Here is a 46,066-nt window from a genome sequence, read left to right as displayed (position 1 = left end):
GACGACGTCCCTTAGCCGCCCTTAGCCGGGAGCGTTCACGGAACGGATCCAAACGTGTGGTGGGCCCAGTCGGCGAAGCTGGTCCAGCCAACCTCCGGGTATGCGGCGTGCAGCGCGGCGATGTCGACCTGGTAGCCCGGCCCATTCAAGAACGCCCACATCGCGTGCATGTCCGGATTGTCGATCTCGGCCAGCGGCACCCTCTCATGACGCACTTCCCGTCCCAGCGCCGCGCTCAGCGCGGCCGCCATCTGGGCGGGCGTAGGGGCATCGCTGGCCAGCTCGATGCGTCGCCCAACGTAGGGGGCGGGGTCGAGAAGTACCTGCGCGGCGAAGACGCCGAGGTCGGTGCGGGCAAGCTGCTGCAGCGGCCGATCCGCCGGCAGCGGCAGGTCGAGCACCCCGCTGCGAATGCGGTCCGCCCCGCCGAGGGCGTTGTCGAAGAAGTACGTCGGCCCCAAGATCGTGTAGGGGACATCACCAGCAGCCAGCTCGGCTTCGATGCGCGCCTTGCTGTCGAAGTGCGGCACACCGCTTCCCTGATCGGCTCCGGCCACCGAACTGAACACCAAATGCGGCACTCGAGCTTCGCCCACGGCTGCCAAGATCGCCCGCCCCTGGGCCACCTCGGCAGCCACGCCCGCCTCGAACGGAGTCGTCAACGCGAAGACGGCCCCCGCGCCCGCCATCGCCGTGGCCAGCGAACCGCGATCATCCAGCGATCCCGCGACCACCTCGACACCCCGGTCGGCCAACCGGCGAGCCGCCCCCCGCCCCGGGTCGCGCACCAGCGCCCGCACCCGGGCCCCGCGGCCAAACAACGCCTCGATAACGGCGCTGCCCTGACCGCCGGTCGCCCCAAGCACCAAGATCGGCCCATCGGCCATCAAGACACCTCTCCTCGGCGAGCACGCGCGGCGACCGGTCGTCGCCGCGCACCACATTATCCGCGCGCCTCGGCCACCACCCCACCCTTACGCACGCTCGCGCGACTGCCGTTGCGGCCTCCTGGCGCTAAACAGGCCTTCGACCCGCAGCCAACACCTCGCAGTTCAGGCCAGCGGCGCGTCCCGCCCGCCCTGCTGGCGGATGCTGACTGGACGGAAAACAGTCGCACCACCGCTCTAGTCCCAGATTCTGGACCGCATTCTCGGCGGGAGCCCGGCTGCACCGGCCGCCCATCACCCGCTCCCGTGCTCGGAGATCGCCTGGCGCGGAGCCCGGCGGATCACCGCCAGCCGGTCGCCGCGCACGGTCATCGAGGTCCGCCCGCCGCGCCGGCGCCGCACGGTCAGGTCGACCGTGGCGCGCCCGATGCGTACGCCCTCCAGCCGCAGGTCCGGCAGCCACTCGGGCAGGTGTGGGTCCACGAGGATCGTGCGCAGCGGCGCGGCCGGGCGCAGCCCCAGCAGGGCCTGGACCAGGGCGATGATCGCGCTGGCCGACCAGGCCTGCGGGGAGCAGGAGTTCGGGTATACGCCCGGGTGGGGGTGGGCCGGGTCGCGGGGCAGCCCGCTGAGCACCTCGGGCAGGCGGTGTTCCTCGAACAGCGCCGCCGCCGCGAACATCCCCTCGGCCAGTCGGTGCAGGTGCGCCCAGCAGCCGTACCGGGCCAACCCCAGGCCGATCGTGCCGGCCTCCACCGGCCAGACACTGCCCCGGTGGTAGCTGAACGGGTTGTACGCGGGGTGGTCGGCCGACAAGGTCCGCACCCCCCAGCCGCTGAACATGTCGGGTGCGAGCAGCCGGTCGGCCACCAGCGCCGCGGCCCCGGCCGGCACGATGCCGGTCGCCAGCAGGTGACCGTCGTTGGAGTTGGTCGAACGCACCGGCCGTTTGTCCGGCCCGAGCGCCATCGCGTAGCAGCCCCGGTCGGGCAGCCAGTACGCGCGATGGAAGCGGCGGCGCAGCGCCCGGGCCCGGGCCAGCAGGGCGGCGCCCCGCGCCGGATGGCCGGTCATCGTGAAGACCACGGCGGCGTGCCGCAGGGCGGCGTACCAGTAGGCCTGCAACTCGCTGGTCGCGATCGGGTCGGTCACCAGCTGCCCGTCCTCGTCGACGATCGCGGTGTCCGAGTCCTTCCAGCCCTGGTTCTTCAACCCCGCCCGGGACCGGCAGTGGTACTCCAGGAAGCCGTCGCCGTCGGGGTCGCCGTACCGCTCGATCCAGCCCAACACCCGCTCGGCCGTCGGCAGCAGTTCCCGCACGGTGTCCAGGTCACCGGTCCAGGCGAGGAACTGCCCGAGGAAGACCAGGAAGTCCGGCGCCGTCGACCAGTCGCCGTAGTAGCTGGTGAACGGGTTCAACCCCAGCGCGGAGACCGGTCCCTGCCGGGCCTCGTGCAGCGGCTTGCCCGGCTCCTCGTCGCGCCAGTCGTCCAACCGCTCACCCACGTGCCCGGCGATGAGCCGCAGGCTGTCGGCCAGCATGGTCGGACCGGCCAGCAGCGCCTGCCAGGAGGCGGTCATGGTGTCCCGGCCGAAGATCTCCTGGTAGATGGGTAGCCCGGCGATCGGCGCCGCCGGCCCGGCCGGCTCGCCGAGCGGCAGCACGGCCAGGTCGTGCGTGGCGCACCGCCACGCCGCCGTCACGTCGAAGTTGCTGCTGTTCAAATCGGCCAGCTCGCCGATCAGCCGGGACCGGGCCCGGGCGGCGGAGTCGTCCGGCTCGGTGAACGTCGCCGGGGGAGCGGCCAGCCGGACCCCGTCGAAGACCGGCTCGACCAGCAGCTCCACCCGGGCGCTGCCGCGCGGCGGCACCGCCACCTCGACGCGGAACGCGCCGTCGTCGTACGTTACCGGGGTGTCGGCCCGGATTACGACCGCGACCGCCCGGTCGAGGCCGTCGCGCAGGTAGGCCAGGCGCAGTTCCCCCGCCTCCGGATCCCACCGGGTGCCGACCTCGCCGACCTGTAACCGTCGGCCCGTCTCCGCCTCGCTGGTGTCGGCGAAGTCCGCCGCGACCCGAATCTGCAGCGCGAACTCCAGTGGCCGGGCGGCGTAGCTGACCACGGTGAACCGGGTCCGCAGTCCCGCTCCGACGAACCGCTCGGTCAGCAGGTACGCCGCTCGCGACGGCAGCTCCTCCCCGTTGCCCAGCTCCGCGTACGAGAGCTGGGCGTGTCCCCGTACGTTCCCGGTGGCGAACGGGACCGGCTCCCGGCCGTCGACGGTGATCCGTTCCCGGCTGAGCACCCGGGTGTTGCGGGCGAAGAAGCCCTGCGGATCGGTGCCGCTGATCCGGCCGCGCACGTCGGTGACCAGGGTGCTCCACCCGCTCGCGATGTAGAGCAGGTCGGGTCGAACGCGCAGGCTGCGGACCCTGGTCATCGGGCCGCAGATACCCCTTCATCGTCCCGGCACACCCCGGGCGGCCCAGGACGTGGTGCGGGCCCGATCGCGGACGAGCAGTTCCAGGGCCACCGCGATCGCCACCGCCTCGACCGCCAGCAGCGTGAGCAGGATGAGCAGCTGGGTCGCTCCGGCGCGTTCGACCATGACGCACGGAGCCGGTGGCGGGAATTCGCTCTCCGCGGGCTGCGGATCGCCGAAGCCTGTGGCGCGGACCTCGTCACCACCATGCTCGGCGCCGGTGTGAGCTTGGGCGACGTACCAGAATCGCCGCCCGTCACGCCGACCGCTGCGCGATTTGGTTACCACCCGCTGCGGTCCAGGTTGAGCCGCTCCCGCAAGTCGGCCCGTGATCTTGCTGGTCCGGCAGCATGACGGACACCGCTCACGGTGGTGCCGGTGGTCAGGGTGCGTACTGGGTGCGCAGTTTGCTGGTGTCCCAGCCGGCGCGGTGGGCGCCGGCCTGGTAGGCGCTCTCCAGGAAGGTGAGGACCGTCGCGCGGGGGTCGGTGGCGGCGCGGGCGTCGTCGTAGGTCAGCAGCGCGAGGTGTGCACCCCGGTTTTCGACCCAGCGTGCCTGCGCGGGTTGCAGCGGTTCCTCGGTGAGGCCGTCGGGCTCGGGCGCGGTGTAGGAGTAGAAGGCCGGCTCAGGAATGTTCTTGTCGCCGAACCAGAAGCCGGCGCTGATCACCTCGTGCGAGTACGCCTCCCGGGTCACCGGGTCGACGGTGTCCGGCTGCGGCACCTGCCGGCCGGAGAACCGGGTGACCGCAATGTCGAAGGTGTGCCAGAAGTGGTGCACCGGGCTGGTCTTGGCGTTGCACCGGGCGGCGTACTCCTCCAGCACCAGCCCCACCTGGCTGAGCACCTGCCAGTACCGGTTCACCCAGAACGGGTCGTACGCGGCGTGCGTGGTGTCCTCGGCGAACGGGATGTTGTCGGTCAGGTCGTAGGGCTTGGCGTCGATGTGGACGTGAATGCCGAGGTACGACAGTGCGGTGAATAGTCGCTCGTGGAATGCCGCGACGGACAGGCCAGGCAGGGGGAAGGAGACCGTCTGGCCGGCCAGGGTGTTGATGACCAGTCGGTGGTCGACGAAGTCGAAGTCGATGGCGAACAACAGGTCCCGGCCCATGGGGCGGGAGGTGATGCCGCGGCCGGTCAGGTGGAACGGCACGTGCCACCAGTGGTTGCGCGGCATTGCCTGCTCCAACCGGATCTTGCCGACTATCTGTGTAAACCGGTGGACGGTTTCCTTTGAGTCCGCCCAGGCGGACAGCGGGATCGGCGGGAACAACTCGGTCATCCGGACTCCTCCGACAGCGTGCCGTGCAGCACGGCCAATGCCGGCATCCTCCCCGATCCGATGGCCGTACGGGCGCTAACCTCGCGTCCTCACGCCACGCCCACGTCGATGGACCCGCTTATCCGGGCTGGCCGGGGCCAACGCGCCGGACATGCCTGCGGGGCCCTGAGCAGGACAGGGCCCCGCAGCTCATGGCTGGTTCTAGACGGATCGGGTCAGCGGGTGCCTCGGTCGGCATCGACGATGAGCTGTGTCACGAGATTCGGGTGGCTGACCATGGCCACGTGGGAGGCGGCGACCTCGACGGTCTGTGAGCCGGCGCGCTGGTATTCGTAGCGCTGCAGCGCGGGCGGGATGGCTTTGTCGTCGGTGGCGATCAAGCCCCACGAGGGGATGGTGTGCCAGGCGGCGGCCTGGGTCAGGTCGGTGAAGCAGGCGGCGCTGAACGGCCGCTGCGTCGCCGCCATGATCTTCGTGGTCGATGCCGGCAGGTCGGCGGCGAAGACCTGGCGCAGCTTGTCGGCCTGGAGGTACAGGTCGGTGCCGGTGGTGCCGTCCGGGTTCGGGTACGGGACCGGGTTGAGGGCGGCCTGGATCTCGCTGCCCGGGTACGTGGTGATGAGCTGGCCGAGGGCCTCGCCGGAGTCGGGGACGAAGGCGGCAACGTAGACGAGGGCTCTGACGTTGGGGGCGCTGACGGCGGCGTTGGTGATGACCGCGCCGCCGTAGGAGTGGCCGACCAGGATGACCGGATCGTTGATGCTGTTCAGCAGGCTGGCGATGTAGGCGGCGTCGGAGAGCAGGCTGCGCAGCGGCGTCGCTGGTGCGATCACCGGGTAGCCGCGCTCTTGCAGCCGTTCGACGACGCCGCTCCAGCTGGCGGTGGCGTCGGCGAAACCGCCGTGGACGAGCACGACGGTGGGTTTGGTCGGGCGGGTGCGGCCGGCCGCGGCCGGACTGGCCGCCATAGCCATCGCGGAGGTGGCTACCGCGGCGCTGACGCCGGCGACGAACGTGCGCCGGGAGACGTTGGCAGACATGAAAGCTCCTGTAGTGGTGGTGATCAGTAGGTGGTCGACGCGGCGGCCTGGCGGATGAGGTCGGCGACCGCGGCCGCCTGGGAGGCGTAGATGGCGTGGCTGCCGATCGCCTCGACGACAACGGCGCCGGCGCGGCCGGCCATCGTCCGCTGCGCGGCCGGCGGGATCATGCGATCCTCGGTGGCGACCAGGTACCAGCTCGGCTTGTGCCGCCACGCGGGTTCGGTGACCGCACCGGCCAGTGCCCCGACGCCCCACGGCACCTGGGAGTCGGCCAGGAAGGCAGCCTCGTCGACGGGCAGGTCACCGGCGAACGACGCGTGGAACTTGTCCCGGTCGAGGAACAGGAACCCGTCGCGGGGCGGCAGGATCGGCGGGACCAGGGCGCCGGGCGGCGGGTCGGCGATCAGGGTGTTGACCGACTCGCCCTTGTCCGGGGCGAACGCCGCGATGTAGACGAGTGCGGCTACCCGTTCATGAGCGCCCGCTTCGCTGATGACCGCGCCGCCGTAGGAGTGGCCGACCAGCACGGCCGGGCCGTCGAGCCCGTCGAGGATGTAGCGGGTCGCGGCGACGTCGCCTTCGAGTGAGAGGGTGGGGTTCTGCACGATCTTGACGGTGAAGCCGTCCCGGGTCAGCAGGCGATGCACGCCCTGCCAGCCTGATCCGTCGACGAAGCCGCCATGGACCAAGACCACATTGCGGATGGTTGGTGTGCTCATGGAATGCTCCCGAGTACCGGGGCGAGCGGATCGCCCGCCGCTTCGCATCCCATGCAAGCCGTAGCGCAGGTGCCGGAACAGGCAGAGCAGCAGGCAGAACTACTCGCCGCTGCCTGCTCCTATCGCTGCGGCTCTGGCCCGGCAGTGGTTGGCGCGGTCGTGCTGCGCGACCGACTCGTACAGGTCAGCCGCCTGTAGCAGGCTGGCTCGCGCTTGGGCGGCGTGGTCCTCGTCGTAGAGTTCCTCGCCGAGTATCCGCAACCACGCCGCCTGCCCCATGAAGACCTGCAGGCGGCCGAAGAGATCCACTGCGCGCAGCATCATCGGTATGGCTTCGTCGCGGCGGCCGACGCGTCCAAGGGCCCGGGCGGTGAGGCCGAGGACGTGCGGGAGTTCCGCTTCGGCGATCTCCGCTGACATGCCGGAGGCGGGATCTTCCACCAGTGCCAACGCACGCTGGTAGGCGGCAAGTGCTTCTGCCACGTCACCGAGGTCGAAGGCGATGGTGCCGCTGGCCAGCAGTGCCTGGTTGACGTCCCGCACGTTGCCAGCCTGATCGAGCAGAACGGCTGCTTGGCGTACCGCGGTCAGCGCGGCCTCGAGGTCGCCCACCCCGCGGTGGGCGGCCGCGATGTACGTCAGGGCCCATCCCTCCTGCCGGAGGTTGCCGGCCTGGCGGGCCAAGCTCAGCGCCCGCTGCGCATAACCCAGTGCGGTTGGCATGTCCTTGCGCCATGGCAAGGTGTGGGCCCAGGCAATGTGGTTGAGGAATTCGGCCTGAAGTCCGGCGTCGCCGAGCGCGACCGCCGAGTCGAATGCGAGCGTGAACACCTCGAGCCAGCGGGGCCAATGCACCCAGTGTTCGGCGAACCAGTGCAAGGCACTGGCGGCGCGAACCACGGCGTGGTGGTCCCCGTCGACCGCAGCGGCGCCGAGCGCCGGGAACCAGTGTTCCGCCTCGATGCGTATCCAGGCCTTGGCGTCCTCGGCCGAGGCGAAAACGGGACCCGCGGACTGGCCTGCGTCCGGACCGAACCATCGCCCGGCTGCGGTAACGGTCGCCAGCAGCCAAGAGACCATCTGCCGGCGGACGGCGATCACCATGTCGGCTGAGTCCTCTTGCTCAAGCCGCTGCTGCGCGTACAGCCGCACCAGGTCGTGGAAGCGATACCGGTCGCCCTCCGCGATCTCCATCAGGCCCAGATCGACCAGATCGTCGAGCTGGTCCTCGGCAACCGGCACGGCGACGCCGCCGAGCACCGCCGCCAGGGCTGCGCTGAAATCCGGGCCGGACACCAGCGCGGCGCGGCGAAACAACTGCCGCGCCGCGTCCGGCATTTGCTCGTACGACATGTCGAAGGCCGCCGCGACCTTCAGGTCACCCGCGCTGAGCTGATCCAGCCGCCGCTGATCGACCGACAACCGCGCGACCAGATCGCCCGTACTCCAGATCGGCCGCGATACCAGCCGGTTTCCCACGATGCGTACCGCCAGAGGCAGCCCACCCAGCAAATCCACCAGGCTCTGCACGTCGCGGTCATCCGGCACGTCCGCCCGCTCGGCGAGGATCCGCCTGAGCAACTCGGACGCGTCAGCCGCCGGCATCGGATCCAGATGAAGCCGGTGCACGCCTTCCAGCCCGGCCAGCAGACGCCGGCTGGTCACCAGGAGCTGGCTCTGCCCACCACCGGGTATCAGCGGGCGCACCTGTGCCTCTGACGCCGCATCGTCCACCACCACGAGCACACGCTTTTCCCGTAGCAACTGCCGGTAACGCCCAGCACGCTCGGCAGCATCCTCCGGAATCTGCTGATCCCGCACGCCCAGAGCCCGCAGCACACGCGCCAGCATCTCGTCACTGCCGACCGGGCGCGCACTCATCCCCAGCGCATCGAGGAAGTACACCCCGCCGGGGAACCGGTCTCGCAGACGGTCCGCGGCCCGTACCACCAGGGTCGTCTTACCCAGCCCGGCGCCACCGGAGATCACCCCGACATTGGACCGGCCACCCGACTCGTCCAACGCATCCACCAACCGGAAGATCCACGCCAGCTCGGCCGCCCGGCCGGTGAAATCCCCGATCGATCCCGGCAACTCGCACAGGCCAGGCGCGGCGGTCATGTACGCAGGCCGCGTACGCCCGACCTTGGCGAGCGCGACGAATTCGTCCCGGCGAACGCCGCCAAGCTTGAGCGCGTCGGCGATCAGCGCCACCGTCCGCCGCTGTGGCCCAAGCGCCCGCCCGCGTTCCATGTTGCTCAACGCCCGCACGCTCACACCAGATGCCTCAGCCAACTCCTCCAACGTCAGTCCGGCGGCGTGACGCGCCACACGAAGCGCCACCGCGAACGAACCCTCGCCACTCATTCCACCGTCATACACCGCCCGGTCACCCAAGCGGGGCAGTCGCACGGTCAGATAACCGGTGCCCCTGACCGTTCAGGGTCAGCCAGACCGTCCGGTTCCACTTGGCCGCCGATGATCCGTACGGTCCCGCAGCTCAAGTCCGCCTCCACGCGAGATGATCGAGAGAGGATCTGGTATCCCCCGCTTCCGAGCGCTCGGAAGCTTGGCGGCCCCTTCAGGGATGCAGCACCGCTTTGATCACGTCGTCGCTGCGGTCGAAGCGCTGGTACAGCCGGGGCGCGTCGGTGAGGGCACCGTGGTGGGTGACGATGACACCGGGCCGGGCTCGTCCGGAGACGACGAGGTCGCGAAGGAGCAGGGTGTAACGGCGGTCGTGGGTACGGCCGAACCGGACGGCGACGCCTTTGCTGAACAGCGTCCCCCATGGCGCGACCAGGTCTTCGTGGGCGGTCGCGCCAGAGCGGGGCTGCAGGTCGGTATCCGGGTACACCCCGGCGACGCCGATCGAACCGGTTGGGTTCACCAGCCGGGCGGCGTCCGCGATCACCTGGTTGGGGCGTTCCTGGTCAGGGTGTTCGCGGTCGCGGGCCTGGAATCCGACCGCGTCGATGACCTTGTCGACCCCGTTCAGTTTCTCCTCGCCGAGCGGCAGCCCGGCCCATGCCCGGTGTTCGCGGATCTGTTCGACGGGGTCCCCACGGCGGAAGTCGATCGGGACTGCCCCGACCTCGCCGGCCTTGTCGAGCCGGGCGTCCACCCCGTCCACGCAGTACACCACGCGGGCACCGAGCAGCAGGGCAGAGTACGCGCTGAGCAGCCCGATGGCGCCGGCGCCGAACACGACCGCCGTGTCCCCGGCTTCGATACCAGCGAGGGCCGCGGCGGCGTGCCAGCCGGTGACGAACGCGTCCGCGAGCAGAACAAAGTCGTCCTCGTGCGCGTCGCCAGGCTCACCGGGCACCGGTACGCAGTTCGCGTCCGCCCACGGCACGCGAAGTAGGTCGGCCTGCGCACCCGGGTAGGGGCCCATCCCGGCGTAGCCGTACGCGGCACCCACCCCTTCGGGGCGTGCCCGCAGGCAGGCCGCGGAGAGCCCTCGGGCGCACATTGCGCACGTGCCGCAGAACAGGTGCGTGGGGATCACCACCCGCATGCCCGGCCGGATCGTCTGCACGGCGTTGCCCACCTGCTCGACGACGCCCAGCGGTTCGTGGCCGAGCACCAGTCCGGGCGTGGCGCCCGTCCGCCCGTCGTACATGTGTAGATCCGTGCCGCACAGGGCGCTGGAGCTGATCCGCACCAGCGCGTCGGTCTCCGCCTCCAGCCCCGCGTCCGGCACCTCGCGTACGCCGACAGTTCGGATGTCCTCGTACACCACCGCTTTCACGTCTGCTTGCTCCAGTTCGTGATCCCGACCATCCGCCCCAACAAGATGGCGGCGACAATGACAACACCCACAGCGCGCGGCGGCGGTTAGGACTTCAGGCCGTGATCGGCTCCCGGTGGGGCTCGCTGATCATCATCATCATGTGCGCGGTCCACGGGGCGATGAGGCGTTTGTCGATCTCGCCCCGCACGTGCGGTAGAAGTTGGAGGTGTTCATGTGTTTGTCGAGGGCCGCCTGCTCAGTCCAGTTCTCGTACAGGAACATGACCGACGGGTCCTCGACCGACTGGTAGAGGTCGTAGCCCAGGCACCCGGGCTCGGCGCGGGTGATCGCGACCATCTCCAGGTGGCAGTCGCCAACCGCGGCCTCCTCGTCAGCCTTGATCGTGAAGAACGGCACGAGGGTCACCTGCGCCGGCGAGTTCCCGACCGGCCGTGGGCGGTCGAGCCGGGTGTCGGGTTCCGACAGCATCTGCATGCGCCATGTACGGGGCGACGATCTCGCCTGCGACGGTCTCCGTGAGGCACTGCCGCACGTGTGTACTCGCCAGATGCGCGTCCAGGGCCTGCTCGTCCGCCCAGTTGCCGAGCACGTAGAACGCGGCCGGGTTGTTCTTCAGCGGTTGATAAGGCGGGAGCCCTGGCCGTTTACGGCCAGGAGGAACGCCGTCACGGACCGGGACGTTTCTGGTTCTCGATATACTCCTTGACCGCCGTGAGGGGCGCGCCGCCGCATGATCCGGCGAAGTACGAGGGCGACCACAGATGCTCGCCCCACAGGTACTTGCGCAGGTGTCCGGCGAACTCGCGGCGCAGGTATCGAGATGAGACGCCCTTGAGACTGTTGACCAGCCGCGACAGGGCGACGCTAGGCGGGTAGTGGACGAGCAGATGCACGTGGTCGTCCTCGCCGTTGAACTCCCGCAGTTCGGCGCCGAAGTCCCGGCACACCTCGGCCATGACCTGCTGGCAGCGGGTGAGGATCGGATCGGTGAGCGCCCCGCGCCGGTACTTCGTGGTGAAGACCAAGTGCGCCTGAAGGTTGTACACAACCGGGCGTCCCCGGCGGACCTCCGGGTCTGGGGTCCATCGTGGTGACATAGACCAAAAGGTACGATGATGGTGTGAAGTTGGTGGTGCAGGTGAAGCTCCTGCCGACGCCCGACGAGGCTGCGGCACTGGAGGCGACCCTGCGCGCCTGCAACACCGCAGCATCCGACGTCGCAGTGATGGCACGGGAGATCGGCTGCTACCGCAACTACGACCTGCGCCGGCACGCCTACCACGGCATCAAGGACGACTACGGGCTCGGCGCGCAGGCCGCCCAGCACGTCATCAAGAAGGTCGCCGACGTCTACAAGACGCTCGCAGGCAACCTCAAGGCCAGCCCGGATCGAAGCGCCGCCGCAAGGTCGAGACCAACCCGATCATGTTCCGCTGGGACGCCGCCCAGCCCTACGACGCAAGGATGCTGTCGTGGCGGCACGACGCCCGCGTCGTCTCCATCTGGACCGTGCAAGGACGGCTCAAGCAGGTCGCGTTCACCGGTTCCCCCGACCAGATCAAGGCCGTCGAAACCCATCCGGTCGGCGAGTCCGACCTGGTGCACCGGGACGGCATGTGGTTCCTGTACGCCACGGTTGAGGTGGACGAGCCGCAGGTCTATGAGCCGGACGGATTCCTCGGTGTCGACATGGGGATCGCGAACATCGCCTACGACTCCGACGACACCCGTTACGCCGGAACCAAGCTCAACGGCTACCGGCGCCGCCAGCAGCGGCTCAGGAAGCGGTTGCAGGAGAAAGACACCAAGTCGGCGAAACGGCTCCTGGCCCGCCGCCGCCGGAAGGAAACGCGGCACACCGCGAACATCAACCACACCATCGCCAAGAGCATCGTGACCGAGGCTGCACGCACCGGCCGCGGAATCGCCGTCGAGAAACTGACGGGGATCCGCGACCGGGTCCGACTGAGGAAGCCCCAACGGGTCACGCTGCACTCGTGGGCGTTCCAGCAACTCGGCGCGTTCCTGATCTACAAGGCGCGCCGGGCGGGTGTACCACAGGTCCAGGTCGACCCCCGGTACACCTCCCAGACCTGTGCAGCTTGCGGGTATCGGGACAAACGGAACCGACCCAACCAGGAAACCTTCCACTGTCGGTCGTGCGGGGTCGTTGCCCACGCCGACCACAATGCGGCTCGCAACATCGCTTCGCGTGGTGTCGTGAGCTGGGGCGCAGTCAATCGCCCGCACGCGGCCTAGCCTCGCAGCCGGCGAGGACAGTGATCCGCAAGCCCGCCCATTCATGGGCGGGTAGTTGACCTGATGCACGTCGTAACTGACGTTGCCGCCCTCCTGCCGGGTCGCCTGCGTCAGCCGAAGAAGGGCGTCCTGGACGGCATCCGCGCGCCCGGGACCGGCGATCAACTGAGTCAGGACCGCCGCTTGGCGGGGCGATGCGGACGGCAACATACCCTCGCTTCGTCCGCGTTCGTTTCCGATCGCCATCGTCCCCCGTTTCCCGTTTCCCGTTTCCCGTTTCCCGTTTCCCGCCAGAGCATGCCCTCAGCGATATGGATCTCGTCGCACCGTACTGCCCCTTCTTGCCCGCGTTCGGGGCTTTCCTCCAACGAAGCCCTTTGCGGCCAGCGTCCCGCCAGCGATCCGTCCATGGTTGAGTTTCTCCGGTCTCACCGGTCCGACGACGGGTGCCGTCATCCGTGGCCGGCGGATCACCCCTGTGGGGGCGAGACGAAGTCCTTGGAGCGGATCATGCCGAAGGACAGCACCCCGGCGACGATGGTGACAATCGCCGCGAGAAGCAGGATCTCGTTCAGGGCGCTGGCAAAACTGCCGCGCGCGATCTCGACGAGCAGGCCGCGCTGCTGTGGCGGGACGGTGGCGAACAATCGGCTCACGCTGCCGTTGCGCAGTGCCGCCGCGATGTCGGCGCTGTGTGGGGCGAGCGGGGTTCCAGCGACCTCGGTCTGCACCACGGTGGTCAGCCGGTTGGCGAACAGGGTGCCCAAGAGCCCGACGCCGGTAGCAAGGCCGACCTGCCGGAACGTCAGGTTGATACCCGAGGCCATCCCCGATCGACGTGTCTCCACGACCCCGACCGCGGTGGAGGCCAGCGGTGGGTTGACGAACCCGACGCCCACGCCGGCCATGATCAGCCCCGGGATCAGGTGTGTCCACGACGAGGCTGCGGTCAAGCCGCGCATGAGCAGCAGCCCGACGCCGACCAGCACCAGCCCTGGGCCGACGATGGTGCGGATCGGCACCTTCTCGCTCAGCCACCCCGCCACTGTGCTGGCGACCAGGACGCCGGCGGAGAGGACGAGCAGCCGCACGCCGGTCTGAAGCGCGCTGTAACCGAGCACGTTCTGCAGGTAGAGGACCACGTAGAGCAGCATGGCGAAGATGCTGAAGGAAAGGCCGAACGCGGCGATGTCGCCACCGACGAAGGTGGGCACCCGGAACAGCCGTAGCTCGAACATCGGGTGCGAACTGCGAGCCTCGACCAGCAGGAAGGCGATGAGCAGCACTGCGGCCGCGGCGAAGCATGCGATGACAACCGCCCCCGTGAAACCACTGCGTCCCGCTTCGATGAGCGCGTAGATCAAGGCGGCCAGTGCCCCGGAGAAGATCGCAAAGCCCGGCCAGTCCGGGCGCTTGGCCTGCTCGTCGCGTGACTCGGCAACCCTCAGCATGGTCAGGGCTAGGGCGATGACACCGATGGGCACGTTGACGAAGAAGATCCACCGCCAGGACAGGCTCGACACCAGCACGCCGCCGATAATGGGACCGACGGCTGCGGCGAGCCCGGCCAGGGCGCCCCAGACGCCGAAGGCCACGCCGCGCTCGGGACCGCGGAACGCGTTGGCCAGCAGGGCCAGTGAGACGGAGAACATGATGGCCCCACCGACGCCCTGCAGGCCACGGGCCAGTTCGAGCATGAGCGGGGACTGCGCGATGCCGCAGAGCGCGGACGCGGCGGTGAAGACGACCACGCCGACCAGGTAGATGCGGCGGCGGCCGTACAGGTCCGCCAGGGACCCTGCGGTCAGCAGGAGTGCGGCCAGGGTCAGCGCGTAGGCGTCCACGACCCACTGCACGTCGGAGAAGGACGCCCCCAGCGACGCCTGGATGTCGGGCAGTGCCACGTTCACGATCGTCAGGTCGATCAACAGCATGAACGTGCCCACGCAGACCGCCGTGAGAGTCCACCATTTCGGGTCGGCTCCTGGATGTGGCGACCCGTGTGCCCCTGCGCTGGCGGCGCCGGTCCGGCTCGGCTCGGTCATAGCCGGGAGAGTACCGAGACCTGTAGCACTATATGCATCTTGGTGGGTATTTGGCCGCTTCGGGTGGTAGGCCCGGATAGAGTCCTCGCTGGCACGCTGTCCGCAAGCAGCACCTCCTGGTGAGGGACGAACTCCCTCACCAGGGGGTAGTAGAGGATGGCCCACGGTTGCCCTCAGTAGGCGGGCCAGGCCCGAGAGGAATGTGAGGAAGTAGGTGGCGACGCGGCACCCCGGATCCGCCATGAAACACCGGGAGCCCGTTGGCGGTTACGTCCTCTCGGAGGAGCCACTGGAACTCAATGCGGGCCGACCCACCATGCGGATTGAGGTCCGCAACACCGGCGACCGGCCGATCCAGATCGGCTCAGACTTCCACTTCTTCGATACGAACCGGAACCTTCCGTTCGACCGGGCGGCGCCCTTCGGTTGGCGGCTGGACATCCCCACCGGTACACCGATCCGGTTCGAGCCGGGCGACCGGAAGACCGTCCAGCTCGTGCCGTACGCGGGCCGGCAACGGGCGTACAGATTCAACGGCCTGGTGAACGGCTGGACCGGCGTCGGCCCGGTCCCTGGTTATCAGCCGGACCACCCAGCGGCAATCCGGCGGGCCTGCAGTCGCGGCTTCAATTTCACCGCTGAGGCCAGCGGGGAGAAGCAGCCAGGCCTGGGCGGCGGGTCGGCATGGACCTCTACATCGAAGTCGAGCGGGACCTACGCACCCTCAGCGACGAGGCCGTGTTCGGCGGCGGCAGCCTTTCGTCTTCACCAACTGCAAGACTGGTGCGGGGATCGACAAACTGATCTCGCTCATCCGATACCACGCCCTCTTCGACCTGCCCCAACCGGCCGACCTCGGCCAGCTGTCCGCCGGGCCACCGCCGAACGCCCCGGTCCACGCCTGATCTCCTTGGACGACATGCCGGAGCTGGCGCCGTACCGCGGCGAGCCGACCCAACTACCCAGCGCCGGAGTCAATCGGCTGCCAAATGACGCGGGGCTGACCTACCGGGTGCTAGGGCTGGAAACCGAACCGGTCCGTGCCCAGATGGGCAAATTCAGGGCGAGGGCCGTTCACACAACGCACAGCAGCAGGGGGCGGGCCCGGGCCGGAACGGTCGGCCAGGGCGTCCCGCCGGCAACTTAAGTGACGAACGAGTCGCGGTTTTTTCGTCTGGTCGAGCGCCTGGGACTCCGCGCGCCAGCCCGACGACGTCAGGAGGGCGAACGTCACGCGACCTGGCTGGAACTCTTCTTCGACCTGGTGTTCGTGCTGGCCCTGGCTGCCGTCGCCGGCCGGCTCGGATCCCACGCCTCACCCCGCACGCAGGATGCCGCCATCACGTTCGGCCTCTTCGCACTGGTGCAGTGGGCCTGGGTCGGCCAGGTCTTCCACGACAGCCGATACGACCCGGACGACGGCCCGCACCGGCTGATCGTGCTGGCTGCCATGGCCGGCGCCGGAGCGATCGCGGCCGGTGTCGGCGACGCTCCCGACACGCTGCTGCTGCCAGTCGGCTACCTCGTCGTGCGCGGGTCGCTGCTGGTGCAGTACCTGAGGGCACGAATAAGCAGCAGATCGGCCGGGGAGCTGACGACCGTCTACTTCACCGGCTTCGGCCTGGCCTGCCTGATGTGGCTCGCCTCGCTCGCCGCGCCCGCCCACATCCGGCCCGCGATCTGGATCACCGCATTCGGCATCGAACTGGTCACGCCCTGGCTCGGCATCCGCCGCCTCGCCCGGTTCCCGGTGGACACCTCTCACCTGCCGGAACGGATCGGGCAATTCACGATCATCCTGCTCGGCGTATCGCTGACTGACATGCTGGCGGCGCTGCGTGATCATCCACCGCCGCGCGCCATCGCAGCCGCGCTCGTCGCGTTCGTCATGCCAGCCTCGATCTGGTGGATCTACACCACCTTCGTCACGACCCGGCTGGCGCTGCCCCGACTACGCGGGGGTCAGGCCTACGCCTACCTGCACCTACCGTACGGCGCCGCTCTGCTCTTCCTCGGCTGGTCACTCGGCCAGATAGTACGACTGGCCGCATCTGGCGCACCGGTGCTCCCCCTCACCCTGCGGCTGCTGCTCGCCGCAGCGATCATCATCTGGATCCTCAGCGGCCTGGCACTGGGCTGGGTATCGCTGCGGTCCCTGCCCCGCCGACGGTTAGCTGCCGCACTGCCATGCGTCGCACTCGTCGCCGTCATTGTCGCCACGATCACCAGACCGGTAATCCTCCTAATCCTGCTCGCCGCCACCCTCGCCAGCTACGCCATCATCACCAACCGCCAGATCCGTGCCGCTGCCTCTTCCGTCCGAGAGCAACGCCCGTGAACGTCCAGCCGTCGGCGGACCTACCATGCCGTCAGCGTTGGCTGCTCTGCCTGCGCGGCGGCAGCCCGTCGAGGACAACACGCACCTGTCTGGGGCGCGTGGCTGCGCCGCCGGCGCCGCGCCGCCGAGGCCAGGGCGCCGCTGCGCGGCGGCCGAGCGTTCGACACGCGGAGGTCGGGCACGGCGGTGCTGACGCCCGTGGCACGTACGGTCGCCACAGGCCCGTGGCGGAGAGCTCCACGGCGGTGGGCCGGATGGTGCGCTGCTGCCAGGCGTTGCCGCCGCGGGGCTGGGTCGCCGAGGCGTAAGGCTGGTTGATCCAGCCCCGGCTGGTCAAGGTGTCGGAGCGCAGCCAGGTCCAATGGCTTGCCGACGGTGACTTCGGACAGTTGCGGATCGTGGGTGCCGGCGGAGACGGCCGCGGCCAGCAGGTCGGTGCCCCTGAGACTGGGGTCCGGGGAAGGGTTCGACCAGTGCCTGTCCCGGGCGCTGCCGGTTGCAGCGACAGGTCGAGTTTGGTCGGTGTGCCCTGGACTCCAGCAGGACCTTTGGTAGCTCGCGCCGATCGCGGTGCCATCGCTGTCACGTCGAGCAACGAGCCTGGTTACGTACTTACGTCGTTTCTTTGCAATAACCAGTCGAAACCTTGCGGACATCAGTCGCCGTCGCTACAGTGACGACTCACGCCACGCCTCCACGCCACCGGGGTCGACCTCGTCCTTGGGTGACTCGGGAAGCAGCACCACACCGCCGCGGTGACGGCCATCGCGGGACCCACCACTACGAACGCCCGTTCCCGAAGGGATGGACAGATGTCGCTACCGCACTACCGAAGGGCCGCGGTGGTAGCCCTCGCGGCCGGCCTGGGGCTCAGCCTCGCGGCGTGCTCCACCAAGAGCGACGACGGGTCGACCGACGCCAAGGGCAAGGTCACCATCACGGTCGACTGCATGCCGGTCGGCTCGCAGAAGGACCTGGTGAAGAACTGGAACGACGACGTCGCCGAGTTCCAGCGGCAGAACCCGACCATCACCATCAAGAGCGTGAGCGTCGGCGAGCAGTGCAACAATCCGCCGGACTTCACCGCCCGCCTCGCCGGCGGTACGGTGACGGACCTGTTCTACGGGTACATGACCGACCTGCAGCAGGTGCTCGACTCCGGCCAGGCGATGGACGTCACCGAGTTCGCCAGCAAGAACACGGTCCCGACCTGGGACAGCATCGACCCGGCGCTCAAGGACGTCTTCAGCGACAACGGCAAGCTCTACGCCATCCCGACGAAGAACTACTCGATGGGGCTGCTCTACAACAAGGCCTTGTTCCAGCAGGCCGGGCTCGACGTGAACAACCCGCCGAAGACCTGGTCCGACGTCCGGGCGGCCGCCAAGAAGATCGCCGCTCTGGGCAACGGCATCGCCGGGTACGCCGACTACAGCGCCGGCAACACCGGCGGCTGGCACTTCACCGCCGAGATGTACGCGCAGGGCGGCCAGATGGTGACGGCCGACGGCAAGAAGGCCGACTTCAACAACGCGATGGGCAAGCAGGTCCTGCAGAACCTCAAGGACATGCGGTACGGCGACAACAGCATGGGTCAGCGGCAGCTGCTCGGCTGGGGAGACCTGTTGACCCTGGCCGGCGCGGGCAAGGTCGGCATGTTCGTCGGCGCGCCGGACGCGACCACCGCGATCGTGACCCAGTTCCAGGGCAAGTACCAGGACTGGGCGATGGCCCCGATGCCCGGCCAGGACGGCCCGGCGAAGGGGACTCTCGGCGGCGGCGAGGGCTACTTCTTCAAGAAGGGCCTGACCAAGGAGCAGGTCGAGGCCGGCCTGAAGTGGTTGGCGTTCGAGAAGCTGACGCCGGGTAAGGGCCAGTTCGACTACGTACGGGCCAAGCCGCAGAACCAGCCGGTCGGTCTCCCCCAGCCGACGCTGTTCGCAGTCGGCAGCGACGCGCAGAAGCAGGAGCTGGAGCTCCGCAAGGCGAATGCGAACGTCCCGGTGGAGAACTTCACGGCCTTCGAGGCGAGCCCGGCCCCGATCAAGGGCGAGCCGCGCAACGCGCAGGCGATCTACGCGGTGCTCGACGCCGCGATGTCCGGGGTGTTGACGAACCCGAACGCCAACGTCGATGCGCTGCTCAAGACGGCCGAGTCCAAGGTCAACCAGCTCTTGGCCAGCAACGGATGAGCGTACGGGCGGGGCCGGGAGCCGGCCCCGCCCGTCGTCCGCAGGCCAACCGCCCCCACGTCCAGGAGCTCGCACATGGCCCTCACCACCGTTCCCGGCACCAGCCAGCAGCCCGGCAGCCGGCACTCGCCTCCCGGTCGTCGCGCGCGGGCCCGCCTCGGTCGAAAGGTGCGGGACAACCTCACCGGACACGCGTTCCTGATCGGGGCGATGCTCTGCTTCGCCCTCTTCGCCTGGTACCCGATGATCCGCGGTGTCGTCATGAGCTTCCAGCGGACCCGGCGGGGCGAGACCACCTGGGTGGGCTGGGACAACTACGTCCGCATCGTCAACGACCCCAGCTTCTGGACGGCGTGGAAGAACACGCTCTACTTCACCCTGCTCGCGCTGATCCTGGGATACGTGGTGCCGTTCGCCGTGGCGATCGTGCTCAACGAGTTCCGCCACGCCAAGGGGTACCTGCGGGTTCTGGTCTATCTGCCGGTGATGCTGCCACCCGCGTCGGCGCTGTTCCTGTTCAAGTTCTATGTGTACGACCCGAGCGACGCCGGCCTGTTCAACGCCATCCTCAGGGCGCTGCACCTGCCGACGTCGGAGTGGATGCAGTCCTCGACGATGACCATGCCGGCGATGGTGATCGCGTCGACCTGGATGAACATGGGCGGCGCCGTGCTGATCTACCTGGCGGCACTGCAGAACATCCCCGGTGAGTTGTACGAGGCAGCAGAGCTCGACGGGGCCGGGATCTGGCGGCGGATCGTCAACGTGACCATCCCCCAGACCCGGCTGATTCTCACCCTGATGGCGATGCTGCAGGTCGTCGCCACGATGCAGCTGTTCATCGAGCCGCTGATCCTCGCCAACGGCGCCGGCACGGAGGACGCCGCGACCTCGGTGGCGTACCTCATCTACCAGCACGGGTTCTTCCAGAACGACCTCAACGGCGCCGCGGCGCTCGGCGTGATCATGCTCGTGGCGTTGGGCGGCTTCTCCGCCGTCTACGCACGGCTGGCCGCACGACAGGACTAGGACGGGGTGACCATGGCACAGGACTCCGGGGGCCGTACCCTCATCTCCCCCGCCCAGCTGCGGCGGGGCCGCGGCCAGATCGTCTACTGGATCTTGCTGTTCGCCGTCGCCGCCGGCTTCACGCTCGTCTTCCTCGGGCCGCTCTACTGGATGGTGACCGGCGCGCTGAAGTCGGGCCAGGAGATCGCCCAGACTCCCCCGACCCTGTTCCCGAACGATCCTCGGGCACAGAACTACGCCGACGCGTGGACCAACCTGAACCTCGCCAAGCTGCTGTTCAACACCTTCTACTACGCCACCGGGGCGCTGCTGTTCCAGCTCGTGCTCGACACCGCAGCGGCGTACGCCCTGTCGAAGCTGCGCCCGGTGCTCGGCAACCTGATCCTCGGCCTGATGCTGGCCACGCTGATGATCCCGGCGATGGTGCTCATCGTCCCGCAGTACGTGACCGTGATCGACCTGCCGATCCTGCACGTCAACCTGCTCGACTCGCCCTTCGCGATCTGGTTGCCGGCGGTGGCGAACGCCTTCAACATCTTCCTGCTGAAGCGCTTCTTCGACGCCATCCCCGAGGACCTGATGGCGGCGGCCATCATCGACGGCGCGGGGCCACTGCGGACGCTGTGGTCGATCGTCCTGCCGATCTCCCGTCCGATCCTGGGCGTGGTCTCCATCTTCGCGGTGACCGCGGTCTGGAAGGACTTTCTGTGGCCGAAACTGGTCATGCCCTCACCCGAAACCCGGACGGTGAGCGTCGGCATCTACGCGTTCTCCGCGGGCACGCCGATGAACGTGGTGGTCGCCGCCGCGGTCATCGCTGCCGTCCCCACGATCGTGTTCTTCCTGATCTTCCAGAAGAACATCATGTCCGGCCTGACCAGCGGCAGCCTCAAGGGCTGACCGAGGCCCGCGTCCCCTCGACGTGATGCGCGGCCACCTCCGCCAGGCGCGGCGGCGGCCGGCAGCACCGTACGCACGAGAAAGCAGGTAGTCCGTGGCGGAAATCCAGGCCCTTCAGGCCACCAGGGCACGCACACTTCCCACCGGATGGTGGCGTTCTGCCGTCATCTACCAGATCTACCCCCGCAGCTTCGCCGACAGCAACGGCGACGGCATCGGCGACCTCGGCGGCGTACGCGCGCACCTGGACCACCTCGAGGCGCTCGGGGTCGACGCCGTCTGGTTCAACCCCTGGTACGCGTCGCCGCAGGCGGACGCCGGCTACGACGTGGCCGACTACCGGGCCATCGACCCGGTCTTCGGCACCCTGGCCGAGGCCGAGGACCTGATCCGGGAGGCGCACGAGCGGGGCATCCGGATCATCGTCGACGTGGTGCCCAACCACTGCTCGGACGCGCACCCGTGGTTCGTCGAGGCGCTGCGCACCGGCCCGGGATCCGCCGCCCGCGACCTGTTCTGCTTCCGGGCCGGCCGGGGCGCCGACGGCGAGCTGCCGCCGAACGACTGGCAGTCCATCTTCGGCGGCCCGGCGTGGACCAGGACCAGCAACCCGGACGGCTCCCCGGGCGAGTGGTACCTGCACCTGTTCGCCGCCGAGCAACCCGACCTCAACTGGGAGAACCCCAAGGTCCGCGAGGAGTCCGAGGACGTCCTGCGGTTCTGGCTCGACCGCGGCGCGGACGGCGTACGCATCGACTCCGCGGCGCTGCTGATGAAGGACCCGGCACTGACCGATTTCGATCACGCTGACCCGCCGTTCCCTCACCCTTACACCGACCGCGACGAGGTGCACGCGGTGTACCGGTCATGGCGGGCCATCGCGGACAGCTACCCCGAACCGCGCGCCCTGATCGGCGAGGTGTGGCTGCCCGACGCGGAACGGTTCGCCGCCTACCTGCGCCCCGACGAGCTGCACACCGCCTTCAACTTCGCCTTCCTCGGCTGCCCGTGGGAACCGGACGCGCTGCGCCAGGTCATCGACGAGACGATGGCGGTGCATGCGCCGGTCGACGCGCCGCCGACGTGGGTGCTGTCCAACCACGACGTGCCGCGGCACGTGACCCGCTACGGTCGCGCCGACACCTCGTTCAACCTCGAATACCGGCAGCTCGGCGCGCCCACCGACCGGACGCTCGGCCTGCGCCGCGCCCGCGCCGCCATCCTGCTCACCCTCGCCCTGCCCGGCTCGGCATACCTCTACCAGGGCGAGGAACTCGGGCTGGAGGAGGTGGAGGACATCCCCGAGACGATGCGCCAGGATCCGATGTTCCACCGCACGCAGGGCGAAAATCTCGGCCGCGACGGCTGTCGGGTGCCGCTGCCCTGGTCGGGCCAGGAGCCCCCGTTCGGGTTCAGCCCGCCCGACGCGTGGCGGGAGCCCTGGCTGCCGCAGCCGCCGGCGTGGCGGGACCGAACGGTCGAGGCGCAGACCGGTGACCCCGACTCGATGCTGGAGCTGTACCGGCGGGCGCTGGCCTGCCGGCGCCGCGAACCGGCCCTCGGGGACGGCCCGTTCGCCTGGTTACCGGCGCCCGAGTCCGTCCTCGCGTTCAGCCGGGGACCGCAGGGCCGCTTCGTCTGCGTGGTGAACCTGTCGGACCGGGCCACCGAACTCCCCGTGGCCGGGACGGTGCTGCTCAGCAGCGGTCCGCTCGACGGAACCCTGCTGCCCCCGGATACCGCTGCCTGGGTGTCAACGCGCTGAGCCGCCATGGTGAGGGGTGCCGCTGGAGGATCGGGGCGGCACCCCTCATCGGGCCACTACGCCGAGTAGATCTCGACCTCGGACAGTTGGCCGGCCGGCCAACCGGTGTTGGCCGTGAAGTTCAGCCGCACGAAACGCGTCGTGGTGCTGGCGAAGGTCACGGTGACGGTGTTGCCGGTGGCCGGGTTGAACGTGTACCCGGCCGAGCCGACGATCGTGTCGAAGGCCGAGCCGTCAGTGCTGCCGAGGATCGACAGCGTCTGGGTGCGCGTCGCCCAGGCGGACGAGGGCGGCAGCTTCATGACGAGCCGGCTGATCCCCGACGCGGAACCGAGATCGACCTGCCACCACTGCGGAAAGATGCTGTTCACGCTCTCCCAATAGGTGTTGGCGTCGCCGTCGACCGCGTTCCCGGATCCGTAGACCTGACTGTGGCCGCTCTCCGAGGTCGACTTTCCGCGAGCCAGGTTCGTGCTGGCCGCCGGGTCGGTCGTCTGCGTCACGGCGTTGGACGCGGGCGATACGTTGCCCGCGGCATCCTGCGCGGTGACCGTGAAGGTGTACGCCGTGCCGGGGTTGAGTCCGCTCACGGTGTACGACGTCGCCGAGGTGGTCGCGACCACTGCTCCGCTCTGGCGCACCTGGTAGCCGGTCACCCCGACGTCATCGGCCGAGGCGGACCAGGCCAACGACACGCTGGTCGAGGTGTGACCCGTGGCGGTCAGGTTACCCGGGGCGGTCGGTGCCTGCGTGTCCCCTCCGCCGCTCGTCCCGTACACCTCGACCTGCGAGAGTTGCCCGGCGGGCCAACCGGTGTTGGCGGTGAAGTTGAGCCGCACGTACCGGGTGGTCGTGGCCGGGATCGTGACGGTGACGGTGTTCCCGGTCGCCGGGTCGAACCGGTAGCCGGCCGGCCCGACGATCGTGGTGAAGGTGGAGGCGTCGCCGCTGCCGAGGATCGACACCGTCTGGGTGCGGGCCGCCCAGGCGGTCGCCGGTGGCAGCCGCAGCACCAGGCGGCTGATCGTCGCGGTCGCCCCCAGATCGACCTGCCACCACTGGGGGAAGGCGTTGTTCGGGCTCTCCCAGTAAGAGTTGGCGTCCCCGTCGACCGCGTTCGCCGACCCGAAGGTCTGGGTGTGTCCGCTCTCCGCGGTCGGCTTGCCCCGCGCCAGGTCGGTGGGATCGCTCCCCGGGAGCACCGGTGGCGTGGGACGGACGGGCGTCAGGGCGAGCTGTCCCTTGAGCATCCGTCCACCGTCGGCGGTGAGGCGCAGGTAGTAGTCGGAGGAGCAGGCGGTGCCGTCCTCGTCGAGGGCGAGAAGGCCGGAGTTCGTCGGAACCATGGCCTGCGTCTCGGCCGTCTTCGCGATCTGGTTGCCCTCGTTGAACTCGTCGAACATCGAGATGTAGAGGCCCTGTGCGCCGAGCCGCACCATGTTGTAGAACTGGCGCCACATGAAGTCACCGTGGGCCCGCTGCCGGGCGGACACGTCGCCAGGCAGCACACACGGCTGGTAGTCGATGCCGTTCGCGGTGCAGTCCGCCTGGTCGCCGGTGTTGACGTTCGTGTAGAACCAGTCCGAACCGGCCGCGTTCCCGATCCGGCCGACCATCCACGGCGAGATCATGTTGAAGGCGTGGTAGACGTCGAGATATCCCGGACGGGAGTCGTTGATGCCGGTACGCCAGTAGGTCGGCACGCCGCCCATCACGTAGCAGCCCTGGCTCCTGAACCAGTTCACCACGTCGAGGCAGGCCGCGGCGCTCCACGGGTGATTGCCGTCGTTGAATCCGAAGCCCCAGAGCCCGACGACCGGTTTGCCGTTCTGCCGGGCGTACGCCGGCGACGCCGTGTGCGCGGACATCTTGCTGGCCCAGTCGGTCTTGATCTCCGACTGCATGCTCGCCCAGCCGGTGACGTCGTACATGATGTAGAACTTGCGGCCGAACGACTCGGCGGCGGCGCGTACCTTCGCCGCCATCGCGTCGCGCGTCGGACCCTCACTGCTGTACGGGTTGAACCGCTGCAGCGCGGCGGTGTCGCACCCGTGCTGCTGCATCCACTGGAAATGGGTGTCCACGGTCTGCTGGTCGTACGACGAGAACAGGGTGGCCGGCTGACCGTTCCTGAGGTTGGCGTACCCGGTCGGGTAGGTGCGGGTGAAGTCCCGCACGTCCGGCCAGGCCACGATGGCGGTGTTGCTCGGCGACGGCGGCTGGGACCAGTTGGCGCTCCAGTGCCACCAGCCACCGATCGGGGCGCCGTCGCCGGCGCACGCGAACCATCCCTGGTAGCCGACGGTGATCTTGCCGACGACGTCGCCGGGCGGGCTCGCCGCCGCGGCCGGGCCCGTCATCGCCTGCAGCAGCTCCGCGGTGGACAGCGCGCCGAGCGCCGACCCCCACAGCGCCGACGTCACCAATGTGCGACGGGAAATGGTCATGTCCGCTCCTTCCTCGGCAGCGGGAACCCGGGGTACCCGGCGGCGGTCGCCGACCGCCGCCGGGTACCCCGGTCGGGTCGGTTGCTACGGGTTGACGGTGATGGTGAAGGTGGACGTGGTGTTGCGGATGTTCTGGTAGTTGTTCCGGAAGGTCAGGTTGTTGAAGGTCGCCGACCCGACCGCCGGCCCCTGTCCCGACTCCGGCATCTCGTTGGCCCAGATACCGAACCCGGACTTGGCGTCGAACGCGTCACCGCTGCGCTGGGCACCGGAGATATTGATGTTCGTAAAGACGGTGTCGGTGACCGGGGTCTGCTCCGGGTACTTGGTCTGGAACATGATCCCGTGGTAGGTCGGGTCGACGATGTCGACGTCGCTGATCCGGATGCCGCGGAACTCCTTCGAGGCCGCGAAGAGCCAGATACCGGGGAAGGTCTGGGCGCCCCAGAAATGGCCGCCCGACCGGACGATCGAGGCGTTCTGTATCCGGGTCGGTGTGGTGCCGAATCCGACGAACGGGTAGCCGAAGTCGAGCGAGCTGATGGTGATGCCGGCGTACGTCAACTGGTCCGCGATGTAGAGGTTGCGGAACGTGTTGTTGGAGCCGCCGTAGACCGCGATGCCGGCTGCCCGCCAGGTGAGTGTGGCGGTCAGGTTCTCGAAGATGTTGTTGTTGTTCCCGACCGAGGCGCCCTGGTCGGTGGCGGAGAACAGCGCGAACGCGTCGTCGCCGTTGCCTCGGCCCTCGTTGTTGCTGACCAGGACGTTGGTGGTGCCGTTGGTGAAGTTCACCGCGTCGGCGAAGGTGTTGCGGAACCGGGAGTTCTTGATGGTGACGTTGTCGTTGTGCACGCCCCAGTACGCGCAGACGGTGTGCTCGACCCAGACGTCGTCGATGGTCAGGTTCGAGTTGTTCATCAGTTCGCCCCAAACCTTGCCGGGGCCGTCGATGCGTGCGGTGTAGTTGCCGAAGAACGCCAGGTGCTTGAACGACGAGCCGTTGGCGGTGCTCTGGACCGCGAAGCCGGCGTCGGTGTTCTCCTGGCCCGGCGGGGTCTGGAATCTCGTGTACCAGACGCCGGCGCCGACCACCTGGACCGGCTTGCCGTACACCTGGAGCTTCTGCGCGGTGTCGTAGGTGCCCGGCGGCAGGTAGACGCCCACCTTGGTGCCGGTGGTGTCCATGCGGACGGCGTCGAGGGCGTTCTGCACGTCCTGGTGGCTGAAGCCGGTGGGGACGACGTACCGGCTCGGGTCCGGGTTGGCGATCGGTGACACCTGCTCCACGTTGACGAAGTCGATCGCGTACTGGGAGGTGTTGGCCGCGTCCTTCTGCAGCCGGATGGTGCTGCCCTGCGGGACGCTGCTGTCGAGCAGGATGTTGGCCTCGTCGTAGATGTGGCGCGGGCTGCCGGCCCCCGGCGAGTTGCCTGGGGAGGCTTCGGCGCCGTAGAGCCACATGTACTTGGAGCTGAGCGGGATCGCCTTGTGGAAGGCGCCGTTGACGTAGATGTTCAGTGTGGTGTTGATCCCGCCGCCACCCGGTGCGTCGGGGATGGAAAACCGGACCACCAGCGTGTTGGTGGGCGCCCGGGTGGTCCACTGCACGTAGCTGCCGGTGCTGTTCAGGGTGACGGCCTTGCGGCCGGACGCCTCGCCGGCCAGGTCGCCGATCGTCCGGTTCGGACCGACGAGCTGGGCGCCGCCGCCGACCGTGCCGTCCTCGGCCTCGTACATGTCGTACGGCAGGTTGGCGCCGCGGCCGACGAACAGCGAGGTGCTGCTGGTGTTGTTGCCCTGCTTGACTGGCAGTTCGTTCGGGTCGGCGGCGAGTACCACCTGAACGGTGTACCTGCCGTTGGCCGCCGTCCAGGTGCCCAGCGACACTGGCGCGGTGGTCGCGCCGGCCGCGATCGTTCCGGTAACAGCGCCGCTCAGGGTCGCCACCGTGGTGTTGTTCGCGTCGATCACCTTCAGGGTGATGCCGTGCGAGCCGGAGCCGGACGCCATGGTGCCCTGGTTCTTGACGGCGACGGAGAAGCTGACCGCGTTGCCGGCCGAGGGCGTGCTCGGCGACCAGGTCACCGACGCCGCCACCAGGTCGGAGCTCTGCACCGGGGTGACCACGAGGTTGGTGCTGCTGGTGAAGCTGTTGTTGGCGTCGCTGAGCTCGATGACGGCGTTGGCCTCGTCGACCTTCGCGGTGAGCTGATAACTGCCGGCGTCCCTCGTACCGATGCTCGTCGAGACCGTGGTGGCGGCGCCGGCGGCCAGCGCGGCGACCGAGGCCGTGCCCACCTTGGTGGTGCCGAGGTAGAAGTTGACGTCGGTCGCGCCGGATGCTGCGGTGCCGGTGTTCGCCACCGTCGCCGAGACGGTCACCGGATCGGTCTCCACCGGGGCGGACGGGCTCCACGAGACGCCGGTCACCTGCAAGTCCGGGTTGGGGGCAGGGGTGCCGATGACCTGGAACTCGGCCACCTGACCGCCGGGGGCACCAGTGCTGCTGACGATCTGCAGCCGTACGTCGGCGACCCGCCCGCTTACCGGGATCGTCACGGCGTTGCCCGAGGAGGGGTTGAAGGTGTAGTTCTGGGCGGCGGCCAGGGTCGTGAAGGAGCTTGAACTCTGCTCCCGCCCGAGGACCTGGATGTTCTGGGTCCGGGTCGCCCACGCCGGGTCCGGGTTGAGCTTGACCACGATGGAGTCGACGTCGGCGTTGGCGCCCAGGCTGACGGTGAGGGTGCCCGGGAAGCCGGCGCTCTCGTAGTAGGTGGTCAGATCGTTGTCGTTGGCGTTGGCCGGCACGTAGATGTAGGTGTTCGGGGAGCCGGTGATCGGCTTTCCGGCCGCCAGGTTGGTTCCGCCACCGCCGCTCCCGGCGCGGGTCACCGTGTTGCTGGCGGCGGATGTGTTGCCTGCGGCGTCCTTCGCCTTGACGTAGTACGACACCGTCGTCGTGTCGGGCTGGCTGTCGGTGTACGAGAGGGTCGAGCCGTTGACGCTGGCGCGCAGGGTGCCGTTGGCGTAGATGTCGTAGCCGGTCACGCCGACGTTGTCGCTCGAGGCGCCCCAGGCGAGCCGGATCTGGCCCGAGCCGGGCTGGGTGTAGCTGAGGTTGCTCGGCGCCGTGGGGGCGATGGTGTCGCCGCCGTGGCCGATACGCGTCACCGTGTTGCTGTTGCCGGACTGGTTCCCGGCCGCGTCCCGGGCCCGCACGTAGTAGCTCACCGTGGCGCTGTCGGGCTGGCTGTCCGTGTAGGTCAGCGCCGTCCCGGGCACGCTGGTCAGCAGGCTGCCGTTGAGGTAGATGTCGTAGCCGGTCACGCCGACGTTGTCGGTGGAGGCGTTCCAGGTCAGCCGGATCTGCCCGCTGGTCGGCTCGGTGTAGGCGAGATTGGTGGGCGCGGTGGGGGCCTGGGTGTCGCCGGTGCCGGGACCGTAGACCTCCAGCTCGCCCAGTTGCGCGGCCGGCCATCCGGTGTTCGCGGTGAAGGTCAGCCGCACGTACCGGATCGTGGTGGCGTTGACATTGATGGTCACCGTGCTGCCGCTGGCCGGATCGAAGGTGTACGCGGCGGAGCCCACGATGTCGGTGAAGCTGGACCCGTTGGTGCTGCCCTGCACGCTGAGCGTCTGGGTACGCGCCGACCAGCCTGAGGTGGGCAGCTTGAGCACCAGCCGGTTCACGCTGAGCGACGCGGCGAGATCGACCTGGATCCACTGCGGGAAGGCGTTGTTCGCGCTCTCCCAGTAGGTGGCCGGGTTGCCGTCGTTGGCCCGGCTCGCGGCGTAGACGTCGGAGTGGCTGCTCTCCGTCATAGTTCTGCCTTGGGCGAGGTTGCCGGTCGAGGTGGTCGTGCCGTACACCTCGAGCTCGGAGAGCTGTCCGGCCGGCCAGCCCGTATTGGCGGTGATGTTGAGGCGGACGAAGCGGGTGTTGGTCGCCGGGAAGTTAATGGTGACGGTGTTGCTCGACGCCGGGTTGAAGGTGTAGGTGGCGGAGGTGACGATCGTCGCGTAGCCGGTGCCGTCGAGGCTCCCCTGGACGGCCAGGGTCTGGGTCCGGCTGCCCCAGCCACTGGGCAGCCGCAACACGGCCTGGTCGATGCTGGTGGACGACCCGAGGTCGACCTGGACCCACTGCGGGAAGGCGTTGTTCGCACTCTCCCAGTAGGTCGCCGGGTTGCCGTCGGTGATGTTGCTCGAGGAGTAGACGTCGGTGGAGCTGCTGGCCGAGGTGGCCTTGCCGGCGGCGAGGTTGGGCCCGCCGGCCGCCTGGGCCGGCAGGGCCGGCGCGGAGGCCACGGTCAGGGCCGTGACGGCGACTGCCACGAGCAGCCGGTGCAGTGTTCTCATGTGCGACCTCAATCTTCCGCGGGGGACGCGTTCGCGGCGTGGCGGGGACTGCGCCGCGAGAGGCAGGGCACGGTCGCTCACTTCGGTACCGCGCGAGGCGGCCCGATCGGCGCTGCCGAAGCCGCACCGGTCGAGCCTCCTCCCGTGGAGAACGAGAGGAGCGACGGTAGGAACGGACGTAACGCCGGCAAGAATCATATAGATCGTTGCAAATTCTTGCGGTGTCTGGAAGGTTACCGAGGTGCTACGCCTCGGTCAATGGGGCCGGACGGCTATTTATTGACAGGTTTCGCTGCCAATCCGATCGTGCAAGTAGTTGCACTGGTATGCACTATGATTGCGCTCGTGACACGCAGGTTGGCGGAAGTGGCCAGGTACGTCGGGGTCAGCGAGGCGACGGTGAGCCGGGTGCTGAACGGTAAGCCCGGCATCTCGGATGCGACCCGGGCGTCGGTGCTGACGGCCCTCGACGTGCTCGGGTACGAGCGGCCCTCGAAGCTGCGCGGCGAACGAGGCCGTCTGGTCGGGCTCGTGCTACCCGAGCTGCAGAACCCGATCTTCCCCGCGTTCGCCGAGGTCGTCGGCGAGGCGCTGGCCAAACGAGGGCTCACCCCGGTCCTCTGCACCCGCACCGTCGACGGCCTGTCCGAAGCGGACTACGTCGACATGCTGCTCGACCAGCAGGTGTCCGGCGTGATCTTCGCAGGGGGCAACTATGCCCAGGCCGCCGCGGAGCACGGCCACTACCAGCGGCTGCTCGACCGCCGGCTACCGGTCGTGCTGGTCAACGCCGGCATCAGCGACATCAAGTTCCCCACCGTGGCGACGGACGACGCCCACGCCGTCGACCAGGCGTACGCCCACCTGACCACGCTCGGCCACGAGCGGATCGGGCTCATCCTCGGTCCACGCGACCACGTGCCCTCGTCACGCAAGCTGGCCGCGTTCCAACGGTTGACCGGGGCGGTCGACGACCAGGACGACGACACCGACGACGCCCCCGGCGGTGGCCTCATCAAGCGGACGATCTTCTCCATGGAAGGCGGACACGCGGCCGCGACACGCCTGATCAAGCGCGGCGCCACGGCGCTCATCTGCGCCTCCGACGTCATCGCGCTGGGTGCCATCCGGGCCGTCCGACGGCTCGGGATGAGCGTCCCGCAGGACGTGTCGATCGTGGGCTACGACGATTCGCCGTTCATGGCCTGCACCGACCCGCCGCTGACCACCATCCGGCAACCGATCGACGCGATGGGCCAGTCCGCCGTGAAACTGCTCCTCAGCGAGATCGCCGGCAACGCCGTCCCGACCGACGAGCTGGTGTTTGAGCCCGAGCTCGTCGTGCGGGGTTCCACCGGAGCCGCGCCCAGCGTGCCGTCGGCCCCGCCGGCCAGGCGACGTACTCGCCGCACGGCGACCGCCTAGCCCAGGCCGTCACGCGGTCGTCAGGGCCGCCCGGCTGCCCGGATCGGACATCCGGCAGGGCGGCGGGCGGACGCAGGGTCACCGTTCGCCCGCGAGCCCCACTCTGCTACCCGACATCACCACGCGGACGGCGGTGGTGGCGGAACCACCGGTGCACGGTCGTCGCAGGGGATGGGAGGTACTCGAACCTGCGGCGGTAGAGAGGCCGGGAAGTCACCGCCGTTCAAATTTCCGCGATGTCCCGCGAGGCCGACTCCTCGTCTTCAAAGATGTGAGGAGGTGGCCATATCCACGAGTCCCCGACCGCCCCGTCCGTCATCGAGGACTGGCCTCGTCGTCCGTCACCATGACCGGTCCCAAACAGCAGAGGCTCGGCCAGCATGGAATGACCAGGGAAGGGCCTTGCCGTCCGTAATGGAAGGGGCGGCCAGCACCGGAGGGGGTCGACGGCATGGACCAGGACGCGCGCGAGCAGGGACTGCTCAGCGCCCTGACTACTGAGCACTTCGTGCTCCAGACCTCGCGTAGCGCCACAATCACCGAGTCCGTCGGGCGGGCGACCGTGTTCCTGTCACTGCTGTCCGCCTCGCTGATCGGGCTGGGCTTCGTCTCCAGCAGCGGACATTTGATCAAGCCGTACCTCGGCGCGGTGCTGCCAACCCTGATAATCACCGGGCTGCTCACCTTCGCCCGGCTGGTCCAGACCACGGTGGAGAACGCGCTGAATCTCAAACGCATCCAGCGGATCCGCGCCTACTACCACCGCCAGCTCGCCAGCGAGCACGACTTCTTCGCCGACGCGGTAACCGGCGAGGGCAACATGCGGACGATCGCGGCGGCGGTCGGCGGCAGCGCCACTCGCTGGGACCTACTACTGACCACGGCGGCCATGGTGGGCGCCGTCAACTCGCTGCTGATCGGCCTGGGCGCGACCCTGCTGACCGGATTGGCCAGCGGATCCGTCGCATTGGCGATCGCGGTCGGTGTGGTGGTCGCACTGGTCGCCTTCGCCGCACAGCTCGCGCACATCAAGCGCGCCTCACTCTGGCTGAGCAGCTGAGCATTGCTGGGCCGAGCACGACGCTGCCTGGGCTTGAGGGTCTGACGCTCGGGTACGCCGACGCGCCACGTCGGTTCTCGACCGAGCACGTTTACGCCTAGGCCAATCCGGTACTCGCACCTTGACTGCACCCAGCCAGGGCCCCCGGCACAGTCAACGTGCGGGTATCCGCCGTCGCCCGGAGGCCAACATGGCAGAAACGAACACCCCGCCCAGTAGGGAAGGAAACCACATGAATGGCCGGCCGAACATCGTCCTCGTCCACGGCGCATGGGCCGACGGCTCCTGCTGGAGCGGCGTTATCGAGCGCCTACAGGCAGCCGGCTACCACGTGACGGCCCCACAGTTCCCCCTGACCTCGACGGCCGATGATGTCGCCCGGCTACGCCAGGTCCTGACCTTGCAGGACGGCCCAACGATCGTGGCCGGACACTCCTACGGCGGCCAGATCATGACCGCCCTCGGCGCCAACGCGCCGAACGCGGTCGGGCTGGTGTATATCGCGGCTTTTGGGCTGGACCAAGGTGAATCGCTTGGAGCGCTGCTGTCGCAGGGACCCACACCGCCGGCGCTGGCGCACCTGTTCACCGACAAGCAGGGCTTCATATGGCAGCAGCAGGACGACTTCGTCCAGCACTTCGCGGCCGACGTCGACCCGGTCCAGGCAAAGGTGATGCACGCTGTACAGCAGCCAACTGCCAGTTCAACCTTCTCGGAAGCGATGGGCGTTCCGGCCTGGAAATCGCTACCGTCCTGGTACCTCATCGCCACCCAGGACCAAGCGATCCCACCGGACGCGCAGCGCATGTTCGCCAACCGCATGGGCGCGACCACCAGCGAAGTCGCTTCCAGCCACCTCCCGATGGTCTCGCACCCCGACGAAACCGCACAGCTCATCAAGACGGCAGCCGAAACCCGGACCGCAATGCCGGCCGGTCAAGCAGGCAGACGACAATGAGCCACAAGCGGCGTGGAGCCAGCTGGGGCGGGTATGGGGCCGTTGCGCGGCGCCCGGGTTACGCCCGCACCGCTGGCCGTGCGGTCGACCTCGGGCCTACCAAGCGGCAGATGGTGTTCGCCGCCCTGGCGGTCCGACGTGGGTCGCCCGGTGCCGGTCAGAACGATCATTCGCCGAGCCTGAGGTGAGGATCCCCGGCGGACGCGTGCAGCTCGCTCTACGTACACGTCATGCACCTTCGGCGAGCGTTGGTTGCTCTGCCGGCGGACGCGGCAGGCGGGCCGGGGCGTCAACGGGTACCGGTCGACGCCAATCCTGAGCGGATAAATATCCGCCGGCTGGCCCGGCTGATGGATGCGATCATGGAACACTGGCCGACGATGACCGGCCGGCCGAACTGGCGGGTGTGTCCCTCGAACGTCACCAGGATCTCGCTGGCCGGTCTTACGGGTGTGGGCTACGCCCGCCTAAGTTCGAGTACAGGAATGGTGCGGACTCCAGCAGTTTGGCGTGCATACTCGGCAAAGCCTGGGTAGCGCCGCGCTTGCTCGGCGTAGACGCGGTCGCGTTCAGCGCCGGTCAATTCGCGGACGGTCACCTTGTATGTCTCGGTTCCGCGTTCGACACTGCCGACACCGGCGGCGGCCAAGTTGTGGTACCAGTCCGGGTTGGTGGATGCTCCACCCTTGGTTGCGAAGACGTAGATGACGTCTGGCTCGGTGTCGTGCGGGAGGTACATCGTCGGGTTGACATACTCCCGCCCGCTCTTGCGGCCCCGGTGATGCAACAGGACCAGCGGAGCGCCCTCGAAGTTCCCGCCAACCCTGCCCTCGTTCGCTCGGAACTCCGCGATGGTCTTCGCGTTCCAGTCGAGCGTGTCGCTCATGTCGAACTCCAGTCGTTCACGATCTCTGGGTATGCGCTGGGATCGGGTGATAGAAGGCCCGGCGGGTGTTCCCAGCGATCAGGCCTTTGACCTGGTACTTCATGGAAGCTAGGCCCTCATCGCGCAACTGGGTGGGGACGAGCAAACCGGCCAGCTACGACACTTTGGCGCGGTGTCCACTGCTCAGATCGCGTCCAGGTCGGCGAGGGCGTCGGGCGGCAGGGCCAGGGCCGCGCCGGCAATGTTCTCGCGCAGGTGGGCGACTGACAAGGTGCCCGGGACCAGCATAATGCTCGGCGAGTGCTGCAGCAGCCAGGACTGGGCGACCGCCGCCGAGGTCGCGCCACCCGCTTGGCGACCGACTCCAGCACGTCAGACCGCAGCAGCGAGAAGCCGCCGAGCGGGAAGTACGGTGCTCGGCGCGCAGGAGCTGCGGCGATTGCTCGTCGTCCAGCAGCTGCAGCCAGGGAGGCGCCGGGTCGCGGTTGGGCTCCGTGAGTGCCTCGAAGACAATGGCCGGTGGGGGCGGTTGGGCGCGTCCGGCTGCCGGCTTCGCGCATGCCTCAGACTAAGAGCCTGGTAAATAAGGGTTTCAGGTGTTTTGGTGGCGGGCGAGGCGGCGGGTCATGACGATGATCATGGCCCACTGGACCATCGCGGCGTGGTGGTCGGGTAGCCGCTCGTAATCACGGACGGTGCGTCGACACCGGTTGATCCAAGAAAAAGTGCGTTCCACGCACCAGCGGCGGTGCAGCACGACGAACGTGGTCTGCCCGGCGAGCTTCGCGACGATTTGCACGGTGAGGGCGAGGTGGGCGGCGGCCCAGTCGACCAACTTGCCGGCGTAGCCGCTGTCGGCCCAGGTCAGCCGGATGGTGGGGAAGCAGGCGCGGAGTGCCCACAGCAGCGGGCGGGCGGCGTCGCGGTCCTGCACGTTTGCGCCGGTGATCAGGATGGCGAGGAGCAGGCCGCAGGTGTCGACGGCGATGTGGCGTTTCCGGCCGTTGATCCTCTTCCCGGCGTCGTAGCCGCGGGTTGTCCGGCTGACGGTCTCCGCGCCGCGTATCGACTGGGAGTCGACCAGCGCGGCTGTTGGCTGCCGGTTGCGGCCCTCGACCTGTTCGCGGACCTGTTCTCGCAGGCTGTTGTGCATGCGGTTGAGCGTTCCGTCGGCGGTCCAGGTCTTGAAGTAGTGGTAGACGAGCTTGTGGTGCGGGAAGTCGGCGGGCAGCGCGTCCCACTGGCAGCCGGTGCGGTCGAGGTAGCGGATCGCGTCCACGATGTCCCGGCGGGGGTAGGTGATCGGCCGGCCGCGTCCGGTCCCGGCCGGCACGTGCGGAGCCAGGACCTGCCATTCGACATCCGAGGTGTCGGACGGATAGTGCCGTGGCCGGGCGGTGGGCAGGTGATCGTCAACGGCAGCCGGGGCCGCGGATGCGGCGACGCCGGCGACAAGGTATACAGACAGGGTTGGGCCTTCGGTCGTGCCGGTTTAGTCGCCTTTGCTCGTACCGGAGGCCCTTCCCCATGTCACGCCACCACGCCGGCCCCCGTCACGGTTGGCGATCTCAACCGGGCCCGCCGGAACCGGAAACCCTTATTTACCAGGCTCTAAAGCCCGCCGGGCTGGTCCAACCCGTCGCCGGCCAGGCCAGTCCGTGGTATTGGCCAGCCAGGACTCGTCGCATGACGAAACGTCGAAATATCTGGCGGCGCTGCGCGGCATCGGGAGGCCGGCCGCGTTCGACCGGCGGTATGGTGCCGTGAATCAGCGTGGGCTGTCGGTCCGGAGGATGAAGTCGGAGATCCGGGGCCGCATCGCTCGTGGGTTTGAGTACATCGGGAAGTGCGCGCCGTGTGGGATCTCCCGGCACGTGGCGAGGCAGTTGCTCGTTGAGCGCGGCCACCGCCTTTCCCCGCACCGGGTGGTGATCTTCATGAGTGTGGTCGGGTGCGGCACCCGGGCGTCGATGTCGATGCGACAACACCGCCGCCACGAGATCGAGGCGGACACCTCCGCGCACAGCGACTCATACCCGAGCTGGTAGCGATACTTGAGGAAGATCAACCCAAGTACGTCTCCATCGGCACGCTCGGCCGGCCCATCCGGGGCGGAGGTGCGGCACGAACGAAGCGAAGAACCGCTCGTCGTCCAGCCAGGCATCGACGCGTTCCAGCTCCGCCGGTAGCCGCAGGCACACCATCCGGCAGTACCGATTCCCACAACGACGGCTGCACGTTCCGCATCCGCAGCATGACCGCAATCCCATGTGAACCAACGACTTGCTGCCACCGTCATTGTGGTGACCGGCGTGTCCGGCCCAGCCGGACACGCCGACAACCGTCGATCTACCTGTCAGGTCGAAGTAGTTAGCGGGTGCCGCGGTCGGCGTCGATGATGAGCCGGGTGACGAGGTCGGGGTGGCTGACCATGGCGCAGTGCGAGGCGGCCACGGAGACCGTCGCCCGGGCGTTGGCTCGGTTGTACTCGAAGCTTTGCAACGCCGGCGGGATGGCCAGGTCCTGGGTGGCGATCAGGCCCCATGAGGGGATGGTGTGCCACGCGGCGGCCCGGGTCGGGTCGCTGAAGCACTGCGCGCTGAACGGCCGCTGGGTGGCGGCCAGAAGCTTAGTCGTCGAGGTGGGCAGGTCGGCGGCGAAGACCCGGCGCAGCTGGTCGGGGTGCAGGTACAGGTCCGTGCCGGTGGTGCCGTCGGGGTTCGGGTACGGAACCGGGTAAGTAGCGGCCTGGATCTCGCTGCCCGGGTAACGGCCGATCAGCTCGCCGAGCACCTCGCCGGTGTCGGGGACAAACGCGGCGATGTAGACCAGGGCCTTGACGTTGGGGGCGCTGGCGGCGGCGTTGGTGATGACCGCGCCGCCGTAGGAGTGCCCGGCGAGGATGACCGGTCCGGGGATGCTGTTGAGCAGGCTGGCCACGTACGCCGAGTCGTACGGCAGGCTGCGCAGCGGGTTGGCGGGGGCCATCACTGTGTAGCCGCGCTGCTGCAGCTGCTGCACGACATCGTTCCAGCTGGCGGTCGCGTCAGCGAACCCGCCGTGCACCAGGACGACGGTCGGTTTCGGCGCCGATGGCGTTGTAGTGGTGGCTTCGGCCGGCCCGCCCAGGGCGATGCCGACGGCGGTGGCGCCGACTCCGGCGACGAACGTGCGCCGGGACACGTGGGTGTTCACTACTTCCTCCAGAAGATTGGTTTGCGGGCTGCCGAGACAGCGGCTTGGTGGATGAGGTCGGCAGCCGGCTGAGTGATGTACACGGCGTGGCTGCCGATCAACTCGGTGGTGACCGTGCCCGCTCGGGCGGCGATGGCCCGCCGCGGACGGCGGGATCATGCGGTCTCGGTTGGCGACGAGATACCGGGCTGGGCTTGTGTCGCCACGCCGGCTCGGTGACCGCACCGGCCAGCGCGCCGACCCCACGGCACCTGGGAATCGGCCAGGAACGCGGCCTCGTCGGCTGGAAGGGGAGGCGGGACCGCTTCTGGCGTGGTGTCTACGGCTGCGGGCCGACGGCCGCGGCCTGGGCGATGAGGCTCGCCACCGCTTCTGGCTGCGACAGGTAGACGGAGTGGCTGGCTGCGACCTCGGATACGGTGGCGCCGGTCCTGGCCGCCATGACGTGCTGCGCCGGTGGCGGGATCATCTGGTCATCGGTGGCGACCAAGTACCAGCTGGGCTTGCTCCGCCAGGCGGGTTCGGTTACCGCGCCTTCCAGCGCGCCGATGCCCCATGGGACCTGGGAGTCGGCCATGAACGCGGCCTGTCGGGCCGGCAGGTCCGCGGCGAAGGAAGCCGGGAACTTCTCGCGGTCGAGGAAGAGGAACCCGTCTTGCGGGGGCAGGATAGGCGGTACCGGCGCGCCGGGCGGCGGGTCGGCGATGAGTGTGCTGACCGATTCCCCTTTGTCTGGAGCGAACGCCGCGACGTACACCAGCGCGGCCACGTTCGGGTGGGTGCCGGCCTCGGTGATGACCACGCCGCCGTAGGAGTGGCCGACCAGCACGACCGGTCCGTCCTGGGCGTCGATGATCTGCCGGGTCGCTTCGACGTCGCCCTTCAACGACAGGGTTGGGTTCTGCACGATGCTGACTCGGAAGCCGTCCCGGGTGAGTGATTCATAGACGCCCTGCCAGCCGGAGCCGTCGACGAATCCTCCGTGTACGAGAACGACGTTTTGCAGCGTATATGTGCCCATGGTGGTCCCTGTTCCTTTCGTGAGTCCGGGCAATGCCAGGACGGTAGGTCGCCGTGGACGAGCGCCGCGTACGTCATTTGACTTCAGTTCGTGACGCAGGTGTCTGGCAGACAGCTCATGGGGAGCGATCGGCGGGCCGTTGCCAGGTCAGCGGAGTACATTCCGCTGACCTGGCGGTTCCTCCGCACTGGGCAGGCATCGCCGGGACAACCGCGTCTGCTCTCGTTGGGACTGCTACGGGCCTTCTGCGGGTCTGTCAGCGGCTGCGAGGATGGGTCTGATGTCGATCGCTGTGAACAACCTCGGGCCGCTGCTCGGCCGGGACGCCGAGACCGAGCTGCTCGGCTCGCTGCTTGATGGAATCCGGCGTAGCGGCGGACCGCTCGTGCTGTGCGGCGAGCCGGGAATCGGCAAGTCCCGGCTGCTTGCCGTGGCGGCGGCGGTTGCGCGCGAACGCGGCTTCACGGTGCTGAGCACGACCGGGGTACAGTCCGAGGCGCATCTGGCGTTTGCGGGCCTTCACCAGTTGCTTCGCCCGGTGCGTTTCCGCGCGGCGGACTTGCCGGCCACACAGCGTGCCGCGCTCGACGCCGTCTTCGGGCTGGCGCAGGAGTCGGCGCCGGAGCGATTCCGGATCGCGATGGCTGTTCTTGATCTGCTCTGCGAGGTGGCGACCGACGCACCGCTGCTGGTCCTGGCCGAGGACGCGCATTGGCTTGACCGCCCGACGACCGAAGTGCTCGCTTTCGTCGCCCGCCGCATACAGTCCGATCCGATCGTGCTGGTGGCCGCCGCGCGCGAGGGTTACCCGTCGCCGCTCGTTGATGCCGGACTGCCACAGCAGCACCTCAGCGGTCTCACGCCCGCCGACGCGATGACACTGCTGGACGCGTCGGCGCAGGAGCTCTCCCCAGTAATCCGTGACCGGCTGCTGAGCGAGGCCGCCGGCAATCCTCTCGCGCTCATTGAGCTGCCGATCACCGCAGCACGACTGGAGCCGATCGCGCCAGGGTCGCTGCCGGTCACGCAGCGGCTCGAACGGGCCTTCGCCGCCCGGATGTCGGATCTGCCGGAGTTGACTCGGCTGCTTCTGCTGGTCGCGGCGCACAGCGACGACGAGCGCGTCAGCGAGATCCTCGAGGCCGCTGGCGCGGTTGCCGGGACCACGTTGGGGCTCGAACTGCTCGAGCCGGCGGCCGAGGCCGCGATTGTTGACCTTGACCTGCACACGGTGCGCTTTCGCCACCCGCTGATCCGCTCGGCGGTACGCCAGAGTGCGAGCCTGTCGCAGCGCCGCCAGGTACACGAGGCGCTCGCCGAGGTACTGCGCGCCGAGCCGGACCGGCGCGTGTGGCATCGCGCTGCATTGATCAGCGGCACGCATGAAGAGATCGCCAAGGAACTGGAGGAGGCAGCCGGACGCGCGAGGCGCCGCGGCGCACTCGCGGTCGCGGTCACCGCTTTGCAGCGGGCAGCCCAGCTGAGCCCGTCCACGCAGCGCGTCCGGCGCCTGCTCGCCGCAGCGCAGCTCGCCTTCGAACTCGGCCAACGCGACGTCGTCACGCCGATACTGCGTGAGGTGGAGCACCTCGATCCCGATCCGATCGAGCGGGCTCGCGCCACGTGGATTGACGAAGCCGTCCACACGCGGCCACTTGGCGACGCGCCGCGTACTGCAGCTCTGATCGCCGCCGCCGAGCACGCGGGCAAGGCAGGTGATCACGACCTACAACTCGACATGGCCTGGCTAGTCGCCGTCCGGGCCTGGATGGTGGATCCAGCACCCTCGGCACGCAGAGTCCTTGTCGAAGCGGCGAATCGCTTGGGTGATCCGGAATCAGTCGACCTGCGGATCTTTGCGATCCAGGCCTACGCCGATCCGTTCGGGACGGCACCGGCAGTAGTCGAGCGCGTCCGCGCAGCCGCAGCCGATCTCCACCGCGATACCGACGCCGCTCGTCTCCTGGGCCCGGCAGCTGCGACCGTGGGGGCCTTCGGTCTCGCTGCCAGGTTCCTCGGTGAGGCAGTCGAGGGTCTCCGAACGCAAGGACGGCTTGGGCATCTGCCGCGCATGCTCACTCTGCAGGGAAGTATGGCAGCGCAGGTCGCTGACTGGGCCGTAGCGATTCCCGCGGCAGAAGAGGCCAGGCGCCTGGCGACAGAGCTCGGCGAGCCGCAATGGGTCGCAGCAGCCGACACAGTCGATTCGATCATCGCTGGAATCCGAGGCGATCCGGACGCGGCTGAACGAGCCGCGGCCCGGGCCGAGCGTATCGCGGTGCCGACCGGGGCGAACATCACCGTCGCCTTCGCGCAACTCGGTCGGATCCTCGCCGCACTCGCCGCAGGCAGACACTCCGACGCCTACGAGGTAGCCGAACGCCTCTTCGATCCGGCGAGTCCGGCACACCACCCGATTGTCGCGTGCTGGCTCATCGGCGATCTGGCCGAAGCCGCACTGCACACGGGTCGGATCAACGAAGCACGAGCGCGCGTGAGGCAGGTCGAATCAGCATCCGGCGACATCCCAGGGACCTGCATCGCAGTAGGGCTGCTGCACGCACGCGCGCTACTCGCCCAGGACCCCCAGGAGGCCGCGGGCCGCTTCGAGGAGGCACTCGGCGCCGACCTCACGCACTGGCCGCTTCAGCGTGCCCGGCTCCTGCTTGCACATGGCCAGTGGCTACGGCGCCAGCGTCGAATCGCGGAATCGCGCACTCCGCTGCGGGACGCCCGCGATGCCTTCGACGCGATGGGCTGCGCGGCCTGGAGCGACCAAGCCCGCCGAGAGCTTCGAGCGTCCGGGGAGGCCAGCCGCCGACGCGACGTCGCCACCAGGGACCAGCTGACCGCTCAAGAGCTGCAGATCGCCCAACTCGCCGCCCAAGGGCTTTCGAACAGAGACATCGGACAGCAGCTGTATCTGTCCCACCGGACGATCAGCACACACCTTTACCGCATCTTCCCGAAGCTCGGGATTACCAGCCGCGGTGACCTTCGCTCAGCCCTCTTGGCGCGCACAGCTCTGCGAGATGCCGGCGGCCAGTGAAAGATGGCCCTGGCACAAAGCCCGTGAATCGGGTCCCGGTAGTCGCGTGGGGTGCCCGCTCTGGCCAAGAGTGGTCGTGAGTGAGCAGTCTCGGCTCCGCAAGCGACTGCCTATCGACGGAGCGAGACGTGACGACAACTGCCGCAAGTAGCAGCAATCCGGACCTGCTGACCGGGTGGATCGATCGCGAACGGAAGCGTGCGACACCGAGCCGCCGCGGCACGACTCCCTTCGGCCGCGGGCTGAGGTTCGCGTTCTACGGACGAATGTCAACGAAGGACTTCCAGGACCCGGCATCGTCGTACCACTGGCAACGTGAGGTGGCCCTCGGCCTGACCGCAGGGCGGGGCACGATCGTGGCCGAGTTCTTCGATATCGGATACTCCCGCCGCAAGGCGTGGGATGAGCGCCCGCAAGCCGCGGCGCTACTGGATGCGCTCGCTGACCCCAACCGCGTGTTCGACGCGATCGTGGTCGGTGAGTACGAACGCGCGTTCCACGGCAACCAACTACTACACCTCGCCCCGACTCTTGAGCGCCACGGCGTACAGCTGTGGCTACCCGAGACCGACGGCCCACTCAATCACCACAACCCCACCCACCGGGCATTGATCATGATGTTGGGAGCCCAGTCCAAACGCGAGGTACAGCGCGCCCGCTTCCGGGTCATAGCCGCGATGCAGGCCCAAGCCCGCGAACAGGGACGCTACCTCGGCGGCCGACCGCCCTACGGCTACCGGCTCGCCGACGCCGGGCCCCACCCGAACGCCGCCCACGCCCGTTGGGGCCGCCGGCTACACCGGCTCGAACCCGATCCGGGCACCGCCCCACACGTACGGTGGATGTTCGCCCAACGCCTCGCCGGCCGCAGCGTCGCCAGCATCGCCCGAACGCTGAACGAGATGGGGATTCCCTGCCCGTCCGGCGTCGACCCGGACCCCAACCCGCACCGCAGCGGAGACGGGTGGACCCTGCGCACGGTCGCCGCGATCTTGAGTAACCCCCGCTACACCGGGCGACAGGTGTGGAACCGGCAACGCACCGACCACAACCCCGTCGACCACCAGCGCAGCGAGGTGCACCGGTGGAACCCTGCCGAACAGTGGGTGGTCTCCAAGGAGATGGCGCACCCCGCGCTGGTTAGCGAGGAGGACTTCGTCACCGCCCAGGCCATCCGATGCAACCCGACACCCGAGGACGGCCACGCCCGCACCTTCCTGCTGTCCGGCCTGCTGCGCTGCGGTCACTGCGGGCGGCGGATGGAATCGCACTGGGTGCACGGCCGAGCCGGCTACCGCTGCCGACACGGGCACACCAGCGCGAAACTCCCACGCGGCACCCTCAAGAACCTCTATCTACGGGAGGACGACCTACTTACCAGCCTCACGGCGCACATCAACTGCGGCGGCAGACCGGGCCAGGCGAGGCGGCCGGGTCACACCCTTGCCGCAGGCGAGGTGGTAGCGATTCTGCGCGAGAACCAAATGACGATCGTCTCCCATGGCAACGCCTGGGACTTGACCCTCACATCCGATCGCCACTAGCACACCGGCGAGCCAAGCGCAATGCCCACCGGAGATTCCGTGGGGTATTAACGTGTCCGAGGATTTGCACACTCCTATGTAGCATCCGTTACACAAACGGGTGCTCATGCGTTAAGCCTAGCACTTCACGATGCGTACCACTACAGGCGTGAGCTGCGCACGAGCACGCCATGGCGCAACTAATGCAATCAATTCCGCTGCCTGCGCCGGCACCAATACGGCCAAGAGCCGGAGGTCTCGAAATTGCCGTGCGGCGCGATGCGGAGCCATTCCCCAGCACGCCGCCCGGGCGGGTCACATAGGCTAATCAGGGCAGGGTATCTGTCGCCGGGCCGTTGGAGGTCTCGCTCGTGTTGGCGAATGGGTGTGGCTGTCCGGTCATCGCCGACAGCGCGTCGGCCACATCGTGGAGGTCAGCTTTGATGTAGGTGGTGGTGGACGATCCTGGGCTGTCGGTGTGACCCGCGTAGGCGCGGGCTACCCCGTAGCCGAAGTGGCGTTCGACCCAGGTGAGGGTGGTGTGCCGCAGCCAGTGGGTGGAGATGCCGTGCGTGGCGACCCAGGGCAGGCGGTCGCCGATGCGTTTCCATAGGTGGTCGTAGCGGCGGCTGCTGATCGGCAGGCCGTTGCGGTAGCGCAGTAGCCGGTCGATGGGCAGGGCGGCACCGCGGGCCTGGGTGTGTTCGTACAGGTACTCGGCGAGGTCGAGGGTGATCGGCTGCCACCGCACGACGCCGTTCTTCTCGGTCAGCCGCACGAGCCCGTTCGTGCGGTCCAGATCGACGAGCCGCAGGGCGAGGGCGCCGCCGCGGCGGCAGGCGGTCTCGGTGTGCAGGCGTAGCAGGAGGGCATCGAGGATGACGTCGTTGCCGCTGGTCCGCGCCACCGCGTTGATCTCCTCCAACTCCTTCGGTGTCAACGCGCGGCGGGTGCTGGGCAGACGGCGGGGTTTGGCGACGCGGTGGGCGGGACTGCCCGAGGCGTCGATCAGGCCGTCCGCGATGGCCCGGGAGTAGAAGGCGCGGGCGGCGGCGATGACATGCTCGCCGGCGTGGCGGCCGTTGCGGCTGTTACGCCGTGATCGAGCCGTCATGGTCGTCTGCTGTTTCATGGCCTCGACGTCGCTGGCCGCGACCGCGTCCAGCGGCCGGTCGCCCCAGACGGTGGCCATGCGCTGCCAGTAAGTGCCGTAGGCGCGTTGGGCGCCGGGGCCTGCTGCGGCGATGACGCGGGGTAGGTACTCGGCGATCGTCGGCAGGGCGGCTGGGCCGTCGGTGTGGGATTGGAGGTCGGTCAGGGTGACGCCGAGGTGAGCCAGGATCTGCCGGGCGGCCGTGATGGCGGTGGGGTTAGCTGACACAGTCGGCTCCTGCCAGTTGGTTGTGCACGTCTGCGAGGAGTCGGGCGACGGTGCTGGCGGGGTGCACGACAAGCAGGTCGTAGGCGACGAGGGCGGCTAGCAGCACAGGCTGGCCGGGCTCGATCCCGCACATCCGCCCTGCGGATGCCGGTAGGGGCAGCGCGCCGCGGCTGCCCACCCGGTGTCGGCCGTCGTTGGCCAGGTGGACGACGAGCATTCCCTGCTGAGGTTGGATGTCGAGGCGGCGGCCCGCTTCCCAGCGCAGCGCTTGCAGGAGCTGTAGTGCGGCCACCCGACCGCAGTTCGACGGCAGAGCCATCGCCAGCAGCAGGTCGGGACCGCTAGCGGACGCAGGCGGAAAGACTCGGGCGGGTAGGACCGGCATCGGTGTCGGGCATGGGCGTGCACGGGCGGGCAGTGCGGCAGGAATTAGCGGACGAACGAGCAGTTCGCTGCACGCTGGGGAAGGTCGGGTCATGACGGGAAAACCGTGTGAAGACCGACCCACCCTTGGCCCGGCGAATTTTCGTTGGATTGACGGTGCGTGCTTGGGACGATGAGCTGGTGATGCTCTACGTCGATGGCACCGCCATGTACCGAGACCACGAAAGGTGGGGCTTCCACCTCGCCAACGACGTTTCTCAGCGGATCCGGATGTCCCTCGGCACCGAAGAGGTGGAGCAGACCCTCGCCCGTGCCGATTTGTCTCCCCCTCCCGAGGGACCGCACTTCGTGTACGAGGAGAACAGGCGGCTGTTCGCGGGACGACGGGGGCGGGGACCGCTGCACGTCGCGTGGGACACGAACCTGCTGGTCGACTACTTTCAGTACGGCCATCGGATGTGGACGGGCGACAGCGTCGTGGACCTCGTGTCCGATGAGGAGTATGCAACGGACCTGGAGTCGCTGCAGCTGATTCTGGGCCTGTGGGCTGTCCGGGACCTTCGCTTCATCATGCTCGAGGCATCCATCGACGATGCAAAGAAGGCACTGTCGCAGGAACGCCGCGCGCAGCGCTTGTTCGCCTTCGAGGAGTTCACCGCGGCGCTAAGAGCGACCGGCAATAGGTGTTACCTGAGCCTGCGGGTGGTGGGTCGGGTGTCCCAGCGGTAGAGCGTGCGGGCGCGTTGGATGAGTTGACGGATCGTGACGATCGCGGCTGCCAGGTACAGGTAGAAGTCGATGGTTGCGGCGTTACGGTCGGTGCAGCGGCGGATCTTGCCGAAGCCGTTCATCCATGCGTTGGTCCTCTCCACCACCCAGCGTGTGCCGATCTGGACCGGGGCTGGCACGCCCTTGCGGGCGATCTCGGCGTCGAAGCCGATCTCTTCGAGCAGGTCACGGGTCCGGTTGCTGTCGTAGCCGCGGTCCAGGTGTGCGGTGACCCGCTCGGGCCAGTGATGCCGCAACTGGATGCTGCACGCGGCGAAGGTGTCCCGCAGCAGTGGGGAGTCGTGCCGGTTGGCCGGGGCGCTGATGATCCCGAGCGGGATGCCGTAGCCGTCGACGCCGGTCGAGCGTTTCATGCCGCCCTACCGCGGTCGACCGGAGACCGGCCGGCCCGCTCACCACCGCACGGGGCCTTGGTGATCGCACCGTCGGCGCTGACGTCGGCCAGGTCCAGGCCAATCATGCGGTCGTAGGCGTCCAAGGCCAGCTCGTGGAGTTGCTCGCCGAGACCGGCCTCGGCCCACGACCGTAGCCGGCGGCGAATCGTCCGGTCCGAGCAGGCATCCGACGCGACGCGTTCATAGCCGGAACCATGCACCAAAGCGGCGATGACGTGCTCGAACACGACCCGGTCAGGGATCCGACGCCGGTGACAGCCCAGCGGATGCGCCGGATCGAACCCGGGTTGCTCAGGCCACAACGCGGCGAACTGGACCCAGACAGGTTCGAACAACGAAGATGGCAGCGCAGGCACGGGACTCCATCGGTCACGAAGCGTAGAGAACTCCGATGATCAATGGACCCGTGCCTGCTTGCAACCTCGGGGTCCGTCCACCCAGACGCCCTATCTATTGCCGGTCGCTCTAAGCCTGAATCCACCGATAGGCGC

33 protein-coding genes and 3 pseudogenes are annotated in these 46,066 nt (G+C 68.6%); 13 read left to right on the top strand and 23 right to left on the bottom strand.

All coding sequences use genetic code 11. The annotated features are described in order from the left end of the window. Positions 1-35: 35 nt before the first annotated feature. The 11 genes from ACY34I_RS30945 to tnpA all read right to left on the bottom strand — a co-directional run bounded on the left by ACY34I_RS30945 (position 36) and on the right by tnpA (position 11,272). Entirely contained in the window at positions 36-887 is an 852-nt protein-coding gene (locus ACY34I_RS30945; protein ID WP_462758631.1) for an NmrA/HSCARG family protein, read from the bottom strand. Positions 888-1,181: 294 nt separating this feature from the next. Next, complete coding sequence (locus tag ACY34I_RS30940) at positions 1,182-3,329, bottom strand: amylo-alpha-1,6-glucosidase (RefSeq protein WP_462758629.1); 2,148 nt, start codon at positions 3,327-3,329, stop codon at positions 1,182-1,184. Positions 3,330-3,347: 18 nt separating this feature from the next. Further along, the gene (locus tag ACY34I_RS30935; RefSeq protein WP_462758627.1) at positions 3,348-3,497 is read right to left on the bottom strand and encodes a hypothetical protein; all 150 of its coding nucleotides are present in this window, start codon (positions 3,495-3,497) and stop codon (positions 3,348-3,350) included. 256 nt (positions 3,498-3,753) lie between these two features. After that, positions 3,754-4,656: a DUF5996 family protein gene (locus ACY34I_RS30930; RefSeq protein ID WP_462758625.1), complete on the bottom strand. Its 903-nt coding sequence runs from the start codon at positions 4,654-4,656 to the stop codon at positions 3,754-3,756. A 215-nt stretch (positions 4,657-4,871) separates the two neighbouring features. Further along, positions 4,872-5,696, bottom strand: a complete 825-nt coding sequence (locus tag ACY34I_RS30925) for an alpha/beta fold hydrolase (protein WP_462758623.1) — start codon at positions 5,694-5,696, stop codon at positions 4,872-4,874. Between the two features lie 23 nt (positions 5,697-5,719). Beyond that, positions 5,720-6,418: an alpha/beta fold hydrolase gene (locus tag ACY34I_RS30920; protein ID WP_462758621.1), complete on the bottom strand. Its 699-nt coding sequence runs from the start codon at positions 6,416-6,418 to the stop codon at positions 5,720-5,722. A gap of 99 nt (positions 6,419-6,517) precedes the next feature. Then, the gene (locus ACY34I_RS30915) at positions 6,518-8,785 is read right to left on the bottom strand and encodes an ATP-binding protein (protein ID WP_462758619.1); all 2,268 of its coding nucleotides are present in this window, start codon (positions 8,783-8,785) and stop codon (positions 6,518-6,520) included. A gap of 214 nt (positions 8,786-8,999) precedes the next feature. Next, positions 9,000-10,172: an alcohol dehydrogenase catalytic domain-containing protein gene (locus ACY34I_RS30910; protein ID WP_462758617.1), complete on the bottom strand. Its 1,173-nt coding sequence runs from the start codon at positions 10,170-10,172 to the stop codon at positions 9,000-9,002. A gap of 138 nt (positions 10,173-10,310) precedes the next feature. Beyond that, positions 10,311-10,643: a putative quinol monooxygenase gene (locus ACY34I_RS30905; protein ID WP_462758615.1), complete on the bottom strand. Its 333-nt coding sequence runs from the start codon at positions 10,641-10,643 to the stop codon at positions 10,311-10,313. Continuing rightward, complete coding sequence (locus tag ACY34I_RS30900; RefSeq protein ID WP_462758637.1) at positions 10,546-10,872, bottom strand: putative quinol monooxygenase; 327 nt, start codon at positions 10,870-10,872, stop codon at positions 10,546-10,548. The genes ACY34I_RS30905 and ACY34I_RS30900 overlap by 98 nt, the downstream gene beginning before the upstream one ends. Beyond that, the gene (gene tnpA, locus ACY34I_RS30895) at positions 10,841-11,272 is read right to left on the bottom strand and encodes an IS200/IS605 family transposase (RefSeq protein WP_462758613.1); all 432 of its coding nucleotides are present in this window, start codon (positions 11,270-11,272) and stop codon (positions 10,841-10,843) included. The genes ACY34I_RS30900 and tnpA overlap by 32 nt, the downstream gene beginning before the upstream one ends. Positions 11,273-11,600: 328 nt before the next feature. Between tnpA and ACY34I_RS30890 the strand changes: the two genes are divergently transcribed. Beyond that, positions 11,601-12,434 (top strand): RNA-guided endonuclease InsQ/TnpB family protein, encoded by an 834-nt coding sequence (locus ACY34I_RS30890; protein ID WP_462758611.1) that lies wholly within the window; start codon positions 11,601-11,603, stop codon positions 12,432-12,434. Between the two features lie 470 nt (positions 12,435-12,904). Here ACY34I_RS30890 and ACY34I_RS30885 read toward each other — a convergent pair whose 3' ends face one another. Then, complete coding sequence (locus tag ACY34I_RS30885) at positions 12,905-14,479, bottom strand: MFS transporter (protein WP_462758609.1); 1,575 nt, start codon at positions 14,477-14,479, stop codon at positions 12,905-12,907. Positions 14,480-14,720: 241 nt separating this feature from the next. Here ACY34I_RS30885 and ureB point away from each other — a divergent pair. From ureB to ACY34I_RS30855, 6 genes and pseudogenes are all read left to right on the top strand, one after another. After that, positions 14,721-14,969 (top strand): annotated as a pseudogene (gene ureB, locus ACY34I_RS30880) (urease subunit beta); the annotation flags it as partial. Between the two features lie 657 nt (positions 14,970-15,626). After that, entirely contained in the window at positions 15,627-16,817 is a 1,191-nt protein-coding gene (locus tag ACY34I_RS30875) for a low temperature requirement protein A (protein WP_387281384.1), read from the top strand. Positions 16,818-17,629: 812 nt separating this feature from the next. Continuing rightward, entirely contained in the window at positions 17,630-19,009 is a 1,380-nt protein-coding gene (locus ACY34I_RS30870; protein ID WP_462758607.1) for an ABC transporter substrate-binding protein, read from the top strand. Between the two features lie 75 nt (positions 19,010-19,084). Continuing rightward, positions 19,085-20,038, top strand: coding sequence for a carbohydrate ABC transporter permease (locus ACY34I_RS30865; RefSeq protein ID WP_462758605.1), 954 nt, complete (start codon positions 19,085-19,087; stop codon positions 20,036-20,038). 12 nt (positions 20,039-20,050) lie between these two features. Then, on the top strand, positions 20,051-20,938 hold the full coding sequence (locus ACY34I_RS30860) for a carbohydrate ABC transporter permease (protein ID WP_462758603.1): 888 nt from the start codon (positions 20,051-20,053) through the stop codon (positions 20,936-20,938). Positions 20,939-21,041: 103 nt separating this feature from the next. After that, positions 21,042-22,703 (top strand): glycoside hydrolase family 13 protein, encoded by a 1,662-nt coding sequence (locus ACY34I_RS30855; protein ID WP_462758635.1) that lies wholly within the window; start codon positions 21,042-21,044, stop codon positions 22,701-22,703. Positions 22,704-22,759: 56 nt separating this feature from the next. Here ACY34I_RS30855 and ACY34I_RS30850 read toward each other — a convergent pair whose 3' ends face one another. Both ACY34I_RS30850 and ACY34I_RS30845 read right to left on the bottom strand, forming a co-directional pair. Next, positions 22,760-25,150 (bottom strand): galactose-binding domain-containing protein, encoded by a 2,391-nt coding sequence (locus ACY34I_RS30850; protein ID WP_462758601.1) that lies wholly within the window; start codon positions 25,148-25,150, stop codon positions 22,760-22,762. Positions 25,151-25,234: 84 nt separating this feature from the next. Beyond that, positions 25,235-29,509 carry a discoidin domain-containing protein gene (locus ACY34I_RS30845; protein ID WP_462758599.1) on the bottom strand — a complete coding sequence of 1,425 codons (4,275 nt, stop codon included), beginning with the start codon at positions 29,507-29,509 and terminating at the stop codon, positions 25,235-25,237. 345 nt (positions 29,510-29,854) lie between these two features. On the opposite strand from ACY34I_RS30845, the gene ACY34I_RS30840 reads away from it, so the two are divergent. The 3 genes from ACY34I_RS30840 (at position 29,855) to ACY34I_RS30830 (ending at position 32,952) form a co-directional block, all read left to right on the top strand. Then, positions 29,855-30,934 carry a LacI family DNA-binding transcriptional regulator gene (locus tag ACY34I_RS30840; protein ID WP_462758597.1) on the top strand — a complete coding sequence of 360 codons (1,080 nt, stop codon included), beginning with the start codon at positions 29,855-29,857 and terminating at the stop codon, positions 30,932-30,934. Positions 30,935-31,385: 451 nt separating this feature from the next. Further along, a complete protein-coding gene (locus tag ACY34I_RS30835) occupies positions 31,386-31,994 on the top strand; it encodes a hypothetical protein (protein ID WP_462758595.1) in 609 nt (202 codons plus the stop codon). A gap of 190 nt (positions 31,995-32,184) precedes the next feature. Further along, positions 32,185-32,952, top strand: coding sequence for an alpha/beta fold hydrolase (locus ACY34I_RS30830; protein WP_462758593.1), 768 nt, complete (start codon positions 32,185-32,187; stop codon positions 32,950-32,952). A gap of 457 nt (positions 32,953-33,409) precedes the next feature. On the opposite strand, the gene ACY34I_RS30825 is transcribed toward ACY34I_RS30830, so the two are convergent. The 6 genes and pseudogenes from ACY34I_RS30825 to ACY34I_RS30800 all read right to left on the bottom strand — a co-directional run bounded on the left by ACY34I_RS30825 (position 33,410) and on the right by ACY34I_RS30800 (position 38,054). Continuing rightward, positions 33,410-33,838 (bottom strand): nitroreductase family deazaflavin-dependent oxidoreductase, encoded by a 429-nt coding sequence (locus ACY34I_RS30825; protein ID WP_462758591.1) that lies wholly within the window; start codon positions 33,836-33,838, stop codon positions 33,410-33,412. Positions 33,839-34,021: 183 nt separating this feature from the next. Continuing rightward, on the bottom strand, positions 34,022-34,126 hold the full coding sequence (locus ACY34I_RS30820; RefSeq protein WP_462758589.1) for a hypothetical protein: 105 nt from the start codon (positions 34,124-34,126) through the stop codon (positions 34,022-34,024). A 304-nt stretch (positions 34,127-34,430) separates the two neighbouring features. Beyond that, positions 34,431-35,243 (bottom strand): IS5 family transposase, encoded by an 813-nt coding sequence (locus ACY34I_RS30815; protein WP_462758633.1) that lies wholly within the window; start codon positions 35,241-35,243, stop codon positions 34,431-34,433. A gap of 510 nt (positions 35,244-35,753) precedes the next feature. Further along, a pseudogene (locus ACY34I_RS30810) lies at positions 35,754-36,094 on the bottom strand (transposase); the annotation flags it as partial. Between the two features lie 114 nt (positions 36,095-36,208). After that, complete coding sequence (locus tag ACY34I_RS30805; protein ID WP_462758587.1) at positions 36,209-37,033, bottom strand: alpha/beta fold hydrolase; 825 nt, start codon at positions 37,031-37,033, stop codon at positions 36,209-36,211. 319 nt (positions 37,034-37,352) lie between these two features. Next, complete coding sequence (locus tag ACY34I_RS30800; protein ID WP_462758585.1) at positions 37,353-38,054, bottom strand: alpha/beta fold hydrolase; 702 nt, start codon at positions 38,052-38,054, stop codon at positions 37,353-37,355. A gap of 280 nt (positions 38,055-38,334) precedes the next feature. Between ACY34I_RS30800 and ACY34I_RS30795 the strand changes: the two genes are divergently transcribed. Both ACY34I_RS30795 and ACY34I_RS30790 read left to right on the top strand, forming a co-directional pair. Next, entirely contained in the window at positions 38,335-41,103 is a 2,769-nt protein-coding gene (locus ACY34I_RS30795; RefSeq protein WP_462758583.1) for an AAA family ATPase, read from the top strand. 80 nt (positions 41,104-41,183) lie between these two features. Beyond that, complete coding sequence (locus ACY34I_RS30790; RefSeq protein WP_462758581.1) at positions 41,184-42,647, top strand: recombinase family protein; 1,464 nt, start codon at positions 41,184-41,186, stop codon at positions 42,645-42,647. Between the two features lie 307 nt (positions 42,648-42,954). On the opposite strand, the gene ACY34I_RS30785 is transcribed toward ACY34I_RS30790, so the two are convergent. After that, complete coding sequence (locus ACY34I_RS30785) at positions 42,955-44,007, bottom strand: tyrosine-type recombinase/integrase (protein ID WP_462758579.1); 1,053 nt, start codon at positions 44,005-44,007, stop codon at positions 42,955-42,957. Continuing rightward, positions 43,997-44,326: a hypothetical protein gene (locus tag ACY34I_RS30780; RefSeq protein WP_462758577.1), complete on the bottom strand. Its 330-nt coding sequence runs from the start codon at positions 44,324-44,326 to the stop codon at positions 43,997-43,999. The genes ACY34I_RS30785 and ACY34I_RS30780 overlap by 11 nt, the downstream gene beginning before the upstream one ends. A gap of 245 nt (positions 44,327-44,571) precedes the next feature. Here ACY34I_RS30780 and ACY34I_RS30775 point away from each other — a divergent pair, with 245 nt between their 5' ends. After that, positions 44,572-45,120, top strand: a complete 549-nt coding sequence (locus ACY34I_RS30775) for a hypothetical protein (RefSeq protein WP_462758575.1) — start codon at positions 44,572-44,574, stop codon at positions 45,118-45,120. Here ACY34I_RS30775 and ACY34I_RS30770 read toward each other — a convergent pair. Beyond that, positions 45,078-45,931, bottom strand: a pseudogene (locus tag ACY34I_RS30770) (IS5 family transposase). The gene ACY34I_RS30775 and the pseudogene ACY34I_RS30770 sit on opposite strands and share 43 nt — an antisense overlap. Between the last annotated feature and the right edge of the window lie 135 nt (positions 45,932-46,066).

The organism is Micromonospora sp. RTBAU3-60 (assembly GCF_054963695.1).
Note: the sequence above shows the minus strand (reverse complement) of the source record. Positions and strands in the feature narration are given on the sequence as shown.

Bases quoted from the DNA above. Each gene is read 5' to 3' on its own strand.
- ACY34I_RS30945 (WP_462758631.1), bottom strand. From the start codon at position 887: ATGGCCGATGGGCCGATCTTGGTGCTTGGGGCGACCGGCGGTCAGGGC.
- ACY34I_RS30940 (WP_462758629.1), bottom strand. From the start codon at position 3,329: ATGACCAGGGTCCGCAGCCTGCGCGTTCGACCCGACCTGCTCTACATC.
- ACY34I_RS30935 (WP_462758627.1), bottom strand. From the start codon at position 3,497: ATGGTCGAACGCGCCGGAGCGACCCAGCTGCTCATCCTGCTCACGCTG.
- ACY34I_RS30930 (WP_462758625.1), bottom strand. From the start codon at position 4,656: ATGACCGAGTTGTTCCCGCCGATCCCGCTGTCCGCCTGGGCGGACTCA.
- ACY34I_RS30925 (WP_462758623.1), bottom strand. From the start codon at position 5,696: ATGTCTGCCAACGTCTCCCGGCGCACGTTCGTCGCCGGCGTCAGCGCC.
- ACY34I_RS30920 (WP_462758621.1), bottom strand. From the start codon at position 6,418: ATGAGCACACCAACCATCCGCAATGTGGTCTTGGTCCATGGCGGCTTC.
- ACY34I_RS30915 (WP_462758619.1), bottom strand. From the start codon at position 8,785: ATGAGTGGCGAGGGTTCGTTCGCGGTGGCGCTTCGTGTGGCGCGTCAC.
- ACY34I_RS30905 (WP_462758615.1), bottom strand. From the start codon at position 10,643: ATGCTGTCGGAACCCGACACCCGGCTCGACCGCCCACGGCCGGTCGGG.
- tnpA (WP_462758613.1), bottom strand. From the start codon at position 11,272: ATGTCACCACGATGGACCCCAGACCCGGAGGTCCGCCGGGGACGCCCG.
- ACY34I_RS30890 (WP_462758611.1), top strand. From the start codon at position 11,601: ATGTTCCGCTGGGACGCCGCCCAGCCCTACGACGCAAGGATGCTGTCG.
- ACY34I_RS30885 (WP_462758609.1), bottom strand. From the start codon at position 14,479: ATGACCGAGCCGAGCCGGACCGGCGCCGCCAGCGCAGGGGCACACGGG.
- ACY34I_RS30870 (WP_462758607.1), top strand. From the start codon at position 17,630: ATGTCGCTACCGCACTACCGAAGGGCCGCGGTGGTAGCCCTCGCGGCC.
- ACY34I_RS30865 (WP_462758605.1), top strand. From the start codon at position 19,085: ATGGCCCTCACCACCGTTCCCGGCACCAGCCAGCAGCCCGGCAGCCGG.
- ACY34I_RS30860 (WP_462758603.1), top strand. From the start codon at position 20,051: ATGGCACAGGACTCCGGGGGCCGTACCCTCATCTCCCCCGCCCAGCTG.
- ACY34I_RS30850 (WP_462758601.1), bottom strand. From the start codon at position 25,150: ATGACCATTTCCCGTCGCACATTGGTGACGTCGGCGCTGTGGGGGTCG.
- ACY34I_RS30845 (WP_462758599.1), bottom strand. From the start codon at position 29,509: ATGAGAACACTGCACCGGCTGCTCGTGGCAGTCGCCGTCACGGCCCTG.
- ACY34I_RS30835 (WP_462758595.1), top strand. From the start codon at position 31,386: ATGGACCAGGACGCGCGCGAGCAGGGACTGCTCAGCGCCCTGACTACT.
- ACY34I_RS30830 (WP_462758593.1), top strand. From the start codon at position 32,185: ATGGCAGAAACGAACACCCCGCCCAGTAGGGAAGGAAACCACATGAAT.
- ACY34I_RS30825 (WP_462758591.1), bottom strand. From the start codon at position 33,838: ATGAGCGACACGCTCGACTGGAACGCGAAGACCATCGCGGAGTTCCGA.
- ACY34I_RS30820 (WP_462758589.1), bottom strand. From the start codon at position 34,126: ATGCTGGTCCCGGGCACCTTGTCAGTCGCCCACCTGCGCGAGAACATT.
- ACY34I_RS30800 (WP_462758585.1), bottom strand. From the start codon at position 38,054: ATGGGCACATATACGCTGCAAAACGTCGTTCTCGTACACGGAGGATTC.
- ACY34I_RS30795 (WP_462758583.1), top strand. From the start codon at position 38,335: ATGTCGATCGCTGTGAACAACCTCGGGCCGCTGCTCGGCCGGGACGCC.
- ACY34I_RS30780 (WP_462758577.1), bottom strand. From the start codon at position 44,326: ATGGCTCTGCCGTCGAACTGCGGTCGGGTGGCCGCACTACAGCTCCTG.